This window comes from Mycobacterium sp. (genome assembly GCF_049608025.1).
In the GTDB taxonomy this organism is placed as follows: domain Bacteria; phylum Actinomycetota; class Actinomycetes; order Mycobacteriales; family Mycobacteriaceae; genus Mycobacterium.
The window spans coordinates 1-56,928 of the sequence record NZ_JBMYXC010000008.1; the positions used below are offsets into that span (position 1 = coordinate 1).

A 56,928-nucleotide genomic window follows, 5' to 3' on the forward strand; every position below is an offset into this window, starting at 1 on the left:
CCGAACAGGATCGCCGAGATCGGCACCCCCTGCGGGTCATCCCACTCGGGGGCCAACGTCGGGCACTGCGAGATCGGGGTGCAGTACCGCGAGTTCGGATGGGCGGCCTTGACTTCGGACTCCAGGGTCCAATCGTTGCCCTTCCAATCGGTCAGATGGTCGGGGTCGCCTTCCAGACCCTCCCACCACACGTCGTCGTCATCTGTCTTGGCAACGTTGGTGAACACGGTATTGCCGGCGGCGATGGTCTTCATCGCGTTCGGGTTCGAGTCCCAGTTGGTGCCGGGGGCGACGCCGAAGAAACCGAACTCGGGGTTGGTTGCGTAGAGCCTGCCGTCCTTGCCGAAGCGCATCCAGGCGATGTCGTCGCCGACAGTCTCGGCGCGCCAACCAGGAATTGTGGGCTGCAGCATCGCGAGGTTCGTCTTGCCGCACGCGGATGGGAACGCCGCGGCAATGTAGTACGCCTTGTTCTCCGGTGAGATGAGCTTGAGGATCAGCATGTGCTCGGCCAGCCAGCCCTCGTCGTGGGCCATCGCCGAGGCGATCCGCAGTGAGTAGCACTTCTTGCCCAACAGTGCGTTACCGCCATAGCCGGAGCCGTAGCTCCAGATCTCCCGGGTCTCGGGGAAGTGGGTGATGTACTTGGTGTCGTTGCACGGCCATGCGACGTCTTCTTTACGGACGCCCGACTCGTCCACCAGCGGAGCACCGATGGAGTGCAGCGCCTTGACGAAGAAACCGTCCGTGCCGATCTTGTCCAGGGCTGCCTGCCCCATTCGGGTCATGACGCGCATCGAGACGACGACGTACTCCGAGTCGGTGATCTCCACGCCCAACTTGGGATCTTCAGCCCCCAGCGGACCCATGCAGAACGGCACTACCCACATGGTGCGACCGCGCATAGACCCGCGGTACAGACCGGTCATGATGTCCCGCATCTCGGCCGGATCCATCCAGTTGTTGGTCGGTCCGGAGTCGATCTCACGCTCGGAGCAGATGAAGGTGCGCGACTCTACGCGCGCAACATCGGAAGGATCGGACAGCGCGAGGTACGAGTTGGGCTGCTTCTTGGGGTTGAGCCTGGTGAACGTACCCGCCTCGACGAGCTGGTCGCACAGCGCTGCGTACTCCTCCTCGGAGCCGTCGGCGAAGGCGACCCGGTCGGGCTGGGTCAGCTCGGCAATCTCGCGCACCCAGGCCAGCAGCTTCTCGTGTTTGGTGGGTGCGGAATCCAATCCCGGAATAGTTGCTGCAGTCATGCTGTGTTGTCTCCTGCATCTTCGTGCGAGCTGTCTGTCAGGACGCAGGCGCGCGAATCGAAACCAAAGGCTCGAAAAGCAGCCACGGCCACCCCCTGACTATTGAGGTTAACGCGGGCGCTGTTCCCGCGGTATGTCAGGAGTATGTCCGATCACTCACAGGAACAATTCAGATCGGTACAACCGGGGACCTACCGACCGGTAACGACAGGTGCGGTGGGATTGCCCTGCGCCGCCGGCTCCCGGAGGGCTTGCAGCGCCCGCAGCAGAGGCGGCATCTCGCGGTCCCGGACGGACTCGGCGCGGGCAGTCTTGTCGGCGTGCTCCCTGAGCTCGGCGTCGATCGCCGCGATGCGTTGCCCGACCGCTCGCCGCTGCGCGGCGGCGCCGGCGGCATGCGAAGACGACAGCGCCGCCTCGGCGGCCAGCAGTCGAATGGCCACTCGCTCCTCGGCTGCGGCGCGGACCGCGCTGGTCACGTCGTTGACCCAGCGTTCCAGCACCGCCCGATCATGAAGCAAACCCCGAACCCTGACCACCCACACCGTGACAGCCAGCCCAGCCAACCCGCCGGCCACCAGAGCGGCGACGGTGGCCTGTGGCGCCAACCCGGCGAACAACTTGTTCACCAGCACCGCGACCCCCAGACCGAATCCTGCACCGAACACCGTGGTGAGCTGGGTTTCCAGACGCCGGGAACGCACCGGCGGATCGGCGATCGCCCGAGAAGCCATCGCCGGGGTTGGTGGCCGGAGTTCCGGCAGGCCGAGGGTTTCCGACGAGCCCCGGGTTTCCGACAAGCCCCGGGTTTCCGACAAGCCCCGGGTTTCCGACAAGCCCCGGGTTTCCGACAAGCGGAGGCGGGCCGCCACCTTCCGGGTCCGGGTGTTGATCTCGTCGTCGACCTCGGCGACAAGGTCGCGACACCGTCGCCGTACGCCCTGTGCGAAGTCGCCCCGGGCAACCCTGCCGAAGTGCCGCCCACTCGTGCCGGCGACTGTCTCCAGCAGTTCCGTCCGCGCGTCAGCACAACGGTTGCGCGCGGAATATGTCAGCGCCACGCGGGCCTGCTGAATCTCGCTCCGTACTGCGATGGTGGTCTCCGGCGCGATCATCAACCGGCGCCGCAGTAGCTCATCGCGACTTTCTCGAAGCGCGTCGACCCGCGCCTTCCGGTCCGCGCCGGCCGCCTCCTCATCCAAGCGCGCCATTTCGGCACGCAGTCGGAACTCGGACGCGCGCAGGCTGTTTTTCCGGACGACCTCGGGGTCGCCGAGCTGACTCTCCAAGAGTTCCACCAGGTCGTCCATCAGCGGCGGTCCCAACCGCGGCGCGGCGGCCGCGCCCACCCACCGAACATGCTGGAAGCCCACGGCGTATTCGGCGAGCCGCTCGCGGTTGACCGCGAGTACACCTCGCCAGTCACGATGGTCGTCGACCTTGGACACCACCGCGACGACGACGTCGGCCCAGGTGGTGGCGAGCTCAGCCAGAGCACAGTCTGACCCTGTCGCCGGAGCCACGGCCGAAACTACGAATACCGCGGCAGCCGGAGAGTCGCCCGGGGCCAGGCCCTGCGCCTCGGCGAAGAAGCGGCCGGGGATCCGACGTCGCAATGCCTCGACCATGCTGGTGACCCCGGCCGACCGGGGCCCGGTCACCAATACGACGTCCGCCACCGCACCAGCAGAGTCAGTCACCGCACCAGCAGAGTCAGTCACCGCACCAGCAGAGTCAGTCACCGCATCCGTCCGAGGAGGCGCAGCGAACCGCGGGAAATGTCTTTCGCGCACCGTTGGTGCAGCACGCCCACCGGGCCGCGCGCGTAGGCCGCCCACTGCGCGGCCCGGCGCAGATGCGCATCCTGCGCATCGCCCGGCTCGACCGCCAGCCCCACCGCCTCAACCACGTCGACCGCCGCCGCCATCACCGCGATGACGGTCTCGTCGGCGACCAGGAACTCCTCGATCCCCGCACCGCCGCGTTGCGCAGCAAGGCCGCGCAATTCGCTCAGGACGGCGCGCACCTTCCGGTAGCGGGCTGGAGCAGATACCGCGCTCAGTTGTTCAAGCACCCGGTCCACCTGGCTGAGTTCGCGCAGCTGCCGCTGCACAGTTGCTCTCGTGGCTCCGCCGCACAGAGCCAGCAGGGCATGGGCAAGCCCGACTCGGTCCAACTTGTCCAGCAGCCGCCGACGCAGCTCTGCGGGCAGCCCATGAGCCGAACCGACAAAGGCGTCCGTCGATGTGATGTCGACGGGAGTGCCGATCAGAGCACGCATCGCGGCGATCTCCCCGTCATCGACACCGACGGTGGCCAACGGGGCGATCATCGGAACGACAGGGACACCCACCGTCGCGGCGAACTCCGCCGCCCGCCGCTCGGCGCACGCCAGCGGGCCCGCCGGGTCCGCACCCGCCAGGTCCGACTTGTTCAGCACGACCATGGTGGCCCCCGGAGTCCCTGAATCACCTGGAGCCGCGGGGACCCTGGAGACGGCCCGCAACCGCGCCCGGTCCTCGGGCTTGAGCGCCTCGGCGACGACGAAAACGTTGACGTCCGCGCCTGCGGCATCAGCGGCCACCGTCACCCCCGCGTCAGCGAGTGCGGCCGTGACAGCGCCGCGCCCCACCCCCTGCCGACCGCGCACAGCCACCGTCAGCGGCGCACGAAACCGTTCCTCGATGGCCAGCACCCGCAGGTCGCGCACCCGTGCGGCGAATTCGGCCAGTAGTACACCGAAATGACCATCCATGACGATTCGCTGACCCCCGGTCCACCGGCCGGGTCGGCGACCGGCCTCCTAGGGAGAATCGTGACACCCGTCCGGAGCTACTGCTTACACATTTTTTCCCGCGCGGACGTGACGGCCACGCTTCTACCAGTGGAAGACAACTGTTGGGTATCAATCTGTACAGCGATGCGGGAACCGAAGAGTTGATGAGCGACCATGGACGGATGCATTCGCCGGGCCCTGATGTCGCCAGTTCCCTGGCCACAGGCCCCGCAGACCCCCCAGCCACCGGCGAATACTTCCTTCCCAGGGTCACCAGCGTCCGCGCCAGACGTTCGGCGATCTCGGACAAACAGCAGGCCACCTGGGACCGCCTGTGGCCCGAACTAGGCCGTCAGGCCCGCGATGCCGACGGTCCAGCTGAGCTGATCGACACTCGGGAGTGGTTCGGACGTCGCGCTCCGGTGGTCCTGGAGATCGGCTGTGGAACGGGCACCTCGACCCTGACCATGGCGCAGGCCGAGCCCGATATCGACGTCGTCGCCGTCGAGGTCTACCGGCGCGGCCTGGCCCAACTGCTTGCTGCCATCGATCGCACCTCGAGATCCGACCTCGCCACCGCGCCGGTCACCAATATCCGCCTGGTCCGCGGCGACGGCGTGGACGTGCTCACGCACATGTTCGGGCCGGGTTCGCTCACCGGCGTGCGGGTGTTCTTCCCCGATCCCTGGCCCAAGGCACGCCACCACAAGCGGCGGCTGCTGCAGCCCGCCACGGTGGCGTTGATCGCCGATCGGCTCCGGCCGGGAGGAGTGCTGCACGTAGCCACCGACCACGCCGGTTACGCCACCCCGATCGCCGAGGCCGGCGACGCGGAACCCCGACTGCGCCGCGTCAGTATCGAGTTCGGCGCCGATCTCCGCACCGACCCTGAGCGACTGCCCATGTCGGTGACCAGACCAGTGACAAAGTACGAAGGGAAAGCCCAGCACGCCGGTAGCCCGGTAGCTGAACTGCTCTGGGAGAGAGTGCCATGAGCCTGACCGAGAACATCCCGGATGCGCGTGCCGACCACGACGTCCTCACTGCACCGGAGCCGCCCGCCCCCGCTCCGACCAGCGCGCGGGTGCTGCTGGTGTGGGACGCGCCCAATCTGGACATGGGGCTGGGATCAATTCTCGGGGGTCGGCCGACCGCCGCGCACCGACCCCGCTTCGACGCGCTGGGCCGCTGGCTGCTGGGCCGCACCGCGGATCTGTCGACCCGAATAAGCAAGACGCGCCGCGACACGTCGCTGGAGTCGGTGTCACTTGAGCCGGAGGCCACCGTCTTCACCAATATCGCTCCAGGCAGCGCCGATGTCGTTCGCCCGTGGGTCGAAGCGCTGCGCAACGTGGGATTCGCGGTGTTCGCCAAACCCAAGATCGACGACGACAGTGATGTTGATAGCGACATGCTCGCTCACATCGCCCTGCGCCGCAGCGAAGGGTTGGCCGGCGTGATTGTCGCCTCGGCCGACGGGCAGGCTTTCAAACTGCCCCTGGAGGACATCGCCGCGGACGGAATCGCGGTCCAGGTGCTCGGATTTCGCGAACATGCCAGTTGGGCGTTAGCGTCGGATACCTTGGAGTTTGTCGACTTGGAGGACATCCCTGGTGTCTTCCGGGAACAGCTACCGCGAATCAGCCTCGATTCGCTACCAGAGCAGGGCGCGTGGCTGCAGCCTTTCCGGCCGCTGGCCTCGCTGCTGGCCTCGCGCGCATAGGAAGACTATGAGTCGCAGTTCTGCTACGCGCAGGCCGACGAGCAAGACCGTAAGGAGCTGAACGTGTTCGCCTGGTGGGGTCGAACGGTGTACCAGTACCGACACATGGTGATCGGTGTCATGGTCGCACTGTGCCTGGGCGGTGGCGTCTACGGCATAAGCCTGGGACAGCACGTCACCCAGAGCGGTTTCTACGATGACGGCAGCGAATCGGTGCACGCGTCGGTGATCTCCGACGAAGTTTACGGCCGCGATACGTCCGGCCACATCGTCGCGATATACACCGCTCCCGAGGGTAAGACGGTCGACGATCCGGCATTCAAGAAGAAGATCCTCGACAACCTCGACGAATTAGAGAAGAACCACCCCGACCAGCTCCTTCGCGCCATCGGCTACTTCAAGAGCCCCGAAGTGCTCAAGAACATGGCCGACAGCGACAAGAAACACGCGTTCATGTCGGTCCAGCTCAAGGGCGACAACGACGACGTGATCCTGAACAACTACAACAAGAACGTCGGCGAAGACGGCAAGACCGTCAAGGAAGCCCTCAACATCGACGGCCTCGAGGTTCAGCAGGCCGGCCTGCAACCGCTGGCAAGCGAGTTGACCGGCACCATCGGCGAGGACCAGAGGCGAGCAGAGATCGCCGCCATCCCGCTGGTCGCGGTGGTCCTGTTCTTCGTGTTCGGTGGCGTCATCGCCGCTGCGCTGCCCGCCATCATCGGCGGCCTGACGATCGCGGGCTCGCTGGGCATCATGCGGCTCATCGCCGAGGTCATTCCCGTTCACTTCTTCGCCCAGCCGGTGGTGACGCTCATGGGCCTGGGTATTGCCGTCGACTACGGACTGTTCATGGTGAGCCGGTTCCGAGAGGAGCTCGCCGAAGGCTACGACACCGAGGCCGCGGTGCGGCGAACCGTGATGACCTCCGGCCGGACGGTCATGTTCTCCGCGGTGATCCTGGTGGCATCCTCGATGCCGCTCCTGCTGTTCCCGCAGGGCTTCCTCAAGTCGATCACCTACGCGATCATCGCCTCGGTGATGCTGGCGGCGATCCTGTCGATCACCGTGCTGGCCGCCGCGCTCGCCATGCTGGGCCCCAACGTCGACGCGCTCGGCGTGCGGACGCTGCTGCGGGTGCCGTTCTTCCGCAACTGGAAGCCGATGAACTGGTGGCTGAACTGGCTGGCCGACCGGACGCAGAAGACCAAGACCCGCGCCGAGGTTGAGCAGGGTTTCTGGGGCAAGCTCGTCAACATCGTGATGAAGCGGCCGATCGCCTTCGCCGCACCCATCCTGATCCTGATGATCCTGCTGATCATTCCGCTGGGCCAACTCTCCCTGGGCGGCATCAGCGAGAAGTACCTGCCCCCGGACAACTCGGTGCGGGTGGCTCAGGAGGAGTTCGACAAGACCTTCCCCGGATTCCGCACCGAACCGTTGACTCTGGTCATCGAAAGCGACGACGGCGAACCCGTCACCGATCAAGAGATCGCCGAGATCCGCAACGAGGCCATGGCGATCCCAGGATTCATCGAACCCCAGGGTGATCAGTCCAAGATGTGGCAGGAGCGGTCCTTCCTCGACGGCGCATCGAAAGACCCGTCGGTGCGCGTCATCCAGAACGGTCTGATGGTCCGCAACGACGCCTCCAAGAAGATCGACGAACTGCGCGCCCTGTCGCCACCGCGCGGACTCACGGTGTCGGTGGGTGGTACCCCGGCGCTCGAGCAGGACAGCATCCACAGTTTGTTCGACAGGTTGCCCCTGATGGTGCTGCTGCTCATCACCACGACCACGGTGCTGATGTTCCTGGCGTTCGGATCGGTGGTGCTGCCGATCAAGGCCGCACTGATGAGCGCACTCACCCTCGGTTCCACGATGGGCATTCTCACCTGGATGTTCGTCGACGGGCACGGGTCCGGCCTGATGAACTACACCCCGCAACCCCTGATGGCCCCGATGATCGGTTTGATCATCGCGGTGATCTGGGGCCTGTCCACCGACTACGAAGTGTTCCTGGTGTCCAGGATGGTGGAGGCGCGGGAGCGCGGCATGTCGACTGCCGAGGCGATCCGTATCGGTACGGCCACCACGGGACGACTGATCACCGGCGCCGCGCTGGTCCTGGCCGTGGTGGCGGGCGCGTTCGTGTTCTCCGACCTTGTCATGATGAAATACCTGGCGTTCGGCCTGCTCATCGCGCTGCTGCTGGACGCAACGATCGTCCGTATGTTCCTGGTGCCCGCGATCATGAAGTTGCTCGGCGACGACTGTTGGTGGGCGCCACGCTGGATGAAACGCCTCCAGGAACGCCTCGGACTCGGCGAGACCGAACTGCCCGACGAGCGTAAGCGGCCCTCCGTGCGAGGACCCGGCGAAGAGCCCCCTCCCCCGGAAGCACTGGTCGGTGCCATCGGCCCGATCGGTGCCGCAGCAGGGCGGGCACTGCCACGGCACATTCCCAGTCACCCCGCTCCGGGCGGCGCCCCCCATCCCGGAGAGGGCGGCAGAACCAGCCCACCGTCGCGGGCTGACGACCCGTCCACGGCGGGGACCACGCCACTCCCCAGCGCACCGCCGTCCCCCGCTGCGCCGGCGTCTCCGGCGGATTCCCCGTCACAGGAGCCGCAGACCACCCGCCTGTCGATAGCCAAGAACGCGGTACGCAACGCGATCAGCAGTGCTGCCGCGGCCACGCAGCGCACGGCGCGGCCCTCTGGCCCGCCGACGCCGCCCGAACCGCCCCGTAAGGAACGCGAGATCGAGTCCTGGCTCGGCGATCTGCGCGGCACCGGGGGCACTGCGGCCACCCCGGCTCAGCCGACGCGCCCGACGCCGGATCAAGGCTCGGGTAGCAGCGACGCGACCACGGCTATCCCCGCGCAACCCGACACCCGGACACCGAACGACGAGTCCGCCGACGCGACCCGGGCCATTCCAACGCAACGGAAGTCAGACGCCGACGCCGCGACCGACAAGCTCAACACCCGACCTGAGGATGAGCCCCAGCGTCGTGGCGGTAGCGGTGTCAGCGCGCAAGACCTGCTGCGACGGGAAGGTCGCCTCAAGTAGCCGCGCCGGGCTTGGCTTCTGGGGCGCTGGCTTCTGGGGCGCTGGCTTCCGGGGCCCTGACTTCCGGGGAGCCGGCTTCCGGGGCGCCGACTTCTGCCTCGATGTCGTCGGCATCGGCTTTCACCACCGGCCCGGCGCGGGCCTCGAGTGCCGCCTCCTCTGCCGCGGGGTCGTCTGCGAGCAGGACGCGCATCGCGCTGTTGAGAAAAGCCAGCGCGGGCACCGCCAGCAACGCCCCCGGGATTCCGGCAAGCACAGCGCCGCCGGCGATCGCCAGCACGATCGCCAGTGGGTGGATAGATACCGCACGGCCCATGACCAGCGGCTGCAGCACGTGGCCCTCTAACTGCTGAACGGCGATGATCAACCCAAGGGCGATGAGCCCATAGATCCAGCCTTTGGCAAGGAGCGCGACGACGACCGCCACGAAGCCCGCGACCACTGCACCCACCAGTGGGACGAAGGCTCCCATGAACACCAACGATGCCAACGGAAGCGCAAGCGGCACACCCATGATCGCCAGACCCACCCCGATGCCGACCGCGTCGACGAAAGCGACGAGAAACGTCGCCCGGACGTAACCGATCAGCGACCGGAAGCCGGCCCGACCCGCGTCCCGCACCCGGTCCCGCACAGTAACCGGAAAGATCTGGGTGACGAACGAGAAAATGTTTCGGCCACCCTGCAGCAAGAAGATCAACGTGAACAAGACCAACAGCGCACCGGTCACGATTTCGGTCACCGTGCCGGCCGTCGACAGCGCCCCGCTGGTCAGCTTCTCCTGATTACCGCGCAGCGCCTCGATCGCGGCATCGCCGGCCTGGTTGATCTGGTGGTGACTGAGGTTGAGAGGACCGTCGGTCAACCACTTCCCCAGCCCTTCGATACTGGTCGCCATCTGGCTGACCAGCGCGGGCGCACCCTCGATGAACTGCGTGATCACGAACGCCAGCAACCCGCCGAAGACCGCGAACCCACTCAAGAGCACCAGTGCCACCGCGCCACCGCGTGGTGCGCCACGCCGGTCCAGCGAGTCGACTACCGGCAGCAGCAACGCGGCGAGAATGGTGGCCAGCGCCACCGGCACGACGAGGATTTCGAGCTGGTAGAACAGCCACAGCACCGCGACGATGGCGCCCAGGATCACCAAGAGTCGCCACGCCCAGGCAGCGGTCTTCCGAACCAGTGGGCTGACCGACTCATCGGCGCAGGCATCCACGCAGGGAACGGACGAAGGACCGGTTGACATTCCGGTAGCGTAACGGCCCAGCCAATCCAGTCCTCGGATCTGCGGATTCCGCCCAACCACGCCTTACCCTGTAGTCCGTGTTCCAGGACGTTCCCGCGAGCGACGCCCCCGCGAGCGACGCCCCCGCGGGGGGCACCGGCGACGGGCGGCAGCCCCGCGGCAAGTACTGGTGGCTGCGCTGGGTGATCATCGGGGTCGCGATAGTCGTGTTGACCATCGAGTTCGCGTTGGTCCGAGACCAACTCGCCCAAGCATGGAAGAGCCTGTACACGGCGAACCTGCTGTGGGTATTGGCCGCCGTGATAGCCGCAATGGCCTCGATGCACAGCTTCGGCCACATCCAGCGCACCCTGCTGCGCTCGGCAGGTGTCCATGTTCGGCAATGGCGTTCCGAGGCCGCCTTCTATGCCGGGAACGCGTTGTCCACCACCCTGCCCGGCGGTCCGGTGTTGTCGGCGACGTTCATCTACCGCCAGCAGCGGATCTGGGGCGCCTCACCTGTGGTGGCCTCCTGGCAGCTGGTGATGTCGGGTGCTCTGCAGGTGATCGGCTTGGCGCTGCTAGGCCTGGGCGGCGCGTTCATGCTCGGTGCGAGTAAGAATCCGCTCTCGCTGATCTTCTCTCTCGGCGGCTTCGTCGCACTCATCCTGCTGGCACAGGCGGTGGCCACCCGCCCCGAGCTCATCGAGGGAATCGGTGCACGGGTGCTGTCGTGGGTCAACTCGCTACGCGGAAAGCCCACCGGTACCGGCCTGGGAAAGTTGCGGGCGATACTGACCCAGTTGGAGTCGGTGCAACTGGGTCGTCGCGACCTCGGGGTGGCATTCAGCTGGTCGCTGTTCAATTGGATTGCCGACGTGGCATGTCTGTTGTTCGCCTGCTACGCCACCGGCGGTCACCCCTCGATCGCGGGCGTCACGGTCGCCTATGCCGCAGCCCGCGCCGTCGGTTCCATCCCTTTGATGCCCGGCGGGTTACTCATCGTCGAGGCGGTGCTGGTGCCCGGCCTGGTGTCCAGCGGGATGCCGTTGGCCGCGGCCATCTCCGCGATGCTGATCTACCGGCTCGTCAGTTGGATCTTCATCTCCGCGATCGGCTGGGTGGTGTTCTTCTTCATGTTCCGCACCGAGAAGGACATCGACCCCGACTCCAACGGAACCGGGGCAGCGACAGGGGCCAAAGACTCCGAGAGCACTGGGAAGCCGGCACAGTTCAGCCCGGACCCCGATGCACCCCATCCACCGGGCAGCCCCGAGCGATAGCCGACATTGCCCAACGACAATCCGCAGGCCAGCCCCGTATGATCTGTAGCACTTGCGGTGACTGGGGACGACGTGTCGAAAGAACCACGCGAAGACGCGGCTGATCGGACAGAACTCGATTCCGCCGCGCTCTGGACGGCCGCCCTCGCTTCCGGCGTCGCCGCCGTCGGCTACACGCTGTACGCGGTTGTCACGCTAGACGCCCCGAATCGGTTCGTCTTGTTCGCCGATGTCGCCGCGGTCTCGATCGTGGCTCTCGTCATCGGCCTTTTTCGCTCGCAATTACTCCGGCGCTTCGGGCTCACCGCGATCATCGCGGCCTTCACGATGCTCCAGCGCCGACAGGGATACCGGGAGCGACGGTTGCTCGCCGACGCCTCGCGGACCGACGCACTCACCGGAGCGCCGAACCGCCGAGGGTTCGAGGAACGGTTCCAGGCGAGCATCGACCAGGCCGAGCGCCTCGGGCGGCCGGTCGCACTGCTCACGATCGACCTCGACTCGTTCAAGCAGATGAACGACACGCGGGGGCACGCGGCCGGCGATGCGGTCCTCAAGCGGGTCGCCAATGGCATCGGCGAGACGGTGCGGCGCATGGACGCTGTCGGCCGACTGGGCGGCGACGAGTTCGGCATCGTTCTGTTCGGGTCTGGCTCCAGTGAAGCCAGAAAACTCGCGGCGGCGGTTACCGAGATGCTCCGCCCGGTGATCGGAATGTCGGTAGGTGTGGCGATCTACCCCGGCGACGGCATCACCGCCGAAGAGCTGTTCCGAGCCGCGGACGTCGAACTGTACGTCCACAAGCACGGCGGCCCGAGCTCGCGGCCCGAGCTCGCCTGGGCGGTCACACTGGCCGAAGCGGTGGACCGCCGTCTCGACAGCGCTCACAGCCGAGACGTGGCGGTCCTCGCCGCCGCGATCGCCGAGCGCCGGGGCTGGGACCACGACCAAGTCGCCGAGCTCCGCATCGCCGCCATGCTGCACGCCATCGGTCTCAGCGCCATCCCCGACTCGACGCTCACCTCACGCCAACCCCTGACCCCCGATCAGCGCCAGGACGTGGACCGGCACACGACCATCGGCGCCGAAATGCTGGCGCGAGTCGAGGGCACCGAGGTCATCGTCCCGTGGATCCGACACTCCCATGAACGATTCGACGGCCTGGGCACCCCGTCGGGGCTACGCGGAGAAGAGATCCCCGAGGCATCACGCATCCTGCACGTCGTCGACGCATACACGGCGATGACGAACAACCGGCCCTACCGAAAGGCAATGCGGCCCGCTGCCGCGCTCGACGAGATCAAGCGAGGTTCCGGCACTCAGTTCGACCCGATGTCGTCGCGGACCTGCTTGCTGAACTGCCGACCAACGACCGACCGGCAGAGGAGACCTCCGAGACGCCCCAGCCCTAGATGCCCCAGCCGTAGATGCCCCAGCCGCCATAGCCGCCGAATCCCCTCGATGATCACCTCACGACATGATCACCTCACGACATGATCACCTCACGACATGATCACCTCACGACGAAGAAAGCTGCAGCCCGATGGCTTACGACGAACGGCCCCTGCAATCGAATGAACGTCCGCGGGCCGGAGCCGCCCTGGGAGCGTTCGCCGCCGATGTGGTCTGCGTCGTCGTGTTCTGCACGATCGGGCGTCGCACTCACGCTGAGGGGCTGACCGTCGGCGGCATAGCGGAGACAGCGTGGCCGTTCCTCACCGGAACCACGCTGGGCTGGTTGCTCTCACGCGGCTGGCGGCGTCCGGCCGCGCTCGCTCCCACCGGTGTCGTGGTGTGGGTATGCACCGTGGCGATCGGGATGGTGTTGCGCAGAGTCACCTCACAGGGCACCGCCACCAGCTTCATCGTGGTCGCCACCCTGACCACTGCCGTGCTGCTGCTCGGGTGGCGCGCCGCGGCTCAGCTGATCAACCGCCGTTGAAACGGCGGTCATTCATCTGAACCATCCGGTGGTTCCTCGGATACCGACAAGGTCAGAGTCCCCGTCAACCCACCGAGCGGACCGTTGGTGAGCTTGATCTGGCCTCCGTGCAACGCCGCCTGCTGGGCCACCAGCGCAAGTCCCAGACCCGAACCTCCCTGCGCCGCGGTGCTTCCGCGCGAGAACCGCCCCAGCACGCTTTCGTGCTCTGCCGCGGGCAGGCCGCGGCCGTTGTCGTCGACCACGATGGTCATCACCCCGTCCCGGCGGCACGCGGCAAGCAGGATTCGGGTGGCCTCCCCGTGCGTGATGGCGTTACGCACCAAGTTCTCCACTGCCAGCCGTAGTCCGTTGGGCCAACCCCACACCATGCCGAGATCCTCGTCCACGTCCAGATCGATCTGGACCTGCGGGCTCACGCGCATGTTCTCCCGCGCGACCCGGTCCAGCAGGTCGGCCAGGTCGATCAACTCGCGGTCCTCGGCCTGCGCCAGTTGCCCGGAAGCGAGCTGGCCCAGCGCCGTGATGGTGCCCTCCACCCGGCGCTGTGCCCGGGAAAGGTCAGCGATCACCTCATCGCGCTCCTCCTCGGGAAAGCCGTGCATTCGCAGGGTGTCCAGATCGGCGCGCATTGCGGTCAGTGGCGTACGCAGTTCGTGGGCGGCGTTGGCCGCGAAATCCTGCGCTGCCTGAAGGGAGTTCGAGGTGGCGCGCCGCGCGGCGGCGAGACGGCTCAGCATGGCGCTCATCGCCTCGGAGAGTTCCTCGGCCTCGCGCACCCCGTGCACCGGCGGGATATCGTCGGCGCCCTCGCCCAGCTGTTTGGTGTGTTCGGTCAGTTTGCGCAACGGCCGGATCGCCGGACCGGCAAGCAACCAGCCCAACCCCGCGGCAATAAGCACGGTCACCACCCCGACGGCGATGTAGGTGGGGACCCTCGCCGGGTTCAACAGAATGCTGTCCGCGCGGATACCGACCGACATCAGCACCCCGCCCTGCTGGTCGACGGGGACGGTCCGCACCCGATACTCGACACCGTTGACCAGCACCGTCTCGGCTCCCGGAGGCAGTGCCGGCAGCTGGAATCCCCGCTGGAACACGACCTCGCCCGACGCGCGCGACCGTCCCGTCTGCAGCACGCCTCGGCGTGGGTCACTGAGCTGCTCGGGAAACATGCTCGCGTCGACGATCGCGTCCAGGCGCCGATCCAGCTGTACGGCATCGTTGTTCGCCAGTACCAGCGACGTCAGGACGGTGAATACGGCGACGACCGCCGCGGCCGCCGCAGCCGCCGCGATGGCGACGCGGGTGCGCAGCGAGGCCGATCGGAGGGGCCTGGGCAGTCTCGGCGGTTTCACCGACTACGGGCACCAAAGAATGGCGGAACCGGTCCACTCACGGTTCCTCCCGCAGCACGTAGCCGATCCCCCGCACCGTGTGGATCACTCGCGGCAGGCCGTCGCGCTCCAGCTTGCGCCTCAGATAGGAGACGAACACGTCGGCCACGTTCGTGTCGACGTCGAAGTCGTAGCCCCACACCAGCTCGAGTAGGCGTTGCCTGCTCAACACGACACCAGCGTTCTTGGCCAACGCCGCGAGGAGATCGAACTCACGCTTCGTCAGCTCTACGCGCTCACCGGCAGAGAAGACCAACCGGCGCGCGGTGTCGATGGTGAGCGACCCCACCGACATCGTGTCCGACGTCGGGTCAAAGTGGTGCGCCCGGCGCAGCAGGGCGTGCAGTCGTGCGACCAACTCGCCCAGATCGAACGGTTTGGTCAGGTAATCGTCGGCCCCCGCCTCAAGCCCGGCGATCCGGTCATTGACCGTATCCCGCGCCGACAGCACACAGATCGGAATGTCATTGCCCAGCGCTCGCAACGCGGTGACCACCGCTACGCCGTCGATCTCGGGCATCTGGACATCAAGGACCAACGCATCGTGAGGTTCGCTGGACAATAGCCGCAGCGCCTCTTTGCCGTTCGATGCGACCCGGACGTCGAACCCGCAGTGCCGCAGGCCCCGAGCCACCGAAGTCCGGACGTCCTGGTCGTCATCGACCATCAGCACCGTCCGGCCCGACCCGTCCTGGCCCGACCTGTCCTGGCTGGAAGCCGCTACCCCGCCAGCGGGCTCAGCCGGCACCCAGTCGGGCACCTGCCTCAGCGAGCGTCGGGTGCGTAGATGATGCCGCAGCGGTTCTTCAGGTCCGCCAGCGGCTGCCGGATCGCGGTGAGCTCCGCCAATACCTGCGGGTTGGCGAGAAGATACTCGTCGACATCGGCTTCGATCTGGCTAGCGGGGGCGCCGTGCAGTCCGGTGAAGAACGCGTTCACCTCGGGGTGGGTGAACAAGTAGGTTGCGGATGCCGCCGAGACGCCGGCTGCCGTACCGGAGAAGTCGCCCGCGGTGCAGTTCGGGGGTTGGGGCTGCGCGGAGGCCATGGGCGCAGCGCTGAGCAGGCCGAACGCCGCAGCTCCGCCTGCCAGCCCGCAAGTGACCGCACGACGAACGTTGGTTGCCGAGAACAACATGAAGGCTCCTTTGGTCGGGGGTAGACCGAGACCAGTTTCGGTCGCCGGTCAGGGTCATCTTAGAAAGCTAATCAGAATACCCGCCCAGTTTCTTGTCTAGCGGCCAATCGATACCGAGAAGAATCAAAACCAGTCGATCATCGCGGCCACGAAACACCAGGTCCGGGCCGCGCCCCGGCGGCCTGAGCCACTCCAGGCGACCGCTGGGCCGGTGAACGCTTCACCGGCCCGCAAACTCCCGGCGATCACTGCCAGCCGGTGCCCGGGGCCGAGACTGCGCTGTCGCCATCCGGCCATCGCGACCGCAGAATCGACCAACTCGCGCATTCACGGCGTGGCTGTCGAAGCTGCATAAACCAGCGCTCACAGGGCCTTACGAGGGCGACCTGCCCATCGGCGGCTGCGGTACGCTCTGGCTACGAGGCCCCGGGGAGAAAACGAGGAGTTCCGATCCAGCAGTTCATGATGCGCATCAGCAGCAACCTGCGCAGATACCGCTGGGCGGTGTTCGGGGCCTGGCTGCTGCTCTTGGTGCCATCGGTGTATCTCGCCATGAACCAGTCCGGCAATCTCACCGGCGGCGGCTTCGAGGTCGAAGGCTCGCAGTCACTGTATGTTCAGCACCAGCTCGAGAAACAGTTTCCCGACCAGGGGGCATCCCCGTTGGCCCTGGTCGCCGCGCCCCGGCCGGACGCGTCCTTCAGCGACATGAACGACGCGGTCGCCGATCTGGAGCGGCTGGCCGCCGAGGTTCCCAGCGTCACGGTGATGCCCAACGTGGTGGGGGCACCCGGGGCGCAGCCCGCACCCCAACCGGACCGCCCATACGTCATCACCCTGCAACTGGACTTCGAGAACACCGGCGCTGTCGACATCGCCAAGCAGTTGCGGGAGAAGATCGGGGTCAGTGGTGATCAGCCGGGCGAGACGGAGAACGGCAAGGTCCGTCTCTATGTCATCGGGCAGGGCGCGCTAGGCGCGGCCGCCACCCTGGCCACCAAGCAGGACATCGCGCAGGCCGAGAAGTGGAACCTGCCGATCGTGCTGATCATCCTGCTCGCGGTATTCGGTTCGCTGGCCGCTGCGGCGATGCCGCTGCTGCTCGGTGTCTGCACCGTCGTCGTGACGATGGGCATGGTCTACCTACTGTCGACCTTCACGACGATGTCGGTATTCGTGACGTCGACGGTGTCGATGTTCGGCATCGCGGTGGCCATCGATTACTCGCTGTTCATCCTGATGCGCTTCCGCGAGGAGCTTCGCGCCGGTCGAGAGCCCGAGGACGCCGCGGACGCCGCAATGGCCACCTCGGGCCTGGCGGTCGTGCTGTCCGGTCTGACGGTGATCGCTTCGGTCACCGGCCTCTACCTGATCAACACCCCGGTGTTGCAGTCCATGGCCACCGGCGCCATCCTCGCCGTGGCGGTGGCGGTGCTGACCTCGACCACACTGATACCCGCGGTGCTGGCGACATTCGGCCGCGCCGCGGCGAAACGGTCGTCGTACCTGCACTTGTCCCGGCGCCCCGAATCGACCCAATCCCCCTTCTGGACCCGTTGGGTCGGTGGGGTGATGCGCAGGCCCTGGCTGTCGGCGCTGGCCGCGACAGCGCTGCTGCTGGCCTTGGCCGCGCCGGCATTCTCGATGATTCTCGGCAACAGCTTGCAGCGGCAGTTCGAGCAGACGCACGAGATCCGGGGTGGGGTGAACGCGGCCGCCGAGGCGCTGGGTCCCGGCGCCCTCGGACCGGTCCGGGTCCTGGTGACCTTCCCCGACGGCAACCCCGCGTCAGCGGCCGCCAAAGAGCCCCTGCTCGAATCGATCCGGCAGAAGATGAGCCAGGCGCCCAACACTGTGTCGGTCACCCCGCCGATGTTCGGCAACGATTACCGCAGCGCGCTGCTGTCGGCGGTGCCCTCCGTCGACCCCGAGGCCATGTCGGCCCGCGACACCGTCGACTGGATGCGCGAGCAACTTCCGCCGGTCGCCGATGGACGAGCGCGCATCGACGTCGGCGGACCCACCGCGCTCATCAAGGACTTCGACGACCGGGTGGCCTACACGCAACCGCTGGTGTTCGGATTCGTCGCGCTGATCGCATTCGTCATGCTGCTCATCTCGATCCGGTCGGTGTTCCTGGCCTTCAAGGGCGTGCTGATGACCGTGCTGTCGGTGGCGGCCGCCTACGGGAGCCTGGTGGTCGTCTTTCAGTGGGGCTGGTTCTCCGACCTGGGCTTCAAGCAGCTCTCCTCGCTGGACAGCACGATCCCGCCCCTGGTGCTGGCACTCACCTTCGGGTTGTCGATGGACTACGAGATCTTTCTGCTCACCCGGATCCGGGAACGCTTCCTGCAGACCGGAAACACCCGCGACGCCGTCGCCTACGGCGTCAGCACCAGCGCGCGCACGATCACCAGCGCCGCGTTGATCATGATCGCCGTTTTCATCGGATTCGCCTTCGCCGGGATGCCGCTGGTGGCCCAACTCGGGGTGGCCTGTGCGGTGGCCATCGCCGTCGACGCGACCGTCGTTCGGCTGGTCCTGGTACCCGCGCTGATGGCCATGTTCGACGAATGGAACTGGTGGCTACCACGCTGGTTGGACCGCATCCTGCCGTCCGTCGACTTCGAGAAGCCACTACCCAAAGCCGATATCGGCGACCTCGTCATCATCCCCGACGACATCTCGGCACTGGCGCCGTCCGGATCGGACCTGCGCACTGTCGTGAAGTCCGCTGCCAAACTCAAAACCCTTGCTCCCCAGAGCATCACGGTAGCCGACCCGCTGGCGTTCAGCGGATGTCAGCCGCGCAAGGTTTTGGGCAGCAGCCGCCTCAACGAGGGCGGCGAAGGGCAACTCACCGTCGCTATCAGCAACCGCGCCCACGGCAAGACCGTGGCGGTCCGCCTCCCCAAGCATCCGGTAACGATGTGGCGGGGCAGGCTCGACGTCGCACTCGATGCCCTCGCCGTCCAAGCCGGCACCCTCGATCTCGAGGCCGATGCGCTGGGCGCGCGCCCGCCTCTCGAGCGCTGCAGCCCCATGGAAACCACCAACGTGCTGCTGCCCACCGGCGACCGACTGCAGATTCCGACCGGGGCCGAGACACTTCGGCTCAAGAGTTATCTGGTCATGCAGCGCAACAGCGCCCGCGACTACAACGAGTTTGCCGAGTTGGTCACCTCGATGGACACACAGACCGCTGCAGAGGTGCTCTCCGGCATTGATCGGTATTACTCTTGTCAACCGGTACGCACGCAGTGGGTGGCCACCCAGTTGGTGCGCCGCCTGGCAGAACCTCGCCCCTCCGATGGAGCCGAGGCCGCAGCGTCGGGTTCCGGCGCGGAGGCTGAGTGGGCGACCGTCAGGCAGTGCTGCCTGACGGTCGCGGTGGCAATGCTGGAGGACGGGAGGTGACGATGACACCTGAAATCCGGGGCGAAGTAAGGGGTGCGAATCCTTCTACGTCGCGCCCGCGGGCGCCGGAACCCCCGCTCAGTGACCGGCCGGTGGAATTCTGGCCCACCGCTGAGATCCGGGCCGCGCTGGAGAACGACAACCTCAACGTGTGGCAGCGCATCGTGGCTGCGATCAAGCGCGATCCGTTCGGCAGGACGGCACGCCAGGTCGAGGAGGTCCTCGAGACCGCCAGACCGTACGGAGTGTCCCGCGCCATGTCGGAGGTACTGGAGCGCACCCGGGAACATCTTGAGGCCAACGAGTGCGCCGAGGTGGCCAAACATGTGCATCTGCTGCTTGATCGGTCGGGCCTCGGCGAACACGAGTTCGCATCGCGCATCGGCGTGCCCGCTGAAGACTTGGCCGAGTACCTGCAGGGCACCGTCAGTCCCCAGGCCTCGCTGATGATCCGGATGGGCCGGCTGTCGGAGCGGTTCGCCAAGATGCGCAGTCACCGCCCACCGGCGGAATAACGAAACCGGTCACAGGTCTGTCGCCGGTCGCCATCCACAAAGCGGGTTCCCGCTGGCCAAGTTGGTGACCCTGAGGCCACCCACACAATTCTGGAAGGATGTCGGGGTGACGGTAGAAACGAATCGCAAGACAACATCCGGCATCGACCTGAGCTGCATCGACTCCGAGACCCGACCCCAGGATGATTTGTTCGGTCACGTCAACGGCCGATGGCTTGCCGACTATCAGATCCCCGCGGACCGAGCCACCGATGGGGCATTTCGCACACTCCACGACCGCGCCGAGGAGCAGATCCGGGACCTGATCACCGAGGCAGCCGCGGCAGTGCCCTCGGACGGGACCACGGTCGTGGGTATGAGCACCGATGGGCAGCGCATCGGCGACCTCTACGCGAGCTTCATGGACGAGCAAACCGTTCGCCGGCGCGGTCTGGCACCACTGCTCGAAGAACTGGCCGACATCGACGCCGCCGACACCCCCGACGCCTTGGCGGCGGTGCTCGGCGCACTGCAGCGCACCGGAATCGGCGGGGGCACCGCCGTTTACGTCGACACCGACTCGAAGAATTCGAGCCGCTATCTGCTACACCTGAGCCAGTCGGGCATCGGGTTGCCCGACGAGTCGTACTTCCGCGACGAACAGCACGCTGAGATTCTGGCCGCCTATCCCGGACACATCGCCGCGATGTTCGCGCTCGTCTACGGTGCCAGTGGACAAGCCGGCTCCGGACAAGCTCCTGCCGACGAACACGCCCAGAGGGCCACGGCGATTGTCGCGCTGGAGACCAAGATCGCCGCGGCACACTGGGATGTGGTCAGGCGTCGCGACGCCGACCTGACGTACAACCTGCGCACCTTCGCCGAAGTGATCGACGAAGCACCCGGGTTCGACTGGATGCGCTGGTTCACCGGTATGGGCGCCCATCTCGACGATGCCCAGAGCCGGCCTACCGAGTTGGTGGTGCGTCAGCCGGACTTTCTCACCGGGTTCGCCGCACTGTGGGCGAACGAGAGCCTCGAAGACTGGAAGAACTGGGCGCGGTGGCGAGTCATCCACTCCAGGTCCTCACTGCTCACCGAGGATTTGATCGCCGAGAACTTCGCGTTCTACGGGCGCACGCTGTCGGGCACTGAAGAAATCCGCGACCGCTGGAAGCGAGGCGTTTCGGTGGTGGAGAGCTTGATGGGAGACGCGCTGGGGCGACTCTACGTCGAACGCCACTTCCCGCCGCGGGCCAAGGCGCGGATGGACGAACTGGTCGCCAACCTGCGTGAGGCTTACCGGGCCAGCATCAGCACATTGGCCTGGATGACGCCACAGACCCGGGAGAAGGCACTGGTCAAGCTCGACAAGTTCACCCCCAAGATCGGCTACCCGCTCAGGTGGCGAGACTATTCGGCGTTGGTGATCGACCGTGGCGATTTGTACGGCAACTACCGGCGCGGCTACGCCGTCGAACACGAGCGCGAGCTGGCCAAGCTCGGCGGCCCGGTGGATCGCGACGAGTGGTTCATGACGCCGCAAACTGTCAACGCCTACTACAACCCGGGCATGAACGAAATCGTTTTCCCGGCGGCGATATTGCAGTCCCCGTTCTTCGACGCCGACGCCGACGACGCCGCCAACTACGGTGGCATCGGCGCGGTCATCGGACACGAGATCGGGCACGGGTTCGACGACCAAGGCGCCAAGTACGACGGCGACGGCAATCTCGTGGACTGGTGGACAGACCAAGATCGCGCCGAATTCAGTTCGCGTACCAAGGCTTTGATCGAGCAGTACAACGAGTACGTTCCGCGTGAGTTCAGCTCCGGCGCCGATGACCACCATGTGAACGGCGCGTTCACGGTCGGCGAGAACATCGGCGACCTCGGCGGCCTGTCCATCGCCCTGCTGGCATATCAGCTGTCACTGAACGGCGAGCCGGCACCGGTGATCGACGGGCTGACCGGTGAGCAACGCGTCTTCTATGGCTGGGCTCAGGTGTGGCGCACGAAGTCCCGCGATGCCGAAGCCATCCGTCGCCTCGCGGTGGATCCGCACTCCCCGCCTGAGTTCCGCTGCAACGGGGTGATCCGCAACATCGACTCGTTCTACGAGGCGTTCGACGTCTGTGCGGCCGACTCGCTCTATCTCGAACCACAACAGCGCGTGCGCATCTGGAGTTAGCGGCGCAGGCGGGCCAGAAACGGCATGAGCGCCAACAGGTACCCGACCAGCAGAACGAGCGGAGCGGCCAGTGGCAGCCACGGCGTCTGCACCGGCGCCACCACGGCCACAGTGACGAGCGCAGCGAAACCCACGGCCGCGAACGCGGTCGGCGTGCTGGTCCGGCCCCCACCGTGCCGCAACACCAGATATGCCGTGGCGGCGAGCCCGGCGAGCGCCGCATACATCGGCGCGGGATCGACTAGCACGACGATGCTCACCGTCAGGAGCACCGCGACAGTGGCTGCAGCCCGCGACCACACCGCAACCAGAACGGCAAGCAGCGCGGCGGCGGCGACGATCTGTCCTGTCGGGTCGGCACGGTGAGCCGCCGCACCGACCATCAGCACTCCGAAAGCACTGGGCAGCAACAGCTGCCACGACACCAGCTTCGACAGCGCTGACTTCCCCGGCACTCGCGCCTCAGACACTGGCGTCACCGTCGCCTGTCCGTCCTGTGTTCGGGCACCAGTGCCATCGCCTCGTCCAGTGTGGCATCGCCTGTCCAGCCCACGATGTCAACCCCGACCGCGGCCATGTCTCGGTACATGAACGAGCGCTCCAACGTCCACATCCGGTTGACCAGCGGATCGTGCTCGCCTTCCACCGGATTGCCGTCAAGAACGTCCACTGCGACCACGGCATGTCCTCGCTTGCGCAGATCGATCAGCGCCAAGGCGAATTCGGTTTCGAGCATGGTGGAGAACGCGACGATCAGTGCGCTCGGCGGCACCGCGGGCCGGGGTGCCAGGGTGCCCGATGCCCGCTCAAAGCTGTCGGCGGCGCCGAGCACGGTGTCCAGAATCCGGTAGAACTGGCGCTGCCCGGTGTCGGGCCCCAGCCAGCGGATGTTTCTGCTGCCGAGCGCCACCAGACCGGCGCGGTCGCCGTACCGCAACGCGCTCTGCACCACTTGCGCGGCGCCCCGCGCGGTCCGCTCGCTCGCCGCCGTGGCCGGACCGGGCGGTTGCGCATAGGTATCGATCAGCACGACCACGTCGGCCGCTCGGTCGGTCAGCCGTTCGTTGACGTGCAGCGCGCTGCGTCGCGCACTGACCGGCCAATTGACCGTCCGTAGCTGGTCTCCGGGCACATAGGGCCGAATGCTTGCGTATTCCACGCCGGGACCGACGTGGCGAGTGAGGTGGGTACCGATCCGGTCGAGCAGGTCAGTGCGCGGGATCGGTGTCGACTGTGGCGAAGCCACCGGGAATACGGATACCTCGGCGACATCGGCGATGCCGGTGCCTTCAAGGAGCCCACCGCGGCCCAGCACCCGCACCGAGGCCTGGATCGGATACCGGCCCCAGCGGGCCGCCTGCACGTCGAAGGTCTGGCCCGCTGCGGCCTGCGCCGACCCCTCCATCGCGACTCTTGTTGCGGGGCCGTCGCCCGAGACGCGCTCGAGTTCCATTCCCGGCAACACCGAGCAGTCCAACTCGACCACGCCGCCGTCGTCGGCCTCCGCCCAAATGTTGACTCGCACCTGCTCTGTTTCGAAACACCGCGGCATTCCGGGCTGCCCCTGCACCCGGACACTCGGTGCCGGCCGCTGCCAGCCGATGGAGCACAGCACGCCGAGCATCGGTGCCGCAAACGCGATGAGCTCCCACCTGGCAGTCAACAGAGCGCAGGCTATCGCCGCGCCGGTGCAGGTGGCGATTGCTCTGGTCAGCGGTGATGCGCGCCAGCGCAATTCGGCGATCACACTGGAAGGCTCGCCGGGAGAACTCACTTCGCTCACCGCGCCCGGGGCACGGGCAGGCGCCGCAGCAGCTCGTCGACGACGTCAGCCCCCTGCACCCGGCGGACCCACATCTCGGGTCGCAGGCTGATCCGGTGCGCCATCGTCGGAACCGCGAGCGCCTTCACATCCTCGGGGATCACATAGTCGCGGCCGAGCAGCATCGCGCGGGCCCGCGCCAGCTGCACGAGATCGAGTTCGGCACGCGGGCTGGCACCGACGGCGACCTGCGGATGCTTCCTACTCGCGCCGGCGAGCGAAACGACGTACTGCAGCACGTCATCGTGGACGGTCACCTGTTCGACCGACTCCTGCATGGCCAGCAGATCGCTGGCGTCGACCACCTGCTGCACCACCGGGATCTGGGATCCGCGGTCGAGTCGGCGACGCAGCATCGTCGCCTCTTCCTGCTCGGACAAGTACTTCAGTTCCAGCCTGATCGCGAATCGATCGAGTTGCGCCTCGGGCAGTGGATAGGTGCCCTCGTACTCGATCGGGTTGTCGGTCGCCAGCACCAGGAACGGTTCGGGCAGCCGATAGGTCACCCCATCGATGCTCACCTGCTGCTCGGCCATCGCCTCCAGCAGCGCTGCCTGTGTCTTGGGCGGCGTCCGGTTGATCTCGTCGCCCAGCAGCAGGTTGGTGAAGATAGGGCCACGGCGGAATTCGAACCGGCCCCCCTGCATGTCGTAGATCGTCGAACCGAGCAGGTCTGCCGGAAGTAGGTCCGGGGTGAACTGCACGCGGGTGAACTCCAGCCCCAGTGCGGTGGCGAAAGACTTCGCTATCAGAGTCTTTCCGAGCCCCGGCAGATCCTCGATGAGCGCGTGCCCACGAGCGAGCACCGTGATCAGGATCAGGTTGAGCGCCGGACGTTTGCCGACCACCACCCGGCCTATCTCGTCCAACACCGATTCACAGAGTGCGGTGGTCGTTGCCGGCTGAAGGTCCTGCGTCATAGCCGCTCCAAGCGTTGCAGTATGTCGTTGAGCGTTTCTCGGCCGGGCCCGGGCTCCTGACCCCCGGTCCGGGAGATGTTCTCCGGGTCGACCCACTGCCACAAATGTTCGCCGAACAGCATGTGGCCGGTGGCTTGGAACGCTTTCGGGTCCTTGGCCTTCCGCTGGCCGGCGGCGAGCTCGAACTGCTTCGCCAATATCGGGCGCAGGCGGCGGTCCCAGTCCGAACGTGACGCCTCCGACCAACCAATCAAAGTTTCGGTACGCGTCAACCAACGGCGAAGTGCTGCGCCGGCATCGTCGGTCACGGCGTCATCGACCCCATCCTCGGCTACCGCATCATCAGCGGCATCGGCTGCGCGAGAAGTGAGGTGCCACCGCGCGATGAGCAGCACAACCGCAACTGCGGCACCCGTCACCCCGACGACCAGCTGCCGGTCGAGCTGGGTTACGGCCACCAGCTGCACTGCCGCCACCAGACACACTCCTGCGATGATCAGGTTCCTCATGGGGCACCCTGCAAGTCACGCTGCACCAGACGCAGCGCCCGAACCGCGCCCGCGCGGTGGCTCTCGTTCATCACGTGCGGGCTGAACCGCGCCTCTTGGAACAAGTCGACCAGTTCAGCCGCGCTGTGGGCATCCAGAGCCTGGCGCTCAACGGCCCGGGCAAGGACCTCCGAGGGCGTGTCGGAATCCTGGGGCGTGGTGCCCGGCGACTTCTCCAGCTCTCGCTCCATCGCCAGGTAGCAGGCGATGATCGCTTCGCGAGGGTCACGACTCAGGTCGCCGATCTCGACCAGGCCGAGCTCTGCGGCCCTGGCCAGATCTGGTTCGGCGGACGCAGCCCCAGCCGGTGGATCGGCCCAGGGGGCCGGTGGCACCGCGGTGCCTGCGCGTCTGCGCCCGATCCACGTCGCGGCGGCCGACAGAACGAACAGGGTAATCGCGGCGACCACGAGTGCGCCGAACACGCCGCCGTCTTCAGCCGGCGCCGGCGGCGGGGTTTCGGCCCCGCCCCCCTCCAGCGCAGCCCCGGATTCGGGGTCCGTCATCGGCACCTCGTCGAGGAGCAATCCGGATCTCCACCGCATCAGCAGCAGCATCACCAGCAGCCAGCCGATCAAAATGGCCGCGAGAATCGCGAGCAGCCGCCACGGCACGTTGATGCCCGCACCGCGGCGGTTGCGCAGTAGCTCGCCCGGGCTCGGGGCTGCCCGGCGACGCCGCTGCGCCAGTATCGAGGCCGCGATGATGAAGATCGATACGGCGAGCATGGTGACGATGGCGTAGACGCCGCTGGGGCCATCGGGCGCCGGTTCGGGAGAATCGGGAGCGGGTTCGGCTCCGGGCAGATAGCCCCGCAGCGCCACGACAGCCAGCAGTAGCAACACGATCACTGCGACCGTGCGTGCCACCGCCTTGTTGCCACCGGGCATCGGCCCATCCTCAGCATCATGGGCGCAAGCCCATCTTCAACGCAGTGCCTAGGGCCGGGACGGCCGTCGGCCTGTGCTCATCGTGGCACGCTGCTCGCGCCATGCGCCGGGAAAAGCGTTGGTGCCACCCGGTCAGAACATCTGCCAGTCCGACGCACCATCGGGCTGGGTGTACATGCCGGTCGAATTCTTGATCACCACCGGATCGCCGCTGCCGAAGTTGTCGAAGAACCACTGCGCGTCAGCCGGGCTGAGGTTGATGCACCCGTGGCTGACGTTGCTGTTGCCCTGCGCACCCACCGACCACGGCGCGCTGTGCACGAAGATGCCGCCGTTGTCGATGCGTACCGCGTCCTGAACCTTGATCTTGTAGCCCTCGGGGTCTGTGACCGGCACCCCGTACGTCGACGAATCCATCACCAGGTCGGCGAACTTCTCCAGCACGTAATAGGTGCCGTTCTTGGTTTCGTAGCCCTTCTTGCCCATCGAGACCGGGAACGTCTTCTCCAGCACACCGTTGCGGACGATGTACATCTCATGGGTGGCGTTGTCTACCGTCGCGACCAGTTGTTCGGGGACGGTGAAACTCGACTTGGTACCGGCGGCATCGATGTTGACCACGGTGCCGGCCGGCCAGAAGTCCTGGGGCCGCCAACGCACCTGGCTGTCGGTGACCCAGTAGAACCGGCCGGGTACTGGTGGATTCGACGTGATGTGAATCGCGTCCTGGGCCATCTGCCGGTTGGCGATAGGCCGCTGGAAGTTGATGTAGATCGGCTTTGCAGCGCCCGCGATCGACCCGTTGACCGGATTGAACGACGGCGGCACGAACGGCGGCTTTCCGCGGAACGGGTTCGGGTTCTGCCCGCCCGGGGTGCCCGGGGGGATGGGCAGCGGTTGCCCCGGTATCACGCCCAGCGGATCGGCCTCCGGCTGCGCGAGGGGGTCCGCGGGCGGTGGTGGGGGGAAGACGAACGGATCGACCGGCGCCGGGGCCGGCTGCGCGAGCGCTGACGGCGCGCCCACGGTCATCCCGGTGATTACGGTGAGCGCCAGGAAAGCGGCGATCAGCCGACTCTTGTTTCGCCGCAGCATGCGTATACCTCCAGTTCAGCGATTACACCCAGTGTGGCACAGCGCCAGAGTCAGTCCCGCTCCCGAGCATTCTCGCGCTGCCCCTACAAGTGCACTGAGCTGCACTGATATCGGCTGGCTGGACCACAGCGTTACGTGCCCAACAGTTGGGCCGGACTGAGATGAATCACACGTCGCCGGAGACATTCAGCAAAGCACCAGCAAGCTCAGACAACTCCGGCAGGGCTGCGAAGACCCAGGTCTATGGCCCTGGCGCTGGGAACAGCCGCTCCAGTGTTCTCCGATGCCGGATGGTCCCCATTCTGCCGGATCGAATTAATCTGCCGGATCGCGGTTATCCCCAATTCGGTTTTTGTCCACAGGGTGGGCTGTGTTGGCGATCTTTGGACCTCTATCGCACGTTTGTTCGATATTTTGGGTTCATGAGTCAGTTCCTCACCGGCCAGACAGCGCGCCAGCGGGTGGGGACGTTGCTCGATCAGGTCGAGGCCGCCTACCAGGAACTGAGCGACCTGTCGGCTGACGAGGTCGGCACCGCATTCCGAGAGCAGATGGCCGAGCGGCTGGAACACCAGCAACGACTCAACCGGGGGCTGATGTACCGCACCTTCGCTCAGATCGCCGACCCGCCCGACGAAACCGCGATGATGCCCGACACCCTGACCCGGCTGGGCGCCCAGCTACGGATCCCGACTCGCGAGATCAAACGCCGCTTCGCCGTCGCCGCCCGGATCACCCCCCGGCGCCAACTCGTCGGTCCAGCACTGGGCGCACAGTTCAGTGTCCTGGCCCAGGCGGTGGCCTCGGGATTCTTGGGCGAGGATCATCTGCGGGCGATCACCCGGGTGCTCGACATACTGCCCTCAGCGACCTCGGAGCGCGACCGGGTCGAGGTGGAGACCACCCTGGTCCGCGAAGCCGGCAAGCACGACGCGGACTTCGTCACCGCCCTGGGGCGGGCCATCGATGACGTGTTCAACCCCGACGGGCACTACGACGAGAACGACCGAGCCCGCCGCCGCGGCCTGCGACTGTCCCCGCAGGGCATCGACGGGATGTCACGGCTGACCGGCTGGATCGACCCCGAAACCCGGTCATATCTCGAAGCGGTCACCGCCGCGGTCCGGCCAGGCCGCCACCTGCCCGAGGGCACCCTCGAGCAGACCCGCGACGACCGCTCGATGGCCCAGCGCTGTCACGACGGAATCAAGCTGGGATTAAAGACCGCGATCGCGTCCAGACAAATGGGGTCGCACCGTGGCCACCCGGTCACCGTGATCGTGTCCACCACCCTGGCCGAGCTCAACCAGGCCGCCCACGCCGTCAACGACACAAACACCGCGATGCCGCCACCGGCACGAACCGGCGGCGGCAGCGCCCTGCCGATGCGCGATCTGATCCGGATGGCCACCGACGCCATCCACTACCTCGCAGTCTTCGACGAACACACCCAACGCCCGCTCTACCTAGGCCGCCAAACCCGACTCGCCACCACCGACCAACGGATCATCTGCCACGCCCGCGACCGCGGCTGCACACGACCGAACTGCCTGACCCCGGGCTACCACTGCGAAGTCCACCACAGCCCCGACTGGGCCACCCCGCACGGCCGCACCGATGCCGACACCTTGTTCTTCGCCTGCGGACCCGACCACAAACTCCTCACCGACGGCCACCACAGCGCCACGGTCACCAACACCGGACGCCTCGCCTGGACGAATAACCACCCAACCCCAGAAGAACCGCAGATCAACCACGCCCACCACCCCGACGAACTCCTACGCGGCGACCCCGACCCACCCCCGAACCAAAGGACCGGCACCTAGCAACGGACCGGCACCCCCAAACGGACCGGCAACCAGGGTCGAACCGGAACCCAGGATCGGATCGGAACGGACCGGACCGGAATGGACCGGACCGGACCGGCACCTAGGATCGGACGAGTCGGGCGATCGCCGCCGAAGCCTCCGCGAGCTTGACATCCCCCTCTGCACCGCCCGCACTAACCGCGTCAGTGACGCAGTGGCCGAGGTGCTCGTCCAGCAGTCCGAGCGCTACGGACTGAAGCGCGCTGTTCACCGCGCTGATCTGGGTGAGGATATCGATGCAGTACTTGTCGTCATCGATCATCTTGGCAATGCCGCGAACCTGCCCCTCGATGCGACGCAGCCGTTTGGCGTAGTTGTCTTTCTGTGCCGAATAGCCGTGAACGCCCGCGCCGCCCGCACCCGCAACGACCTTCGCTCCGTCCGCGTCTGGATTCTCACTCACGGCCCGCCCTCCTCCAGCATCTTCTGCATCCGCTCGATGTCGGCCTCCTGCTGGGCGGCCATGGTCTCGGCCAAAGCGCGGGCGTCGACATTGGCGCCGTCGGCAATCTCGGCCTTGGCGATCTCGAGCGAACCCTGATGGTGTCTGATCATCGACTCCAGCCACAGCGCGTCGAATTCGGGGCCGCGCAGCGACTCCAATTCGGCAATGGTCGCGTCGTCAACCGTCACCGGCATTGCCGGTATCCGCCCGGCCGCACCTTGCCCACCGTTCGGCGCGTCGCCGAGGTCCGGGTTCTCGTTCCACTGCACCAGCAGGACATTGAGTATCTTGACCTCGGGCTGTTGCACCGCTGAGATCTCGCTTGCCAGCGCGGCCAGCGCGGGGTTCGTCGAGCGTTCCCTGACCAGCTTCACCAGCTCGGTGGACTGGCGGTGGTCGGCAATCATGTTGTTGGCGAAGGAGACGTCAACGCTGTTGTAACCCGCGGGCTCTCCGGTGATCACCGCATGTTCGGGAATCCTGGGATCCACGGGACCGCCTTGGTCTGGAGCCGGCGGGCTGCCGGTGCAGGCCGCCAACCAAGCGGCCGCGCCCACCGTGACGAAGGCGGCAGCCAGGCGTGCAGGGATTGAACTCATGCGCTCAGCGTACTTGTACCCTGCGGGGGTATTGAGCAGAGGTTTGGCCGGGGAATCACCCGGAGGCATACTTGGGCTCATGCCCTCAGGTCCTGACATCAAGCCCCGCAGCCGTGACGTCACCGACGGCCTCGAGAAGGCCGCCGCCCGCGGAATGCTGCGCGCGGTGGGTATGGGTGACGAGGATTTCGCCAAATCGCAAATCGGTGTCGCGTCGTCGTGGAATGAGATCACCCCCTGCAACCTGTCGCTGGACCGTCTCGCCAAGGCAGTCAAGGAGGGCGTGTTCGAAGCCGGCGGCTTCCCGATGGAGTTCGGCACCATATCGGTGTCCGACGGTATCTCGATGGGCCACGAGGGCATGCACTTCTCGCTGGTGTCGCGCGAGGTCATCGCCGACAGCGTCGAAACCGTGATGCAGGCTGAACGCCTCGACGGCTCGGTGCTACTCGCAGGCTGCGACAAATCGCTGCCCGGCATGCTGATGGCCGCCGCGCGGTTGGACCTCGCGAGTGTCTTTCTCTACGCGGGATCGATTCTGCCCGGCCGCGCCAAGCTGGCTGACGGAACCGAGAAGGACGTGACGATCATCGACGCGTTCGAGGCTGTCGGCGCCTGCGCCCGCGGGCTGATGCCCCGCGAGGACGTCGACGCCATCGAGCGGGCTATCTGTCCGGGCGAAGGCGCCTGCGGCGGCATGTACACGGCCAACACGATGGCGTCGGCCGCCGAGGCGCTCGGTATGTCGCTGCCCGGGTCGGCCGCCCCGCCCGCCACCGACCGTCGCCGCGACGGCTATGCGCGCAAGAGCGGTATGGCCGTCATCGAACTGCTGCGGCGCGGCATCACCGCCCGCGACATCATGACCAAGGAAGCGTTCGAGAACGCGATCGCGGTGGTAATGGCGTTCGGCGGCTCCACCAACGCGGTGCTGCACCTGCTGGCCATCGCCTACGAAGCCAATGTCAAGCTGACTCTCGAGGACTTCACGCGCATCGGCGCCAAGGTTCCGCACCTGGCTGATGTGAAGCCCTTCGGCAAGCACGTCATGTTCGATGTCGACCGTATCGGCGGCGTGCCGGTGATCATGAAGGCGCTGCTGGATGCGGGCCTCCTGCACGGCGACGTGCTGACGGTGACCGGCTCGACCATGGCCGAGAACCTCGCGCACATCGCGCCACCAGACCCCGACGGCAAGGTCCTGCGGGCGCTGGACAACCCGCTGCACCCCACCGGTGGCATCTCCATCCTGCACGGCACGCTGGCCCCCGAGGGCGCCGTGGTCAAGTCGGCGGGCTTTGACTCGGACATATTCGAAGGAACCGCAAGGGTTTTCGAGCGAGAGCGAGCTGCTCTCGACGCGTTGGAGGACGGGACGATCACCCAGGGCGACGTCGTCGTGATCCGATACGAAGGGCCCAAGGGTGGCCCGGGAATGCGAGAGATGCTGGCAATCACCGGTGCGATCAAGGGTGCGGACCTCGGCAAGGACGTGTTGCTGATGACCGACGGCCGGTTCTCCGGCGGCACGACGGGGTTGTGCGTCGGACACGTCGCACCGGAGGCGGTCGACGGCGGTCCGATCGCGTTATTGCGCGACGGTGACCGAATCCGACTCGACGTCGGCAAGGGCACATTGGATGTGCTCGTCGACGCCGAAGAGTTCGATTCCCGCAGGTCGGATTTTCAACCGCTACCTCCGCGATACACGACCGGGGTACTGGCCAAGTACACGAAGTTGGTCGGCTCGGCGGCCACGGGCGCGGTCTGCACCTGAGAGTGGGCGGCCGACGTCTACCGGCGGGACTGCACCTCGCGGCCGGACTGCAACAGGCGGGCGGTCAAGCCGCGCCGACGGCGATGCGTTCGATGCGCCGCAGTGCGATCTGAAGCACCGGCAGGTAAGCAGGCGCCCACCGGGGGGCGCTCATCCAGGCGCGACAACCTGCCCCATCAGCTTCCACGCCATGCCCGGTAGCGGGCACGCCGGCGACGCGCCATCCCCAGCTCCGGCCGGGGTTGAACTCGGAGATGACGAAGGGCAGCGAGACGCCGACCGGCGTCCAAACCCGCCCTGTCGCGCCCAATTCGAAGTCCCCGCCATCGAGTTCCGCCCTCGTTACCGACGGGCCCCATTCGGGCCACATCTCGAGTCCGACGAGAATGCGCCACACCACTTCCGACGATGCATCGATCTGCCTATCCACTGTCCACACCACCGGCGAGTACCCAAACAGAGCAATCCGAACCACGCTGGTTTCGGGCACGTCTGGTTTCGGGGCACGGTCCCGCTACTAGACGAGGGACACCTGGTTTCGGGGCACGGTCCCGCTACTAGACGAGGGACACCTATTTGACGAGGGACACCGCGAAGCCGTCCCAGCCTTTGGCGCCAACCGTCTGGATGGCGGCGGTTTCCAGCCTCGGGTGGGCGCCCACCATGACGAGCATGTCGTGTACCGCCTGGGCCTGCTGATCGCCGGGATCTGGATCGAGTACCCGGCCGTTGCGGGCGATGTTGTCGACCACGATGGTTGTGCCCGGTTTGCCCAAGCTGATCGCCCACTCCACATAGGCGATGTTGTTTTCCTTGTCGGCATCGATGAAGACCAGGTCGAACAGGTCGCCGCGCTGCTGCAGCTGCGGCAACGTGTCCAGCGCGGCACCGACGATCACCTCAACCCGAGCATTGACCCCGGCGTACTCGAGGTTGCGCCGCGCCAACTCCGCGTGGGCGGATTCGCACTCCAGCGAGACGACTACCCCGTCCGGTCCGACCGCGCGGGCCAGCGCAATGGTGCTGTAACCCGCCAGTGTGCCGATCTCGAGCACCCTGCGGGCACCGGCGATCCTCACCAGCAACGACAACAGCTTGGCATGCTGTGCGGACACCTCGATCGCAGGCATGCCGGCGGCCAAGCCCGTCTCTCGCGCCGCCTGCAGCGGGCCGTCCTCGGTGTGCAGGACACGGTCGAAAAGTTCATCGAGCGAGACCCAATCGGGCGCAGTCACGGCTCCGACGTTACCGCGCACCCAGCCATCCGCTCCCCGCGCGATCAACGCACACCTTCCTTCGCGTAGACGACCCGCAACACGTATGCGACCTCGGGGCCCATCACCGTCGCCACGAGCTCGCAGAACGTGGCGACGAACGCGTGTCCATGCGGCGGATCGGAATTCGTCAGATGGTGTGCAATCTCATGCAACACGACCAGCTCTCGCAGCGCCCAGACCGTGCGTCCCTCGGGAACCGCGATCGTCGCTTCGTTGTCCACCCGCTCGTAATGCGCTGCGGTCGCGCCACTTCGGGGTCGAACCCGCAGCGGCCCGGCATCTGGCCAGCTCCTACGCACCGGCGGCTGGGACAAGACCTGGCCGACGTAGCGTTGGACCGCTGGCACCGACGCGAAACGCGCCTCCGGCGGCAGCGTCAGTCGAGTACCGAAAAAATCCACCACAGGATCGCCGTGTTCGGCGGCCCGATCGAACAGGGTGCGAACGAATTCCTCTGCGGCATATACTTTCGCACGTTGCGAGTCCCGGGTCACCTCTCCAGCGCGGATCGCGAGCCGGCCAGCTCGGAGTTGCCGCCCAGCTTGGCGCGCCGGCCCGCGCGGTCACCTGCCTGGCGGGCCGCCGACGAGTAGCCCGCAGTCGCGCTCGTCGCACGCCACGTTCCCCGTGCCCGGGAGGCCTGACGATAGTAGTTCTTGAGTTCGAGATCCTTGTTGCGCAACGCAATCGCAGAACCCGGGATTTCGGCAGGCCCCTGAGTGGCGTCGCGCTGTGCCTGTTCGCGTGCCTCCACCAGCCGCTGGCCGACCCTGGCCCCGAACGCAAGCTGGAAGTTGATTCGCGCGGTGATCGTGGGAGTGGGACGGTGCGCACCCGACGAGATGTATTCCTTGGAGGCGCGAACCATCTGCGTGACGAGGCTGGTGTAGAGCGCATGGCCGGCGTCGATGTCCTCGGCGAAGCCGTAGGCGTAGACGAAGGTCGAGTTCGACGCGATGTCGCATTTCACGTCGTTGGCCGATGCGATCACGACGAACAGTTGGACATAGGTGCGCAACCCCCGGGCGCCTGCGTCGCCGATGGTGATGGTGCGTTGCACTGGCGTCTGCGCCCTCGTGCGCTTATCGGTGTGCGACCGTGCCACGGCAAGGTCGATCGACGCCGCGGTGGCCAGCCGCTGCGCGGCCACCATGAAAGCGTCGGCTTCGTGTTGATTGTCGGTGCCCTCGGCCTGGCGCAGCAGCGCCGCGATCCGGGCCAGCATCTTGTCGTCGGTGCTCATGGTTGCGAGGCTAGCCGAGCGGTGTGACGTTTCATCAGCAGCAGCATCCCCATCCCCACAGCGGTTTTCATCCACAGGAGGCGGCGGCCACTCGGCTACGTGCCGACGAAGTCGTCCAATGCGGCGACCAACTGGGGCGAGAGCGGATCCGCACTGGCGTAGTTGGCAATGCTGTCGGTTGGATCGTCGCGCAACACGTGGCTGACGCCGTCGAACTCGACGACCGTCAGCGCAGTGTGCTGCAACGCATCGACCAGCGGCGCGACGGTGTCGCAGCGGGCCTGGCTGTCGGCGTCCGAACAGGTGAGCAGCACCGCGGTATCAGCAGGTATCGCCGCGGCCAGCGCCAGCGGGTCGATATTGTCGGCCTCTACGACCGCCTTCACGTTGGCCGGGTTCACGATCGATCCGAGACCGTCGGGCAGCGTGGTGGGAACCGTGCCCGTGGTGCGAATCTCCTCGACGGCAGCCTGCCAAGATGCAACCGCCTCGGGGGAGCCGCCGGCCCGCACTCGATTGGTGATGACGTCGAGATACCGGCCCGGCAGCGGCTGAAACAGGCCCAGCGAGTGCACTACCGGCACACCGGGATTCTGGTCTCCCGCCAACGCCATGGCGTGGATGGTGCCCTCGCCCAGTGCGTAGACCGAGAGCTGCGACTGGTCGCTGGCCGGGCGTGCTGCCAGGAAGCTCAACGCGGCCCTGGCGCCGGCGGTGTAGGTGGCGCTGACGACGTCCTGGGGATTCTGCGCGAAGGGTCCCAGCCCGGTGCGCCCCGTCCCCACCTTGTCGTAGCGCAGGCTGGCCACCCCCTTGTCCGACAGCAACTCGGCTAGTTGGCGCATGTTGCCGATGGGCCCGGCGACTTGGTTGTCGCCATTGCGGTCGGTGTTGCCGCTCTCCGCGATCAGCAGGGCCGCGGGACCGGGTTGACCCCCGGAGCGGTGCCGGTAGGTGCCGTGCAGGGTGAGCCCGTCTGAGTCGAACGTCACTTCCTCGTCCACCCAGGTGGGCTGCTCCTGGGTATCGGTCGAACAACCCGCGATCAGGGCGGCCGGCGGGACCGCCAGGAGCACGGAAATAGCGAGAACCACAAAGGTATTCAGACATCTAGGGCGTGCCTGCGTTACCCGGAGCGCTTTCACAATTTGGACTCTATCCAGGCGGTGACGTCGTCGAGCACGAGCTCCTGTTCGGGCTCGTTGAACACCTCGTGATAGAGCTCCGGATATACCTTGAGGTGCACATCGCCGGAGCCCACGCACTCGACCAGGCGCCTGCTTCCCTCCACCGGAATCAGGCTGTCCTCTTCCCCGTGCACCACCAGCAGCGGCGCAGTGATGGCACCGGCCCGCTGCGGCATCGTCTCGCCGATCTCGATGAGCGCTCGCCCGATTCCGGCGGGCACTTTGCCGCGGTGCACCAGCGGATCGGCTTCGTATGCGGCCACCACCTCCGGGTCCCGGGAGACAGCGGCGGCGGGTATGTCCTGCACCGGCATTCCGGGCGTGAGTCGTCCCATCAACTTGGCCGCCAGCACTGTCGCCGACGACACTGATTCCTGGGCAGCCACCGCGGGGCCGGACAGCACCATCGCGGTGTAGTCCTCCGGGTGATCGACGCCGTAGGCGAAGACGACGGCGCCGCCCATGCTGTGGCCCAGCACGATGCGGGCGAGGTCAGGGTGATCGGCGGCGGCGATACCTACCAGCGTGCCGAAGTCCTCGGTGTACTCGGAGATGTCGCGCAGATACACCCGCTTGCCACTGGAGCGACCGTGACCACGGTGATCCAGCGCATAGGTGATCAAACCCGCGGCGCCGAACCGCGCCGCGACGTGATCGTAGCGGCGGGCGTGCTCGCCGTAGCCGTGCGCAAGGATCACCACACCACGAGGGGGGGAGTCGGGCGTCCACACGTCGTAGACGATCTGGACGCCGTCGGTGCCGTCGAAAATGCGTTCACTGTGGGTCACGGGCATCCCCGGAGACTATCCGGCGGTATCGACGTCATTCATTTGGTCGCTGTCGTGTCGGCCACCTAGGCTGTCAAAGACTCCCGAGGAGTGATCGCAGTGACCAGCCCCCCGAGGACCAGCGCCCCGAGCAACCTCGATATCCGGCGCGCCGACGATCGCGCGAATACCAAGGTCGCCTGGCTGGACTCCCGGCATTCGTTCTCATTCGGTAGCCACTACGAACCCGACAACACCCATCACGGTCTGCTGCTGGTCAACAACGCCGATGTCGTCAAGCCGGGCACCGGATTTGACACCCATCCGCATCGCGACATGGAGATCGTGACCTGGGTGCTGCGTGGTTCTCTGGTACACCAGGACTCTGCCGGCCACTCCGGCGTCATCTACCCGGGACTGGCTCAGCGAATGTCCGCGGGTCGCGGAATCCTGCACTCGGAGAAAAACGACTCCTGGACGTTGACCGGCGAGCAATCCCACAGTGAACCAGTACATTTCGTGCAGATGTGGGTAGTGCCCGACGAGTCGGGAACCGCGCCGGGGTACCAGCAGGTCGAAATCGAGGACGAGTTGCTGGGAGGCAATCTGGTGACGATCGCCTCCGGTATGCCCCAGCACAGCGAGACAGCCGCGATCCGGATCGGCAATCGCCACGCCGCGCTGCACGGTGCGCGCCTGCAACCAGGCCAGAGCATCGAACTACCCGCGGCGCCCTACCTGCACCTGTTCCTGCCCTGTGGTCAGGTCTCCCTCGAGGGCGCCGGGCCGCTGTTCGAGGGGGACGCGGTGCGGTTCACCGCGGCGGGTGGTCAGCGCGTCACCGCCGACCGATCCGCCGAAGTTCTGGTCTGGGAGATGCATGCAGAACTCACTGCGGCATAGGCGAACCGCTGGGCTTCTGCTGGGTATGGCGCTGCTCGCGGGGTGCGCCGATTCCCCGGCGCCGCAGGCCACGTCGCCGACGTCGACCAACACTCCGTCGGCTCAGCCGCCGGCAACCGACTCCGCCGAGGTGACGGTTCGAGTCGATCCGGAACGCGCCACTGCACCGTTCGATGAGCCGCGCCGGGCCGTGGTGCCGAACGGGTGGACGCTGTCGGTCTGGGCCCGGACGTCCAAGCCGCGGCTGGCAGTCTGGAGCCCCGACGGGGACCTGCTGGTGTCGGTCCCGAGCGCCGGCAGGGTGCTTCGTTTCACTCCCTCCGCTGACGGACCCGCGGAGGAATCGGTACTACTCGACGGCCTTGATCAGCCGCACGGCCTGGCCTTCTCGGGCGCGACCCTCTATGTGGCAGAGAGCGATCAGATCGATGCCTATGACTACGCCGCCGGGTCGGCCACGAATCCGCGGATCGTGGCCGGCGGCCTGCCCGACGCCCGAAGCCCCGAATTGCGCGGCGCCTATTCGCACGCGCTGAAGAGCGTGGCCGTCGGGCCTGACGGCGCGGTGTACTTCTCCATTGGCTCGACGGGCAACATCTCGGCATTCGATCGCACCGCCGACCCGCCCCGAGCGACCATCATGCGGGTGCCGCCGGACGGCGGTCCGGCCGCACCGTTTGCCACCGGCGTCCGCAACGGCACCGGACTTGCGGTGGCGCCCGACGGCGCGCTGTGGACGGCGGTCAATGGGCGGGACAACGTCGCGTTCCCCGGCCCGGGTCCCGACTACGGGCGGGTCATCGCCGACTATGTGGCCGAACATCCGCCCGAACAGCTGGCCCGGTTGACGCCCGGCCGCGAATTAGGTTGGCCGTACTGCAATTCCGACAGCGCCGATTCCGGCCCGGCGGACCTGCCGTTCATCCGGGACGTGCAGACCAACGCCGACGGCACGCTGATGGACTGCGCGTCGCTGCCCAACGTCGAGCAGAGCTTCGGCGCGCACTCGGCTCCGCTCGGGCTCAGCTTCGTCGACGGCGGCTTGCCCGAGCCCTACGCGCACGGAGCACTGGTCGGCGTCCACGGGTCGTGGAACCGGCAGCCGCCGCGCGCACCGGAAGTGTCGTTCTACCCATGGCGCGGCGGCGATCTGGACAACCAGCAGACACTCGTCGGCGGATTCCAGGCGGACGACGGGTCGCGGTGGGGCCGGCCGGTCGCCGCGGTAGCCGGGCCCGACGGGGCGGTCTACATCACCGATGACGCCGCCGACGCCATCTACCGGCTGGCGCCGCCCGGTTAGCCACTCCTGGTCATCAACTGATTGAGGACGGTGGTCAGCTGCTTCTGGGTATCGTCGGCGATCTTCTCGAAAGCCAGCTGCATCAACGGGTTCAACAGCATGGCGACACCGTGCATTTCGAGGTCGGCAACGTAGGTGATCACCGATCCGGTCTCGGCGGCTTCGACGGTAATCGTGTCTGTTGACGTCGCTGACTTGTTCTTTCCGACGAACACCATCTTGCGGTCGGAAAGTTCTTCGAGCTTGTAGGTGAGTTCGGCGGTGAAACCGAAAATCTTCGAAACGTTGTTCCAGCACGCACCCTCGCTGACAGCACCGCTATCGACGCGCTCACAGCTCTGGGTGCCCGGGTCCCACTGCACGGCGTTCCCGAAATCCTTCAGGTAATCGACGACGACTCGCGGCGAGGGCTTGACGGTCAATGTGCGTGTTACGGATGCCATGCGTTTTTTCTACCCGATTTCGGCGAACTCACCCCGGCCATTTTGTGACGAATCCGCGACATCAGCAAACGCCGACGGGGTCGGACTGCGACCGGACCGTGATGCCGCTGTGACGAAAGTTGACAGTGTGTCTACTGGGATTACTGTTATCTTGTCGCGTTCCTCTGCCACCCATCTGCCGTTAGGAGCCGCCGGTGCCGACTCCAGCCGCAAACTTCAGACGCATCACCATGGGCGCCAAGGCCATCGCCGTGGCAATGGTGTGGGCCGCAGTCGGCACTTCGACGGGCGCCCCGGTCGCTTCGGCGGCCGGCGCGCGCGAGTTGCTCGCCGGCGCTATCGCGAACACCAGGGGCTCTTACCTCGTCTACAACTTCGGCAACGGATTCCCGGCCCCGATGCTCAACGCGGCGGGCGACTGGTACGAGAGGAACAACGGTGGTCGGCTGATGATCATCAAGGCCGCCTCGCAGCGCATCACTCCGCGACTGCTCGTCGACTCGCACAGCGGCTACCAGGCTCGCTGTGAACGCGATCCCCGCGCCCGCACCGGCGAGGGCCTCTGGCAGGCATCGGAGATCTACTCGCCGCTGCAAGCGTGGCATGCGCTCGGCCAACCGACGATCGCGATCAACGCCAACTTCTTCGACGTGCGCGGCCAGCAGGGGGGTTCGTGGAAAACGACGGGGTGCAGTTCGCCACTGGGCGCCTATGTCGACAACACCCGCGGGCTGGGGCGCACCAACACCAAGGTCACCGGCACGCCCGTCTATGCCGGCAAGCAGGGCCTGTCCGGTGGGAACGAGAACTGGCAGGTGCTGTCGACGATGATCATGCCGGTAGCCGGAGCGCCTTTCGTGGTGCCGCCCAAGCACCTTGAGGACTACGACGCGGCATCGCCGGTCATCAAAGGTCTGCTCGACAAGGGCACCCGGTTCGTCGCCGTCGCCGGTATCGGCCTCCTGGCCCCCGGAGACACCGGGCAACTCAACGACCCGGGGCCCAGCGCGGCACGCACCGCCATCGCCTATGCCAGGGATCGGGACGAGATGTACGTCTTCCAGGGCGGCAGTTATACCCCCGACCAGATCCAGGACCTGTTCCGCGGTCTGGGTAGCGATACCGCCGTGCTGCTCGACGGCGGCGGGTCGTCGGCGATCGTGTTGCGCCGCGACACCGGCGGCATGTGGGCCGGCGCGGGCGCTCCGCGAGGTTCCTGCGACACCATGGCGGTGCTGTGCGATTCACGTGAGCGCGCCCAGCCTGCCTGGCTGGGCTTCAACTGAAGCGCAGCCGCTGTTCAGATCACCTGAACGAGGTTGCTGATCTTCCAGTGCTGTCCTTCCTTGACCGCCGTTGCAACCCAGCGGCTTCCGATTTCGTCCGTCGACTCTCCGTCCGACGTTGCCGTCGCGATCTTCGTCGCGAGCAGCACATCGGCGCTGCCGTCGTCGTTCCATCGCTGCACCCCGGCTTCCAGCACCGTCCCTACTGTGGGCTCGGCGGCAGCCACCCGAGCCAGAATCTCCTCCCGCTTGGCCTCGAACAGCGTCACGAACTCACCGGTGCCCAGGGCGAGGACTCGGTCGGCGTAAGCATTGGCATCGAGCGGATCGAGGGTCGTGTACGTGGTGATGAAGTCGCGCGCGGAACCCAGGGCCGCGGCGTTGTTGAGCGCCGCCCGACGGTCGACCTCATGCCGGAGCAGCATCAGGGCGCTGGCGGCGATCGCAGCCGACATCACCACCGCGGCTATGACCGCCACCAGCCGAAGCCCCCATCGCGCAGCAGGTTCAGGGGAAACCTGGAAATAGGCCGGGCTGACCGAATCCGCACCGTGATCGCCGTCGCGGCCTACCCGGCGTCGCGGGCTCACCGGGCACCCTGGCCGGCCCGGGGCTTCTTCAGAGCCGTCAGGTCGGCGACCCGCCACTGCCCATCCGGCGACCTGGCGAAGTCCACCCGCACCGTCGCGGTGACGAACTTGAGATCCTCCTGATTCGTGCCACGTCGGCCCTGCATCGCCACCAGCATCGATGCCCTCCCCGGTGTCACCGCGGGATTGGTCAGAACCGCGCTGCTGACCGCCGAATATTCTTCAGTGGTGGCCTCGCCCTGCTGCAGGACGCCTCGCTGCTGGGCGATCAATCGCGGACGGTAACCGTCGGTGGCCAGGGTCTGCGCTCGTGCGAAGTCCCGGGAAATGGTGTTCGCGTCGTAGCTCAGCATCCGCTCGACGATCCGGGGCCCGCGCTCGGCGATCTGCGCACGTGTCTCGTCAAGCACCCGCTCGGGCCGGTAGACCTGCACGTAGCCCAGGACCGCCGCCGCGCCGCACACCACCGCTGCCCCGATGAGGACTCCCGCTACGAGTCGGCGTATGTCGCGCTGCGGCCGTTCCACCCGGTGCACCTCGGTGCCGGCGAGCAGATCGGCGAAGGTGCGGCGGCGTCGGTCCCACAGCGGCCACAGCCAGCCGACGAACAAGGCCGAGGTGTCCAGCAGGTGGGCCGATTCCCGCAGCGTCAACCGTGCGCCGCCGACATCGGCGCCCGAACCGGTCGACTGGCTGCGCCGCACTGCGATCCCGAACAGCGCGCGGCCCAGCGTCCATCCGGTCGCCCTGGGGAGCACCAGCCGGTTCAGGGCCATCGCCAACAGTGTTGTCGCGCCGACAGCGGTGCAGACCCACCGCGGCCAGCCTGTCGGGGGCGCGGCCAGCGCCAGCAGCGCCATCGTCGCAACAACCGCTCCCCCTGGCGCCATGTCCACCGCGAACGCCCCCGCCCGCGTGCGCCAGGACGCCAACGGAACCTCCGGCGTCGCGGAATCGGCAGGAGCTTGCGAAGCCGGGCCGAGAACTGCCGTCACGGGGCAGCCTGATCAATCCCCACCCCGAACCTGACTCTGAGTTCGGTCTTGAGGACCTTGCCGGCGGGGTTTCGCGGGAGCGCATCGACAACTTCCACCGCCTTGGGATGTTTGTACCGTGCGAGTCTGGCGGTCAGAAAATCGTTCAGATCTGCCGCTTCGAGGGATGGCCGCTCGGCGGCTCCCGGCGGACTACGCAGGACGACGACAGCCACCGGAACCTGCCCCCACTTCGGGTGGGCCCGACCGATCACGGCGACCTCGACGATGTCAGGGTGGGCGGACAGCGCGTTCTCCACCTCGGCGCAGTAGACATTCTCTCCCCCGGAGATGATCATGTCCTTTTTCCGGTCGACCACCCAGATGTAACCCTCATCGTCCTGACGCACCAGATCGCCTGAGTGAAACCAGCCCCCGGCGAACGCGTCGGCGGTGGCCTCCGGGTTATTCCAGTAGCCCGCCATCAGCGTCGGCGCCCGGTACACGATCTCCCCGACCTGACCGATGGGAACGTCCTTCATGTCCTCGTCAACGATCCGTGCCGACACCGTCGGGATCACTTTCCCTACCGATCCGAGCTTGCGGATGGCATCTCCGCCCAACAACATGCAGGTGACCGGCGACATCTCGGTCTGGCCGAAAGCAGCGAGGATCTGCGCACCGGGAAAGATCTGCGACATCTCCCGCAGCAGCGTGTCCGATGCCGGCGCGGCACCCCAGGACAGGGTTCGCAGCTTGAGCGTGCGCGGGTTGGCGCGCTGGGCCGCGCAGACCGCCTGCCATTGCGCAGGCACCAGAAAGATTCCGGTCACCTGCTCCGACTCGAGGACATCGAGTAATTCCCCGGGGTCGAAGGCCCCCAGCGGGTATATCACCGTCGGCCGGCCCAACAGCAACCCGATGATGGTGTTGCCGATGCCGGCGATGTGGAACAGCGGTACCCCGATGAAACCGATGTCGTTGTTGATGTCGGCGCCGTTGGTGAACATCTGCGTCATCGCCTGACCGGCCAGGTTGCTATGGGTGAGCACTGCACCCTTCGGCCGGCCCGTCGTACCCGAGGTGTACATGATCAAGGCGGGCGAATCGTCGGGGATGTCGGGAAAGGCCCGGCCGGTCGCTGACCCTTCCCCCTCGGCCAGCACCTTTTCGTAGTCCAGGGCGGCCGGGGAATCGGGGTCGTCGGCCTGGAAACCCGGGCCCGCGACTATCAACGTGGCCAAGGTCGCGTCCAGCCGGCGCACCCCGGATGCCACCTCAGCCAGCACCGACTCGGTGATCATGACGCGCGCCTGACAATCAGAGACCAGGTACGCGATCTCCGGCGGCGTCATCCGGAAGTTGACCGGCACAGCGATGGCGCCCAGCTTGTTGATCGCCAGGAACGACTCGACGAACTCGGCGCGGTTGAGCATCAGCACGAGGACCCGGTCGCCGAAGGCGACGCCCCGCTGGTGCAGCGCGGCCGCCATCGCCGTCACCCGGCGGTCGAGTTCGCGCCAGGTAGTGGTGTGGCCGAGGAATCTCAGCGCGGTTTCGTCGGGCTTCATCAACGCGTGCCTGGCGACCTGGTTGGTCCAATTCCGGCGACGCGCCAGGTAGGGCTGGTCAGTAGTCGGGCCGGGCTGGCCAGATGGAATGGTCAACGTCTCGTGCTCCGTCTACTTTGCCGACAACCCGCTAGGTCGCGCCCAGCTGCTCGGCGCGGGATTTGAGGTTGGCAGCCAGGTAGTCGAGCGTGTCACCGACGGCCTTCTTCACCATCGGCTGGGGGATCGGCAGTTTGGTCTCCACCTCGAGGTCCACGGTCAGCAGGGATGTCGGGCCCACCGCGACCACCGAGAACTTCTGCTCCTGCTTGTCGAAGTGCTCGCCCTGCTGCAGAACCGTGAAGATCTCATTGTCCCCGGGGTAGTAGACCGCGGAGATAAACGTGCCCGGCAGCCCTTGCACCACCACGTCAAGTCGCAGCTGGCTGGGCCGCCCGTCGTCGTAGCGGGCCAACACCCAGCAGCCTTTGATCTCGTCGTTCCATTGCGGATAGTTCTCAAAGTCGGCGACGATCGCCATGATCGAGTCGGCGGCGGCCGCCACCTCGACAGTTTTACTTACCAGCGGCATTGGTTGAGCATATCGACCAGGGCTCAGGTTGCCGCAATGTCGACACCTAGCGGCGATGTCTGCCGCACCGACTCGTCGCGAATCAAGCCACGCAACAGCGCGGTGCTGAACTCTACGGCGATCTCCTGCGCGGTCCGTCGACCATGCGGCCGCAGCCACCGGTAGGAGCCCAGCGTCATGCCGATGTAGCCCAGAGCCAGCACGTGGGAGTCGCAGTCGTAGAACTCCCCACTGGCGATGCCGCGGTCGATCACGTCACGGACGTGCTCGTAGACCTGGGTCTCCTTCTCCCGGATATAGGCGACCTGTTCGTCGGTGAACCACTCGGTGATGTAGGGGCCCTCCTGGAAGTAGACGGCTGCGCGCTCGGTGTTGCTCGCGATGCCGACGAGCAGGCGCCGGGTGAAGTGGTAGATGGTCTCGCGGGCCGACGTGGACGGATCGTCGTGGAGTGCATGCACCGTGAAGTCGGCGGCACCCTGGTAGATGTCGTACAGGATCAGCGACTTGCTGGCGTAATAGTGGTACACCGTCGCCTTGTTCAGACGGACCGCATCTGCGACGTCATCCATCCGAGTGCCGTGGTAGCCACGCGCGGCGAACAGTTTGGTGGCGACCGCCAACAACTCTTCGCGTCGGGACATCCCGTTGGTCGTGACGGTTTCAGGCATGGCGACTCACTATAGGCAGAGCGCGGAGCGCAATCGGAGCGATCCGCGGGTCAACTAACTGGTTGGTTCAGTCTAGGCGGGCCGTTGTTGTGTTGCCGCGGGTCCCGCCGGTCTACACTCCACCCAGAGCCAGCATGCAGACGACAGCTGACCGGGAGGTATAGCGGTGGACCCGAATCCGGACTACGACGCAAGTGACGAGCTGGAGTACGGCATCAACTGGTGGGCGTGGATTCTGCGCGGGGTATACCCACCGCCCGCTTATCCGCCGGTCTGACCGGTCTTCTGCCCGAATCGGCGGTCCACAACCAGCGCACGGGTGCGACGCACCAGGACGTCGATTTCGCTTCTGCCACGCCGCGCGGCCATCGAGAATCTTGCGCGACACTCGGCGCGCCAGTCCCTCACGTCGGCGGGTTCCCGGTCGGGCGGCCACGCGATCGGCGGTTCGGCGACAGCCAGTGCCCGAGACGGCGCCGGGTAACTGTCTTCGCCGTAGCACTCGCCGCATTTTCGACAGCGCACCTCGTAGCGAAGACCGCCGTACTCCCTGCCGGACCGCGTCTCGATGAAGACGTAGTCGGCCACTGCCACGCATCGCGGGCAACGCGCCAGCCCGCTCTCGACCACCATGTTCACACCGAACATCGTGCGACTCTCACGGCATGCCGCATACCCAGACGGGGATGTCGATGCCGGATCGGTGCGGTTCTGAGATCAAGCGGGCCCGCTCGAAAGCCCTGCCATTACAGGGCCTTGAGTTCCTCGATGACCTGGCTGACGGACTTCTTGGCGTCGCCGAACAACATCGACGTGCCCTCACCGAAGAACAGCGGGTTATCGATACCGGCGTAGCCCGAGGACATCGAGCGCTTCAGCACGATGACCGAACGCGCCTCGTCGACGTTGAGGATCGGCATCCCGTAGATGGGCGAACTCGTATCGTTGCGCGCCGCCGGGTTGGTGACGTCGTTGGCGCCGATCACGATCGAGACATCGGTGCGGTTGAACTCACCGTTGATGTCGTCCATCTCCTTCATCGCGTCATATTCGACATCGGCCTCGGCCAGCAGGACATTCATGTGCCCGGGCATGCGGCCGGCCACGGGGTGGATGGCGAATTTGACTTCCACACCCTTGGACTCCAGCAGCGAGGCCATCTCGGCGACCGCGTGCTGAGCCTGGGCGACGGCCAAACCGTAGCCGGGCACCACGATCACCTGGTTGGCATAGGCCATTTGGATCGCGGCGTCCGCAGCGCTGGTTGCCTTGACGGTGCCCTGCTCGCCGCCGGCTACTGCACCGGCACCTCCCTGGTCACCCCCGAACGACCCGAACACGATCGCCGGGATGGACCGGTTCATCGCCACAGCCATCAGGTTGGTCAGGATCGAACCCGACGCACCCACGATCATGCCGGCGACGATCATTGCGGTGTTGTTCAGCGCCAGACCAGCCGCAGCGGCGGACAGTCCGGTCATGGCGTTGAGCAGCGAGATGACCACGGGCATGTCGGCGCCACCGATCGGGAACACCACGAACAGCCCCATGATCCCAGCGAGCACCAGCACCAGCACGATCGTCCAGCCCGGCCTGCCCTGTCCGGCGCCCAGCCCGATGTAGACCGCGGTCGCCACCGCGCCCAGTAACAGCGCCACATTGGCAACCTGAAAGAGCTTCGCGGACTTGACGAGCGTTTTCTCGACGTTCTTGGGGATCGACTCCTGCAGCTTGAGGAACGCCACCAGCGAGCCCCAGAATGACACCGAACCGACGATCGCGGCGAACAGCGACCCGACCACGAGCGCAACCGTCGGCGTCTGCTCCGGCGTGAAGTGGGCGAAACCGTCGGTCTCGATGAACTCGGCCCACGCGATCAGGGCCACCGTGCCGCCGCCGACACCGTTGAACAGCGCCACCAACTGCGGCATCGCGGTCATCTTGGTCTTCTTGGCCGGCGGCACACCGAGGATCACGCCGATGGCCAGCCCGGCCACGATCAGGACCCAGTTGATCGCGGCGGTGTCGCGCACGTAGATCAACGTCGCCACCACGGCGATGCCCATACCTGTGGCGGCGATCCAGTTGCCCCGCACCGCGGTCTTGGGCCCGGTCAGCCCCGACAGACCCAGAATGAACATGCCGAACGCAACGATGTAGAGCACCGTGACGCCGTAGTTGACTGTTGTCGCGGTCATTTGTCGACCGCCTCAGTGTGGGTAGGTGCGCTCTTCTTGCCCTTGAACATGCCCAGCATCCGGTCGGTGACCAGGAAGCCGCCGATGACGTTGAGCGTGCCGAAGATCAGCGCCACGAAGGCGATCGCGCGAACGCCCCAGCCTGCGTCGGCCGGCAGGCCTCCGAGCACGATCAACGCGCCGAGCACGACGATGCCGTGGATGGCGTTCGTGCCCGACATCAGCGGTGTGTGCAACGTGTTGGGCACCTTGGAGATGACCGCGAACCCGACGAACCCGGCCAGCACCAGGATCGCAAGGTTGGCCAGCAATTGGTCATACATGGTCTATGAACCCCCGATCTAGTTCTCTGTGCCGCTCGCGGCATGTGTGACGCACGAGGCAACCAGCACCTCGTCCTCGAAATCCGGGAGGAGAGCGCCATCGGTGATCAGCAACTCCAGCAGAGCGGTGAGGTTTTTCGAGTACAACTCGCTGGCGTGCTCGGGCATCGTGGCCGGCAAGTTCAGTGGCGAGGCGATGGTGACGCCGTGCTTGACGACGGTCCGGCCCGGCTCGGTCAGCTCACAGTTGCCGCCGGTCTCGCCGGCCAGATCGACCACCACGCTGCCCGCTCTCATCCCCTGCACCGCTTCAGCAGTCACCAGCCGCGGCGCCGGGCGGCCAGGCACCAGCGCCGTGGTGATCACCACATCGAATCCGGTGATCGCCTTTTCCAACTGCTTCTGCTGCTGTGCCCGTTCGTCCTCGGACAGCTCTCGGGCGTATCCGCCCTCACCTGCCGCGACCACGTCTTCTTCACCCAAACTCAACCATTGCGCGCCCACCGACCGGACCTGATCGGCGACCTCGGGACGCACGTCATACCCGCTGGTGCGCGCACCCAGGCGCTTGGCGGTGGCCAGCGCCTGCAGCCCCGCCACCCCTACACCGAGGACCAGCACCGTCGCCGGCTTCACGGTGCCCGCAGCGGTGGTCAGCATCGGGAAGAACCGCGTCGACTCCGAAGCCGCCAACACCACGGCCTTGTAGCCGGCCACGTTGGCCTGCGAGGAGAGCGCGTCCATCGCCTGGGCCCGTGAGATCCGTGGGATCGCTTCCACCGCAAAGGCCCGTACCCCTGCCGATTTCAGCGCGGCGATCTGGTTGTCCGAGCTGCGCGGCGCCAGGAAGCCGACCAGGGTCTGGCCGCTGCGCAGTTTGGCGATCTCCTCGCTGGTGGGCGGAGCCACCTTGACCACCACATCGGCCGACCACGCATCACCGACGGTCGCGCCCGCGGCGGTATAGAGGTCATCGGGCAGCAGGGCGCGTTCCCCGGCGCCGGATTCCACGATGACGGCCACCCCGCTCTTCAGCAGCGTGGCCACCGCCTTGGGGACCAAGGCAACGCGCCGTTCGTCGGCGCCGGACTCGGCGACAACGCCTACCGTCACCGTCTTCGTCTCCTGGTCCGGAGCGGCGGATTCGACTTCTGTCATGGCGACTTAGATCTCTTCTGTCGTTTTACGTGTTTCGCCCCACGGTGCTCCGACGCGGGTGCGCCGTGGGATAGGTGATCGATCAGACACCATAACCGTTGAGCCCATGCAGAGCCGATTCCGCACCTTGAGCATCTGCACAGTTCAGCGGCCGAAAGCCGGGGCTTCGACTCCTGCGGCACCCGGCCGGACCGGCATCATCAAAGGCAGTGGCGCCGAATCGCATCATCGCGCAGTTGTCCGACAGCAGCATCAGACTGTGACGACCGCCACGGTGGGCAGGTCATTCTTGGTTTCTCTGCGGGTGTCATATCGTGACTGGTATGGACTTCGAGATGTCGGCCAAGGGCCAGGACTACCACGGCCGACTCGTGGACTTCATGACCGAATTCGTGTTCCCGGGCGAGGAGGCCTACGAGCGCTACCGCCACGAGGCAGGTCCCGACGACCACACCGTCCCGCCCGTCGTCGAGGAGCTCAAGTCGCTGGCCAAGGAGCGCGGGTTGTGGAACCTGTTCCTGCCCTCGGAGTCGGGGCTGACCAACCTGGAGTACGCGCCACTGGCCGAACTGTCCGGGTGGAGCATGGAGCTGGCGCCCGAGGCCTTGAACTGCGCGGCACCTGACACCGGCAACATGGAGACGCTGCATCTGTTTGCCACCGAGCAACAGCGCACGCAGTGGTTGCAGCCGCTGCTCAACGGTGAGATCCGCAGCGCATTCGCGATGACCGAGCCCGCAGTGGCCTCCAGCGACGCACGCAACATCGAGACGACTATCTCGCGCGACGGTGGCGACTACGTCATCAATGGTCGCAAGTGGTGGATCTCCGGCGCAGCCGACCCGCGTTGCAAGATCCTGATCGTGATGGGGCGCACCAACCCCGAAGCCGCGAGCCATCAACAGCAGTCGATGATCCTGGTGCCCATTGATACGCCGGGGGTTTCAGTCGAGCGGTCTCTGCCGGTCTTCGGTTGGCAGGATCAGCACGGGCACTGCGAGATCAGCTTCGACAACGTCCGGGTGCCGGCGTCAAATCTGCTCGACGAGGAGGGCAGCGGATTCGCCATCGCCCAGGCCCGCCTCGGGCCCGGCCGCATTCACCACTGCATGCGTGCGATCGGGGTGGCCGAGCGGGCGTTGGCACTAATGGTCGACCGGGTGAACAAGCGCATCGCCTTCGGCAAGCCCCTGGCCGAGCAGGGCGTGGTCCAGCAGCAGGTTGCCCTGTCACGCAACGAGATCGACCAGGCCAGGCTGCTATGTCACAAAGCGGCATGGACGATCGACCAGCACGGCAACAAGGCCGCCCGCAACGAGGTCGCGATGATCAAGGCAGTCGCACCTCAGATGGCGTGCAACGTGATCGACCGCGCTATCCAGGTTCATGGTGCCGCCGGGGTCAGCGATGACACCCCACTGGCGCGGCTCTACGGCTGGCACCGCGCGATGCGGTTGTTCGACGGGCCCGATGAGGTGCATATGCGCAGCATCGCCCGCGCCGAACTGGGCCGGGAGAAAGGCGCCTTCGCCGCGGCGGTGACGGGCTAGTGGTGCCGGCCGGCGGGCACGAGTTCGGAGAACTTTCGGGGGCATGGAATTTCCGAGATGTCTCCGAGCAGGCGGGCATCGCTCCCGGCCGTTTTTTCCGGGCCAGCGAACTGTCCAAGCTGAACGACGCCGGCCGCGCCGCACTGATGGGATACGGAGTCACCGACGTCGCGGATCTTCGCACCCTGAGCGAGCTTGAGAGGCACGGCGCCGGGCTTGTGCCTGCTGCGGTGGACATCCACCACCTGCCGTTCGTCGAGGCCAAAGCCTCCGACGGCGAGTCCCCGCACGAACACGCATTCCGGCAGATGATGCTCGACAAGCCCTCCGACGAATCGGTCTCCGACGCCGCGGCGCGATACATGACCGAGGAGTATGTGCGCATCGCGGCAGCCCCACTGGCGCAGCGTGCCGTGCACCGGGTGGTGACCCTGCTGGGATCAGAGCGCCGGGTGCTGGCCCATTGCTTCGCAGGCAAGGACCGCACCGGGTTCACCATTGCGGTCGTACTGGAGGCCGCCGGAGTTGGGCGTGACGAGGTCATGGCTGACTACTTGCGCAGCAATAGCGCCGTGCCGCAATTACGGGAGACCATCCTGGCCAAGTTGCGCGAGCGGACTACCGAGGCGCCCGAAGTTCTGGAACTCGCTCAGGCCAGGCTCACCGAGTCGGTCCTGGGCGTACGCGAGGAGTACCTCGACACCGCTCGCCGCACGCTGGATGACGAATTCGGTTCGCTGGGAAGCTATCTGGCGGCCGCCGGCATCACCGATGAGGATCTCACCCGCCTGAGGGCTGCCCTCCACGACTGACCTGCGTCATCGCTGGGGAAACCCACGTCGCTCGTGTCACCCACATCACCCGTGTCACGCATCCCCGCCCACCACACACCCGGCCAGGCCACCCCACGACTGATCTGCGTAACGCCAAGCAGATTCCAGGCCCACATCCCCACCACTGCGTTACGCAGAGTCCATCGTTGACGCCGTAGGAGTATTCGGGAAAGTGATAACCGTTGAATCCGATTGCGGCGCTACGGCTCGGATAGGGTTGCCGACGGCCTAGAACCTCAGGTTTCGCAGCAGGTCGTACACCCCGGCAATCCACAGCAGCATTGGGATCATCGCGGCGATCCCTGCGCCGTCGAGCAGCTCGAGAGCCCGCTTGGTGACTGGCGATACCCGTCGGATGCCATCCGTTGCACCAATCAAGATCACCGCGACCAGAACCAACGCGGCGTACAAAGCCATCACCAGCCAGGCCCGCTCCGGGTACCAAAGGCAGAGCCGCACCATCAACCCGGTCGGAATCGACGCTGCCGCTGCCAACAACGCCCAGGCACACCAGCGGTCGGCGTATAGCCGCGACCGGAAGCCGCATATGACCGTAACCAGACCGGCCACGATCAGGCTGTGCACAAAGAAGTGCCCCTGGACCACAACAGCTATTGCCCCCGCCGCAAGAACCAGCGCACCTGCGGCGAGGAACCCGATCAGTAAGCGTTTTGCCAGTCGGCTCCGCTCAGTCAGGCGGGCCGCCGACCCCGGCGCCGATGCAATGATCGCCTGCCAGGTCTCCGACTCCTCCGACGAATCTGTTGACGAAACAGGTTCCAGCAGATCGCTATTGGAGACTGACTCGCCCGGCGCTGGGATGGGAGGCAGCGCGATCCGTGCAACAGCTACGGTGAGTTTCGCCGAGTTGGTCACGATGATCAACCCGAAGGCAATCGCACCTGTCGGCACCCAGCCGCCCCATCCGTAGCCGAATGCCACCGCGGCAAGAGTCACGGCCGTCGCTATCACCGCCAGGAACGCGGCCACTTCGGCGCGCTGTTTCGGGCCACCGCGCGTCCCCAAGACCAACAACAGGACCAGCGAGCCCACGCCTGCGATCTGTGGTGCCCCAAGTGTCTCCACACCGCGCGGCAACGGCACAGCCAGCGTGACCGCAGCCCCCAGCGTCACAAACGAGGAGACCAACAGACACTCGGCGATATCGAGGTTGCGGTAGCGATTCTGTGCGAACATGCCGCCGCTCATAAGACCCAGGCCCAGGACACCCAGTGCGAGGGCCCACCACCAGGAGCGACCCGTGGTAGACCACGACTGGACCGCAACCGCGGCGACGATCAGCGCCGCCAGGGGCAGCGCCAATCCGACGAACCGATACAGCGCTTGGCGATTGAACTCCGGCGTCTCGTCCAGCACCGCGATCGCGTCGATCACGTCCTCGACTAATGGCCGGTAACGTTCGGTGCGCGTGACCGGTACCACGGTCAGAAGGGATCCGTCGACCACCCCTGCATCGGCCAATGACGCGCTGATCTTGATCGGCGGCGCACCGGGACGCGCGAGACTCCAGACGCCCTGGGCGTTGAAGTCAAAGCCCGCCAACGCAGCTTCAGGAGTGCCTCCGAGGATTTCGGCCAGCACAGCGACCATCTCGTCGACATAGGCCTCGATCGGCGCGGCCGAGGGCAGCACAAGATCGGTCGTGCGCCGACCTGTCAGGATCGTGACTCGCGTGGTCGACGGACCGGGTGACGCGATGCCCGACGATGGCTGGGGCGCGGTCGTCGCCGTCAACGCCGTTCGAGTCTGTCGAAGTCATCGGAGAGGGCCGCTGCCAACTCGACGACTCTCCGTCTGAATTCCTTTCCTAAAAGCTGGAATTGGATGACGGTGCCAGCCGCAATGTGCCTATCCCACGGGAGCACGATTACTCGGCCCGCAGGCACGTGCCTCTCGAACTGCTCGACCAGATCCTGGACGTCGAGGTTGGGCTTGCCCGGCACAACGTGATTAACCACCACGCACGACCGACCCAGCAAGTGCTGATATCCATTCTGCCGCAACCAGTCCATAGTGATCGCCGCTTGCCGAGCGCCGTCGATCGAGGCGCTGGCTACGATGACCAATCCTGACACCGTCGACAGCACGCCGCGCGCAGCCGGCTGGAAGAGGCCCGCGCTGCCGTCGGCCAGGACCAGATTGTAGTAGCGCGAAGCGATCTCGGTCGCACCCTGCCAGTCCACGTCGCTGAATTCACGCCTCGCCGCGCTGTACTCCTCAGACGAGAGTACTTCCAGGTTCGAGCTGTTCATGCTCGTGTACGCCCGAATATCGTTGTAGCGGTGCAGTTCCTTGTCGGTCAGCAGATCGGCGATCGTAGCGGCCGACTGCCGGCCAGTCCGATCGGCGAGGTTGCCACCGTCAGAATCCGCATCGACTGCAAGGATTCGATCGCCCCGGATCCTGGCCAGCGCCGAGCCGAGAGCCACCGTCACTGCGGTCTTGCCCACTCCACCCTTCAGGCCGAACACACCAATCTGGTACGAGTCCCGGGCATTTCGCCGGATGCGGGCGTGTAGGTCCATCTCGTACAGCTCGTCCGGCGAGAGCCCGAGGTTGAAGCGAGTCGCCAGGTGGACCCAATGCCGCCAGCCACGCTGCGGCGGCAGCTTCACCGCGCTGCGTACGCCGACGTGCGACAGGGCGTCTATCGCGCGGTGATTACCTATCGTCGCCGCCGACGTGGGTGCTGGCTGCGCAGCGGACCGCCGAGGAGCCTCGCCGTGCGCGACGTGCGCAGACTGCGCAGGGGTGGGCGCCGGACAAGATGCCGCCATTGGGGCGGGACCGTGCTGCTCATAGCGCGCGCCCGTGGGGGCCGAGACCTGCGTTGCCCGCATCATCCCGTTGCTCGGAATACGCTGTGGGTCCGTCCTGTTCGTCTGCGGAATTTGGCAGGTGACCTCAGTCTGCCGGGGCGCAGGCACCTCAGTGCGCTGCGTGGGCGGGGCCGTGCCGGGCATGGCGGGAGGAGCTGCATCGTTTCGTGACGCATCTTTTGGGGCTGTCGCAATTCCCGGGCCCGCTGGTGGGGTCTCGCGGTCTACATCCTCGTCGGCCGTTTTCACGGCGTCCGGGGAATGGAAGAGCCGGTCATAGTCGGCCGACATGTGTACCTCTCAAGTGTTTGGCATGGGACACGCGGTGGGCGATCGCATGATGATGTCGGGCGATCGCCCACCGCCGTACCCCACCGCGCTTACAGGCTGAAACTTCCCTCGACACCTCTCTCAGCGGTTCCCATGGTGGTACCGGCGTTGCTGACTGCCTGCCCGAGATTTTGCAGGGCAAGGTTCAGTTCCTGGGAATTCATGTCCCAGCGCTGCTGGACGGCCTGATACGCCATCGAGCCGGTACCGTCCCAGGCGCCTTGGAGCCGGGCGAGCGATCCCTGGCCCTCGTCGAGCAGGCCTGCCGTCCGACCCACCGCCGCGTGGACCTCGGCCGAGGCGGCCTCGATCGCACCGAAGTTGTAGTTGATAAGCCCCACGTGTTTTCTCCGTTTCCGTGTTGTTGCAGTGTGCGCGTGAGTTGACCTAGATCTGCATCCGCGAAGCGAAATCGTCTGCGTTGTTCGCGTCGGCGTTGAGGTAGGAGGTACCGCTGGTGTGGATATTTTGCGAGATGTCGGTGAGCAGACGGATCTGCTGGCTCGACGCCTCCTGGAATCGCAATAGCGCAGCCTGCGCGGCCTGCCCCGCGCCTTCACTGTGCAGGCTCTGCGCAAGACCCGCGGCGGTGGACTCGACTTGGGCGAGGACGGACTGAAGTTCGCCCGAAATCCGGTCGAAATTCGCCGCCTCCGCCATGAGCTGCGGAGTATCCGCATTCACCAATGCCATCGCTGACCTTCTCTCTGTGTAATGTGCTCCCGCCGACGTGGCGGGCCCTCCCGACTCAGGCGGTCGGCAAGCTGTGGGGGACGGTCACCAGTCGTCCTCGTCGTCCTCGTTGAGGTCGTGTTCCAGTGGCGCCGGTGCATTCAGGCCCGTCTTGTTGCCGCCGCTCTTCCCGCGCTGTCCCGGCATCCCCATCAGACCGCCGCCGCCCATTCCGCCACCTCCAACGGGTGCCAGCCCGGCCGCCCCACCGCCCGCCGACGCACCCGCTCCAATAGCTATGGGGGATGACCTGGGCTGCAGGTCATTTCCGATCAGGTTCGACATCAGTGGAGTGCGAGCGGCAGTACCCCCCGCTCCCGGCAGCGACGCCGCGCGGACCATTCCGGACCCGGCCGCGGCTCCGGTTCCTCCGAGCGCGGGATGATTGGAGAATGGAGCAGCGCCGAGCATCCCGACTTGCGCATTGTTGTCGCCACCACCCGCTCCACCCATCTGCCCGAACATCGATGACACCTGCTGCAGCGGCTGAGTGAGCTGCTGGAACGGCTGCGTCACCCCTTGCAAGGTCTGCTGCGGTAGCTGTCCGAGCGTGGAGCCGAGCTGGGAAGCCAAGTGCATGACTTGCGACGGATCCTGTTGCAGTCCTTGCGGCCGGCTAGCCTGCGAACGGCCCGGGTCGGCCGCCGCGGCGACGAGCTGGCCAACCCGGCCACCCTTGAGTGCGGCCTCGTCAGCCTTACCCTGGCCGCTGACGCGCGTGAACACCCCGGTGCGAACCGCGGCGCTACCCGTCATCGGAGCAGCGCCGGCCATACCCACCGCCAGCGCCGATTCCACCCCGCCGGGCGCAACGACGGGTGCGGGCGGAGCGATCGGTTCGAACGTCGAGTTCAACATGGTCTCGGCTTGGTAGGCACCCATTACGGTCGCCGCCTGCTCCCACATCCGCGCGTAGTCAGCTTCGTTGAGCCCGATCGGCACAGTGTTGACACCAAGGAAATTGGTTGCATTGAGCACTGCGTTGGTGACGTGGTTGAGCTCGATCTCCGGCAGCTGCGGCGTGGTCGCCAACGCGCTCGAGTAGGCGGTGGCCTGGGCTGCCGCCTGCAGGGCACGCTTCTGTGCCTGCAGCGACAGCACCCTCAGCCAGGTAACCATCGGCATCGAAGCCTGGACGGCCCGCTCACTACCGATGCCCTGCCACAACTGGGCCAGCGACGCCAGGCTGGCCACCAGTTCGTCAGCCTGCGTCTCCAGCGAGATCCCCAGCGTCTCCCAGCCTGCGGCAGCCTGCATCATCGGCGCAGGGCCGGCTCCGGCCATCAGGCGCGAAGTGTTCACCTCCGGAGGGAGTGCACCCCAGATCGGTGGGACGGGCAATGCCAGCGCAGCCATAGCGAACTCGACTCGTATCGGGTATCCGTCTCAGATCAGCGTCCCGCCGTTCTCGCCATCGACCGCCTGATACACGCCAGCGATCTGGATGACTGCGGCGCCGGCGCGGGCGATCTCTTCCTGAGCCAGTGCGTTGATTCCCAGAGTCTGCACGCCTTCGGCCATGAAGGCCGCGCTCGCCAGAACCGACACTTCATCCGAGCCGGCTGGAGCGAGCACGCTGACCCCGACAGCCGCCGCAGTTCCGGTGGCCAAACCGCGGGAACCATTGGCCGTGATCTGACCGCCGATGCCTATAACGCCCGCATTGTGGCTTAGTGATTGCATTTGCTGCACTCCTCACTCATAAAAAAGCATTCATAGTCTTAGCCGCCGCCTCACCGGCTGTGATAACCCTGTGAAGGTGCTGCGAAATTCCTATTTCGTCCCATTCACAGGTCACTCAGAGTTTGCTGGTTGCTCTATCGATCGATACTAACGGCCATACGAGAGTGCTGCCGACACTTATTCTTCCGGCGGATTCACATACGCCGCTTGAATCACTTCTTTCCCATCCGGCGTCAGGAAGAATGCCTGGCCAGGCGGCCGATTCTTGACCAAGATCTCCCGCGAAGGAAAATCCTGTTTCTCTCCTGACAAGAACATCGTCGGGGTGCCCGCGCCGTACGCGGCGCCCACGAATTTGTCCATCGTTGCCCGATGCGCCTGGCTCATCTGGCAGGTCACGATGAGGTGTAATCCGATATCTGCGGACGCCGGAATCAACGGCGCGAGTGGCGCCATCGGCGACACCATCCCACCGGCCGCCACGATCATGTGCCAGTCATCGACCAGCAACACGATGTCCGGACCCGTCCACCACGAACGCGCTCGCAGTTGGGAAGGCGTCAGCTCGGCCGACGGCAAACGTTTGGTCAGGTTGAGCGCCAACGC

Annotated in this window: 55 protein-coding genes and 1 pseudogene (1 of these 56 only partly in view); 17 read left to right on the forward strand and 39 right to left on the reverse strand. The window is 66.2% G+C overall.

Going from position 1 to position 56,928, the window contains the following annotated elements; genetic code table 11:
* From ACPGXI_RS04475 to ACPGXI_RS04485, 3 genes are all read right to left on the reverse strand, one after another.
* On the reverse strand, nt 1-1,262 hold a 1,262-nt coding region (locus tag ACPGXI_RS04475; RefSeq protein WP_526650233.1), incomplete at its 3' end, for a phosphoenolpyruvate carboxykinase (GTP).
* Between the two features lie 191 nt (nt 1,263-1,453).
* Nucleotides 1,454-2,962, reverse strand: a complete 1,509-nt coding sequence (locus ACPGXI_RS04480) for a hypothetical protein (protein ID WP_526650235.1) — start codon at nt 2,960-2,962, stop codon at nt 1,454-1,456.
* A 38-nt stretch (nt 2,963-3,000) separates the two neighbouring features.
* A complete protein-coding gene (locus ACPGXI_RS04485) occupies nt 3,001-4,017 on the reverse strand; it encodes a hypothetical protein (protein ID WP_526650237.1) in 1,017 nt (338 codons plus the stop codon).
* Between the two features lie 185 nt (nt 4,018-4,202).
* Between ACPGXI_RS04485 and trmB the strand changes: the two genes are divergently transcribed.
* The 3 genes from trmB (at nt 4,203) to mmpL3 (ending at nt 8,836) form a co-directional block, all read left to right on the forward strand.
* Entirely contained in the window at nt 4,203-5,033 is an 831-nt protein-coding gene (gene trmB, locus ACPGXI_RS04490; protein WP_526650405.1) for a tRNA (guanosine(46)-N7)-methyltransferase TrmB, read from the forward strand.
* The gene (locus tag ACPGXI_RS04495; protein ID WP_526650239.1) at nt 5,030-5,761 is read left to right on the forward strand and encodes an NYN domain-containing protein; all 732 of its coding nucleotides are present in this window, start codon (nt 5,030-5,032) and stop codon (nt 5,759-5,761) included. Before trmB ends, ACPGXI_RS04495 begins: the two co-directional genes overlap by 4 nt.
* Before the next feature lie 63 nt (nt 5,762-5,824).
* Nucleotides 5,825-8,836, forward strand: coding sequence for a trehalose monomycolate exporter MmpL3 (mmpL3, locus tag ACPGXI_RS04500; protein WP_526650241.1), 3,012 nt, complete (start codon nt 5,825-5,827; stop codon nt 8,834-8,836).
* On the opposite strand, the gene ACPGXI_RS04505 is transcribed toward mmpL3, so the two are convergent.
* Entirely contained in the window at nt 8,829-10,085 is a 1,257-nt protein-coding gene (locus ACPGXI_RS04505; RefSeq protein ID WP_526650243.1) for an AI-2E family transporter, read from the reverse strand. The two genes, mmpL3 and ACPGXI_RS04505, sit on opposite strands and share 8 nt — an antisense overlap.
* Before the next feature lie 173 nt (nt 10,086-10,258).
* Between ACPGXI_RS04505 and ACPGXI_RS04510 the strand changes: the two genes are divergently transcribed.
* The 3 genes from ACPGXI_RS04510 to ACPGXI_RS04520 are packed head-to-tail and all read left to right on the forward strand — an operon-like array spanning nt 10,259 to nt 13,289.
* Nucleotides 10,259-11,347 (forward strand): lysylphosphatidylglycerol synthase transmembrane domain-containing protein, encoded by a 1,089-nt coding sequence (locus tag ACPGXI_RS04510; RefSeq protein WP_526650407.1) that lies wholly within the window; start codon nt 10,259-10,261, stop codon nt 11,345-11,347.
* A gap of 57 nt (nt 11,348-11,404) precedes the next feature.
* The gene (locus ACPGXI_RS04515; RefSeq protein ID WP_526650245.1) at nt 11,405-12,844 is read left to right on the forward strand and encodes a diguanylate cyclase; all 1,440 of its coding nucleotides are present in this window, start codon (nt 11,405-11,407) and stop codon (nt 12,842-12,844) included.
* Between the two features lie 46 nt (nt 12,845-12,890).
* Nucleotides 12,891-13,289 (forward strand): DUF3054 family protein, encoded by a 399-nt coding sequence (locus ACPGXI_RS04520; protein ID WP_526650247.1) that lies wholly within the window; start codon nt 12,891-12,893, stop codon nt 13,287-13,289.
* Between the two features lie 8 nt (nt 13,290-13,297).
* Here the strand turns inward: ACPGXI_RS04520 and ACPGXI_RS04525 are convergent, their stop codons facing one another.
* From ACPGXI_RS04525 to ACPGXI_RS04540, 4 genes are all read right to left on the reverse strand, one after another.
* A complete protein-coding gene (locus tag ACPGXI_RS04525; RefSeq protein ID WP_526650249.1) occupies nt 13,298-14,647 on the reverse strand; it encodes a HAMP domain-containing sensor histidine kinase in 1,350 nt (449 codons plus the stop codon).
* A 37-nt stretch (nt 14,648-14,684) separates the two neighbouring features.
* Nucleotides 14,685-15,353: a response regulator transcription factor gene (locus tag ACPGXI_RS04530; protein WP_526650409.1), complete on the reverse strand. Its 669-nt coding sequence runs from the start codon at nt 15,351-15,353 to the stop codon at nt 14,685-14,687.
* 98 nt (nt 15,354-15,451) lie between these two features.
* On the reverse strand, nt 15,452-15,823 hold the full coding sequence (locus tag ACPGXI_RS04535; RefSeq protein WP_526650251.1) for a hemophore-related protein: 372 nt from the start codon (nt 15,821-15,823) through the stop codon (nt 15,452-15,454).
* A 123-nt stretch (nt 15,824-15,946) separates the two neighbouring features.
* Nucleotides 15,947-16,150: a hypothetical protein gene (locus ACPGXI_RS04540; RefSeq protein ID WP_526650253.1), complete on the reverse strand. Its 204-nt coding sequence runs from the start codon at nt 16,148-16,150 to the stop codon at nt 15,947-15,949.
* Between the two features lie 135 nt (nt 16,151-16,285).
* Between ACPGXI_RS04540 and ACPGXI_RS04545 the strand changes: the two genes are divergently transcribed.
* The 3 genes from ACPGXI_RS04545 to ACPGXI_RS04555 all read left to right on the forward strand — a co-directional run bounded on the left by ACPGXI_RS04545 (nt 16,286) and on the right by ACPGXI_RS04555 (nt 21,925).
* Nucleotides 16,286-19,240 carry an MMPL family transporter gene (locus ACPGXI_RS04545; protein ID WP_526650255.1) on the forward strand — a complete coding sequence of 985 codons (2,955 nt, stop codon included), beginning with the start codon at nt 16,286-16,288 and terminating at the stop codon, nt 19,238-19,240.
* Between the two features lie 2 nt (nt 19,241-19,242).
* Nucleotides 19,243-19,755: an XRE family transcriptional regulator gene (locus ACPGXI_RS04550; RefSeq protein ID WP_526650257.1), complete on the forward strand. Its 513-nt coding sequence runs from the start codon at nt 19,243-19,245 to the stop codon at nt 19,753-19,755.
* A 106-nt stretch (nt 19,756-19,861) separates the two neighbouring features.
* Nucleotides 19,862-21,925, forward strand: a complete 2,064-nt coding sequence (locus tag ACPGXI_RS04555) for a M13 family metallopeptidase (RefSeq protein WP_526650259.1) — start codon at nt 19,862-19,864, stop codon at nt 21,923-21,925.
* Here the strand turns inward: ACPGXI_RS04555 and ACPGXI_RS04560 are convergent.
* The 6 genes from ACPGXI_RS04560 to ACPGXI_RS04585 form a co-directional block, all read right to left on the reverse strand.
* Complete coding sequence (locus ACPGXI_RS04560) at nt 21,922-22,308, reverse strand: hypothetical protein (protein ID WP_526650411.1); 387 nt, start codon at nt 22,306-22,308, stop codon at nt 21,922-21,924. The two genes, ACPGXI_RS04555 and ACPGXI_RS04560, sit on opposite strands and share 4 nt — an antisense overlap.
* A gap of 92 nt (nt 22,309-22,400) precedes the next feature.
* Complete coding sequence (locus tag ACPGXI_RS04565) at nt 22,401-23,699, reverse strand: DUF58 domain-containing protein (RefSeq protein ID WP_526650260.1); 1,299 nt, start codon at nt 23,697-23,699, stop codon at nt 22,401-22,403.
* 5 nt (nt 23,700-23,704) lie between these two features.
* Entirely contained in the window at nt 23,705-24,667 is a 963-nt protein-coding gene (locus ACPGXI_RS04570; protein ID WP_526650262.1) for an AAA family ATPase, read from the reverse strand.
* A complete protein-coding gene (locus ACPGXI_RS04575; protein WP_526650264.1) occupies nt 24,664-25,176 on the reverse strand; it encodes a hypothetical protein in 513 nt (170 codons plus the stop codon). Before ACPGXI_RS04575 ends, ACPGXI_RS04570 begins: the two co-directional genes overlap by 4 nt.
* A complete protein-coding gene (locus tag ACPGXI_RS04580) occupies nt 25,173-26,105 on the reverse strand; it encodes a DUF4129 domain-containing protein (protein ID WP_526650266.1) in 933 nt (310 codons plus the stop codon). The genes ACPGXI_RS04575 and ACPGXI_RS04580 overlap by 4 nt, the downstream gene beginning before the upstream one ends.
* A 132-nt stretch (nt 26,106-26,237) precedes the next feature.
* A complete protein-coding gene (locus ACPGXI_RS04585; protein ID WP_526650268.1) occupies nt 26,238-27,200 on the reverse strand; it encodes a L,D-transpeptidase in 963 nt (320 codons plus the stop codon).
* Between the two features lie 422 nt (nt 27,201-27,622).
* Here ACPGXI_RS04585 and ACPGXI_RS04590 point away from each other — a divergent pair, with 422 nt between their 5' ends.
* Nucleotides 27,623-29,026, forward strand: coding sequence for a DUF222 domain-containing protein (locus ACPGXI_RS04590; protein ID WP_526650270.1), 1,404 nt, complete (start codon nt 27,623-27,625; stop codon nt 29,024-29,026).
* A gap of 103 nt (nt 29,027-29,129) precedes the next feature.
* Here ACPGXI_RS04590 and ricR read toward each other — a convergent pair whose 3' ends face one another.
* Together ricR and ACPGXI_RS04600 are read right to left on the reverse strand one after the other, a co-directional pair.
* The gene (gene ricR / locus ACPGXI_RS04595) at nt 29,130-29,471 is read right to left on the reverse strand and encodes a copper-sensing transcriptional repressor RicR (protein ID WP_526650272.1); all 342 of its coding nucleotides are present in this window, start codon (nt 29,469-29,471) and stop codon (nt 29,130-29,132) included.
* Nucleotides 29,468-30,112 carry a DUF305 domain-containing protein gene (locus ACPGXI_RS04600; RefSeq protein ID WP_526650274.1) on the reverse strand — a complete coding sequence of 215 codons (645 nt, stop codon included), beginning with the start codon at nt 30,110-30,112 and terminating at the stop codon, nt 29,468-29,470. The genes ricR and ACPGXI_RS04600 overlap by 4 nt, the downstream gene beginning before the upstream one ends.
* A gap of 79 nt (nt 30,113-30,191) precedes the next feature.
* Here ACPGXI_RS04600 and ilvD point away from each other — a divergent pair, with 79 nt between their 5' ends.
* Nucleotides 30,192-31,889: a dihydroxy-acid dehydratase gene (ilvD, locus tag ACPGXI_RS04605; protein ID WP_526650276.1), complete on the forward strand. Its 1,698-nt coding sequence runs from the start codon at nt 30,192-30,194 to the stop codon at nt 31,887-31,889.
* Nucleotides 31,890-31,953: 64 nt separating this feature from the next.
* Here ilvD and ACPGXI_RS04610 read toward each other — a convergent pair whose 3' ends face one another.
* The 6 genes from ACPGXI_RS04610 to ACPGXI_RS04635 form a co-directional block, all read right to left on the reverse strand.
* Nucleotides 31,954-32,328, reverse strand: a complete 375-nt coding sequence (locus tag ACPGXI_RS04610; protein WP_526650278.1) for an SRPBCC family protein — start codon at nt 32,326-32,328, stop codon at nt 31,954-31,956.
* 133 nt (nt 32,329-32,461) lie between these two features.
* Nucleotides 32,462-33,124, reverse strand: a complete 663-nt coding sequence (locus tag ACPGXI_RS04615) for an O-methyltransferase (RefSeq protein WP_526650280.1) — start codon at nt 33,122-33,124, stop codon at nt 32,462-32,464.
* Between the two features lie 44 nt (nt 33,125-33,168).
* On the reverse strand, nt 33,169-33,660 hold the full coding sequence (locus tag ACPGXI_RS04620) for a TIGR04338 family metallohydrolase (protein WP_526650282.1): 492 nt from the start codon (nt 33,658-33,660) through the stop codon (nt 33,169-33,171).
* Entirely contained in the window at nt 33,657-34,409 is a 753-nt protein-coding gene (locus ACPGXI_RS04625; RefSeq protein WP_526650284.1) for a DUF2786 domain-containing protein, read from the reverse strand. The genes ACPGXI_RS04620 and ACPGXI_RS04625 overlap by 4 nt, the downstream gene beginning before the upstream one ends.
* A 95-nt stretch (nt 34,410-34,504) precedes the next feature.
* A complete protein-coding gene (locus tag ACPGXI_RS04630) occupies nt 34,505-35,515 on the reverse strand; it encodes an alpha/beta hydrolase family protein (protein ID WP_526650413.1) in 1,011 nt (336 codons plus the stop codon).
* A gap of 35 nt (nt 35,516-35,550) precedes the next feature.
* Nucleotides 35,551-36,390, reverse strand: coding sequence for an alpha/beta hydrolase (locus tag ACPGXI_RS04635; protein WP_526650286.1), 840 nt, complete (start codon nt 36,388-36,390; stop codon nt 35,551-35,553).
* 93 nt (nt 36,391-36,483) lie between these two features.
* Between ACPGXI_RS04635 and ACPGXI_RS04640 the strand changes: the two genes are divergently transcribed.
* Together ACPGXI_RS04640 and ACPGXI_RS04645 are read left to right on the forward strand one after the other, a co-directional pair.
* On the forward strand, nt 36,484-37,266 hold the full coding sequence (locus tag ACPGXI_RS04640; RefSeq protein WP_526650288.1) for a pirin family protein: 783 nt from the start codon (nt 36,484-36,486) through the stop codon (nt 37,264-37,266).
* The gene (locus ACPGXI_RS04645) at nt 37,244-38,569 is read left to right on the forward strand and encodes a PQQ-dependent sugar dehydrogenase (protein WP_526650290.1); all 1,326 of its coding nucleotides are present in this window, start codon (nt 37,244-37,246) and stop codon (nt 38,567-38,569) included. The genes ACPGXI_RS04640 and ACPGXI_RS04645 overlap by 23 nt, the downstream gene beginning before the upstream one ends.
* Here the strand turns inward: ACPGXI_RS04645 and ACPGXI_RS04650 are convergent.
* A complete protein-coding gene (locus ACPGXI_RS04650) occupies nt 38,566-39,012 on the reverse strand; it encodes an SRPBCC family protein (RefSeq protein WP_526650292.1) in 447 nt (148 codons plus the stop codon). The genes ACPGXI_RS04645 and ACPGXI_RS04650 overlap by 4 nt on opposite strands.
* A gap of 230 nt (nt 39,013-39,242) precedes the next feature.
* On the opposite strand from ACPGXI_RS04650, the gene ACPGXI_RS04655 reads away from it, so the two are divergent.
* On the forward strand, nt 39,243-40,298 hold the full coding sequence (locus ACPGXI_RS04655; RefSeq protein WP_526650415.1) for a phosphodiester glycosidase family protein: 1,056 nt from the start codon (nt 39,243-39,245) through the stop codon (nt 40,296-40,298).
* A gap of 14 nt (nt 40,299-40,312) precedes the next feature.
* On the opposite strand, the gene ACPGXI_RS04660 is transcribed toward ACPGXI_RS04655, so the two are convergent.
* Genes ACPGXI_RS04660 through ACPGXI_RS04680 form a run of 5 tightly spaced genes read right to left on the reverse strand, consistent with a single transcriptional unit; the run spans nt 40,313 to nt 44,675 of the window.
* Nucleotides 40,313-40,888 carry an Rv1363c family protein gene (locus tag ACPGXI_RS04660; protein WP_526650294.1) on the reverse strand — a complete coding sequence of 192 codons (576 nt, stop codon included), beginning with the start codon at nt 40,886-40,888 and terminating at the stop codon, nt 40,313-40,315.
* A complete protein-coding gene (locus tag ACPGXI_RS04665) occupies nt 40,885-41,883 on the reverse strand; it encodes an RDD family protein (RefSeq protein ID WP_526650296.1) in 999 nt (332 codons plus the stop codon). Before ACPGXI_RS04665 ends, ACPGXI_RS04660 begins: the two co-directional genes overlap by 4 nt.
* A complete protein-coding gene (fadD5, locus tag ACPGXI_RS04670; RefSeq protein ID WP_526650298.1) occupies nt 41,880-43,529 on the reverse strand; it encodes a fatty-acid--CoA ligase FadD5 in 1,650 nt (549 codons plus the stop codon). Before fadD5 ends, ACPGXI_RS04665 begins: the two co-directional genes overlap by 4 nt.
* A 34-nt stretch (nt 43,530-43,563) precedes the next feature.
* Entirely contained in the window at nt 43,564-44,004 is a 441-nt protein-coding gene (locus tag ACPGXI_RS04675) for an SRPBCC family protein (RefSeq protein ID WP_526650300.1), read from the reverse strand.
* Between the two features lie 23 nt (nt 44,005-44,027).
* Nucleotides 44,028-44,675, reverse strand: a complete 648-nt coding sequence (locus ACPGXI_RS04680) for a TetR/AcrR family transcriptional regulator (RefSeq protein ID WP_526650302.1) — start codon at nt 44,673-44,675, stop codon at nt 44,028-44,030.
* 160 nt (nt 44,676-44,835) lie between these two features.
* On the opposite strand from ACPGXI_RS04680, the pseudogene ACPGXI_RS04685 reads away from it, so the two are divergent.
* Nucleotides 44,836-44,952, forward strand: a pseudogene (locus ACPGXI_RS04685) (CAP domain-containing protein); the annotation flags it as partial.
* On the opposite strand, the gene ACPGXI_RS04690 reads toward ACPGXI_RS04685, so the two are convergent.
* From ACPGXI_RS04690 to ACPGXI_RS04705, 4 genes are all read right to left on the reverse strand, one after another.
* On the reverse strand, nt 44,937-45,323 hold the full coding sequence (locus ACPGXI_RS04690) for a hypothetical protein (RefSeq protein WP_526650304.1): 387 nt from the start codon (nt 45,321-45,323) through the stop codon (nt 44,937-44,939). The pseudogene ACPGXI_RS04685 and the gene ACPGXI_RS04690 overlap by 16 nt on opposite strands.
* Before the next feature lie 98 nt (nt 45,324-45,421).
* Nucleotides 45,422-46,873: an NAD(P)(+) transhydrogenase (Re/Si-specific) subunit beta gene (locus ACPGXI_RS04695; RefSeq protein ID WP_526650306.1), complete on the reverse strand. Its 1,452-nt coding sequence runs from the start codon at nt 46,871-46,873 to the stop codon at nt 45,422-45,424.
* A complete protein-coding gene (locus tag ACPGXI_RS04700) occupies nt 46,870-47,196 on the reverse strand; it encodes a proton-translocating transhydrogenase family protein (RefSeq protein ID WP_526650308.1) in 327 nt (108 codons plus the stop codon). The genes ACPGXI_RS04695 and ACPGXI_RS04700 overlap by 4 nt, the downstream gene beginning before the upstream one ends.
* Nucleotides 47,197-47,214: 18 nt before the next feature.
* Nucleotides 47,215-48,354 (reverse strand): Re/Si-specific NAD(P)(+) transhydrogenase subunit alpha, encoded by a 1,140-nt coding sequence (locus tag ACPGXI_RS04705; protein ID WP_526650310.1) that lies wholly within the window; start codon nt 48,352-48,354, stop codon nt 47,215-47,217.
* Nucleotides 48,355-48,689: 335 nt separating this feature from the next.
* Between ACPGXI_RS04705 and ACPGXI_RS04710 the strand changes: the two genes are divergently transcribed.
* Both ACPGXI_RS04710 and ACPGXI_RS04715 read left to right on the forward strand, forming a co-directional pair.
* On the forward strand, nt 48,690-49,904 hold the full coding sequence (locus ACPGXI_RS04710) for an acyl-CoA dehydrogenase family protein (protein WP_526650417.1): 1,215 nt from the start codon (nt 48,690-48,692) through the stop codon (nt 49,902-49,904).
* Between the two features lie 2 nt (nt 49,905-49,906).
* The gene (locus ACPGXI_RS04715; RefSeq protein WP_526650312.1) at nt 49,907-50,716 is read left to right on the forward strand and encodes a tyrosine-protein phosphatase; all 810 of its coding nucleotides are present in this window, start codon (nt 49,907-49,909) and stop codon (nt 50,714-50,716) included.
* A 249-nt stretch (nt 50,717-50,965) separates the two neighbouring features.
* Here ACPGXI_RS04715 and eccD read toward each other — a convergent pair whose 3' ends face one another.
* The 7 genes from eccD to eccCb form a co-directional block, all read right to left on the reverse strand.
* Nucleotides 50,966-52,492, reverse strand: a complete 1,527-nt coding sequence (eccD, locus tag ACPGXI_RS04720; RefSeq protein WP_526650314.1) for a type VII secretion integral membrane protein EccD — start codon at nt 52,490-52,492, stop codon at nt 50,966-50,968.
* Nucleotides 52,489-53,868 (reverse strand): MinD/ParA family ATP-binding protein, encoded by a 1,380-nt coding sequence (locus tag ACPGXI_RS04725; RefSeq protein ID WP_526650316.1) that lies wholly within the window; start codon nt 53,866-53,868, stop codon nt 52,489-52,491. The genes eccD and ACPGXI_RS04725 overlap by 4 nt, the downstream gene beginning before the upstream one ends.
* Nucleotides 53,869-53,957: 89 nt before the next feature.
* Nucleotides 53,958-54,248: a WXG100 family type VII secretion target gene (locus tag ACPGXI_RS04730; protein ID WP_526650318.1), complete on the reverse strand. Its 291-nt coding sequence runs from the start codon at nt 54,246-54,248 to the stop codon at nt 53,958-53,960.
* 46 nt (nt 54,249-54,294) lie between these two features.
* Nucleotides 54,295-54,600: a WXG100 family type VII secretion target gene (locus ACPGXI_RS04735; RefSeq protein ID WP_526650320.1), complete on the reverse strand. Its 306-nt coding sequence runs from the start codon at nt 54,598-54,600 to the stop codon at nt 54,295-54,297.
* An 84-nt stretch (nt 54,601-54,684) separates the two neighbouring features.
* Nucleotides 54,685-55,995: a PPE family protein gene (locus ACPGXI_RS04740; protein WP_526650322.1), complete on the reverse strand. Its 1,311-nt coding sequence runs from the start codon at nt 55,993-55,995 to the stop codon at nt 54,685-54,687.
* Between the two features lie 30 nt (nt 55,996-56,025).
* A complete protein-coding gene (locus tag ACPGXI_RS04745; protein WP_526650324.1) occupies nt 56,026-56,322 on the reverse strand; it encodes a PE domain-containing protein in 297 nt (98 codons plus the stop codon).
* 177 nt (nt 56,323-56,499) lie between these two features.
* Nucleotides 56,500-56,928: the end of a type VII secretion protein EccCb gene (eccCb, locus tag ACPGXI_RS04750; RefSeq protein WP_526650326.1), read on the reverse strand. 1,326 nt of this gene lie beyond the right edge of the window; the window shows 429 of its 1,755 coding nt (coding positions 1,327-1,755); its start codon lies beyond the right edge, outside the window; the stop codon is at nt 56,500-56,502.

What these genes read in the sequence shown, in the direction of transcription:
- ACPGXI_RS04485 (WP_526650237.1), bottom strand. Translation starts at nt 4,017, where the DNA reads ATGGATGGTCATTTCGGTGTACTACTGGCCGAATTCGCCGCACGGGTG.
- trmB (WP_526650405.1), top strand. Translation starts at nt 4,203, where the DNA reads ATGAGCGACCATGGACGGATGCATTCGCCGGGCCCTGATGTCGCCAGT.
- ACPGXI_RS04495 (WP_526650239.1), top strand. Translation starts at nt 5,030, where the DNA reads ATGAGCCTGACCGAGAACATCCCGGATGCGCGTGCCGACCACGACGTC.
- ACPGXI_RS04505 (WP_526650243.1), bottom strand. Translation starts at nt 10,085, where the DNA reads ATGTCAACCGGTCCTTCGTCCGTTCCCTGCGTGGATGCCTGCGCCGAT.
- ACPGXI_RS04520 (WP_526650247.1), top strand. Translation starts at nt 12,891, where the DNA reads ATGGCTTACGACGAACGGCCCCTGCAATCGAATGAACGTCCGCGGGCC.
- ACPGXI_RS04530 (WP_526650409.1), bottom strand. Translation starts at nt 15,353, where the DNA reads ATGGTCGATGACGACCAGGACGTCCGGACTTCGGTGGCTCGGGGCCTG.
- ACPGXI_RS04535 (WP_526650251.1), bottom strand. Translation starts at nt 15,823, where the DNA reads ATGTTGTTCTCGGCAACCAACGTTCGTCGTGCGGTCACTTGCGGGCTG.
- ACPGXI_RS04540 (WP_526650253.1), bottom strand. Translation starts at nt 16,150, where the DNA reads ATGCGCGAGTTGGTCGATTCTGCGGTCGCGATGGCCGGATGGCGACAG.
- ACPGXI_RS04545 (WP_526650255.1), top strand. Translation starts at nt 16,286, where the DNA reads ATGATGCGCATCAGCAGCAACCTGCGCAGATACCGCTGGGCGGTGTTC.
- ACPGXI_RS04550 (WP_526650257.1), top strand. Translation starts at nt 19,243, where the DNA reads ATGACACCTGAAATCCGGGGCGAAGTAAGGGGTGCGAATCCTTCTACG.
- ACPGXI_RS04560 (WP_526650411.1), bottom strand. Translation starts at nt 22,308, where the DNA reads ATGGTCGGTGCGGCGGCTCACCGTGCCGACCCGACAGGACAGATCGTC.
- ACPGXI_RS04570 (WP_526650262.1), bottom strand. Translation starts at nt 24,667, where the DNA reads ATGACGCAGGACCTTCAGCCGGCAACGACCACCGCACTCTGTGAATCG.
- ACPGXI_RS04575 (WP_526650264.1), bottom strand. Translation starts at nt 25,176, where the DNA reads ATGAGGAACCTGATCATCGCAGGAGTGTGTCTGGTGGCGGCAGTGCAG.
- ACPGXI_RS04580 (WP_526650266.1), bottom strand. Translation starts at nt 26,105, where the DNA reads ATGCCCGGTGGCAACAAGGCGGTGGCACGCACGGTCGCAGTGATCGTG.
- ACPGXI_RS04585 (WP_526650268.1), bottom strand. Translation starts at nt 27,200, where the DNA reads ATGCTGCGGCGAAACAAGAGTCGGCTGATCGCCGCTTTCCTGGCGCTC.
- ACPGXI_RS04590 (WP_526650270.1), top strand. Translation starts at nt 27,623, where the DNA reads ATGAGTCAGTTCCTCACCGGCCAGACAGCGCGCCAGCGGGTGGGGACG.
- ACPGXI_RS04600 (WP_526650274.1), bottom strand. Translation starts at nt 30,112, where the DNA reads ATGAGTTCAATCCCTGCACGCCTGGCTGCCGCCTTCGTCACGGTGGGC.
- ilvD (WP_526650276.1), top strand. Translation starts at nt 30,192, where the DNA reads ATGCCCTCAGGTCCTGACATCAAGCCCCGCAGCCGTGACGTCACCGAC.
- ACPGXI_RS04625 (WP_526650284.1), bottom strand. Translation starts at nt 34,409, where the DNA reads ATGAGCACCGACGACAAGATGCTGGCCCGGATCGCGGCGCTGCTGCGC.
- ACPGXI_RS04635 (WP_526650286.1), bottom strand. Translation starts at nt 36,390, where the DNA reads ATGCCCGTGACCCACAGTGAACGCATTTTCGACGGCACCGACGGCGTC.
- ACPGXI_RS04645 (WP_526650290.1), top strand. Translation starts at nt 37,244, where the DNA reads ATGCAGAACTCACTGCGGCATAGGCGAACCGCTGGGCTTCTGCTGGGT.
- ACPGXI_RS04650 (WP_526650292.1), bottom strand. Translation starts at nt 39,012, where the DNA reads ATGGCATCCGTAACACGCACATTGACCGTCAAGCCCTCGCCGCGAGTC.
- ACPGXI_RS04655 (WP_526650415.1), top strand. Translation starts at nt 39,243, where the DNA reads ATGGGCGCCAAGGCCATCGCCGTGGCAATGGTGTGGGCCGCAGTCGGC.
- ACPGXI_RS04675 (WP_526650300.1), bottom strand. Translation starts at nt 44,004, where the DNA reads ATGCCGCTGGTAAGTAAAACTGTCGAGGTGGCGGCCGCCGCCGACTCG.
- ACPGXI_RS04680 (WP_526650302.1), bottom strand. Translation starts at nt 44,675, where the DNA reads ATGCCTGAAACCGTCACGACCAACGGGATGTCCCGACGCGAAGAGTTG.
- ACPGXI_RS04690 (WP_526650304.1), bottom strand. Translation starts at nt 45,323, where the DNA reads ATGTTCGGTGTGAACATGGTGGTCGAGAGCGGGCTGGCGCGTTGCCCG.
- ACPGXI_RS04695 (WP_526650306.1), bottom strand. Translation starts at nt 46,873, where the DNA reads ATGACCGCGACAACAGTCAACTACGGCGTCACGGTGCTCTACATCGTT.
- ACPGXI_RS04700 (WP_526650308.1), bottom strand. Translation starts at nt 47,196, where the DNA reads ATGTATGACCAATTGCTGGCCAACCTTGCGATCCTGGTGCTGGCCGGG.
- ACPGXI_RS04705 (WP_526650310.1), bottom strand. Translation starts at nt 48,354, where the DNA reads ATGACAGAAGTCGAATCCGCCGCTCCGGACCAGGAGACGAAGACGGTG.
- ACPGXI_RS04710 (WP_526650417.1), top strand. Translation starts at nt 48,690, where the DNA reads ATGTCGGCCAAGGGCCAGGACTACCACGGCCGACTCGTGGACTTCATG.
- ACPGXI_RS04725 (WP_526650316.1), bottom strand. Translation starts at nt 53,868, where the DNA reads ATGTCGGCCGACTATGACCGGCTCTTCCATTCCCCGGACGCCGTGAAA.
- ACPGXI_RS04735 (WP_526650320.1), bottom strand. Translation starts at nt 54,600, where the DNA reads ATGGCATTGGTGAATGCGGATACTCCGCAGCTCATGGCGGAGGCGGCG.
- ACPGXI_RS04740 (WP_526650322.1), bottom strand. Translation starts at nt 55,995, where the DNA reads ATGGCTGCGCTGGCATTGCCCGTCCCACCGATCTGGGGTGCACTCCCT.
- ACPGXI_RS04745 (WP_526650324.1), bottom strand. Translation starts at nt 56,322, where the DNA reads ATGCAATCACTAAGCCACAATGCGGGCGTTATAGGCATCGGCGGTCAG.